The organism is Micromonospora sp. NPDC049662 (assembly GCF_040675055.1).
GTDB lineage: Bacteria > Actinomycetota > Actinomycetes > Mycobacteriales > Micromonosporaceae > Micromonospora.
This window is the reverse complement of the sequence record NZ_JBFAOC010000034.1, coordinates 1-55312: the sequence shown is the minus strand read 5'-3', so window position 1 is coordinate 55312 and position 55312 is coordinate 1. Positions and strand designations below refer to the sequence as shown.

The 55312-nt window shown below is 71.5% G+C and carries 54 protein-coding genes (1 of these 54 cut by a window edge); 22 read left to right on the top strand and 32 right to left on the bottom strand.

The window, feature by feature from the left end; translation table 11 throughout:
• Together AB0J36_RS23275 and AB0J36_RS23270 are read right to left on the bottom strand one after the other, a co-directional pair.
• On the bottom strand, window positions 1-127 hold the start of the coding sequence (locus tag AB0J36_RS23275; RefSeq protein WP_357121916.1) for a VOC family protein. The gene continues 239 nt to the left of window position 1, outside the view; the window shows 127 of its 366 coding nt (coding positions 1-127); it begins with the start codon at window positions 125-127; its stop codon lies off the left edge, out of view.
• Between the two features lie 135 nt (window positions 128-262).
• Window positions 263-799, bottom strand: a complete 537-nt coding sequence (locus AB0J36_RS23270; protein ID WP_357175579.1) for a TetR/AcrR family transcriptional regulator — start codon at window positions 797-799, stop codon at window positions 263-265.
• A 72-nt stretch (window positions 800-871) separates the two neighbouring features.
• On the opposite strand from AB0J36_RS23270, the gene AB0J36_RS23265 reads away from it, so the two are divergent.
• The gene (locus AB0J36_RS23265; protein WP_357175582.1) at window positions 872-1918 is read left to right on the top strand and encodes an aldo/keto reductase; all 1047 of its coding nucleotides are present in this window, start codon (window positions 872-874) and stop codon (window positions 1916-1918) included.
• 41 nt (window positions 1919-1959) lie between these two features.
• On the opposite strand, the gene AB0J36_RS23260 is transcribed toward AB0J36_RS23265, so the two are convergent.
• Together AB0J36_RS23260 and AB0J36_RS23255 are read right to left on the bottom strand one after the other, a co-directional pair.
• The gene (locus tag AB0J36_RS23260) at window positions 1960-2862 is read right to left on the bottom strand and encodes a hypothetical protein (RefSeq protein WP_357175585.1); all 903 of its coding nucleotides are present in this window, start codon (window positions 2860-2862) and stop codon (window positions 1960-1962) included.
• A complete protein-coding gene (locus AB0J36_RS23255) occupies window positions 2859-3260 on the bottom strand; it encodes a hypothetical protein (RefSeq protein WP_357121904.1) in 402 nt (133 codons plus the stop codon). The genes AB0J36_RS23260 and AB0J36_RS23255 overlap by 4 nt, the downstream gene beginning before the upstream one ends.
• Before the next feature lie 73 nt (window positions 3261-3333).
• On the opposite strand from AB0J36_RS23255, the gene AB0J36_RS23250 reads away from it, so the two are divergent.
• Window positions 3334-6132 (top strand): CHAT domain-containing protein, encoded by a 2799-nt coding sequence (locus AB0J36_RS23250; RefSeq protein ID WP_357395532.1) that lies wholly within the window; start codon window positions 3334-3336, stop codon window positions 6130-6132.
• A 13-nt stretch (window positions 6133-6145) separates the two neighbouring features.
• On the opposite strand, the gene AB0J36_RS23245 is transcribed toward AB0J36_RS23250, so the two are convergent.
• The 3 genes from AB0J36_RS23245 to AB0J36_RS23235 all read right to left on the bottom strand — a co-directional run bounded on the left by AB0J36_RS23245 (window position 6146) and on the right by AB0J36_RS23235 (window position 8566).
• Window positions 6146-7258, bottom strand: coding sequence for a tetratricopeptide repeat protein (locus AB0J36_RS23245; protein ID WP_357395535.1), 1113 nt, complete (start codon window positions 7256-7258; stop codon window positions 6146-6148).
• A 177-nt stretch (window positions 7259-7435) separates the two neighbouring features.
• Window positions 7436-8020, bottom strand: coding sequence for a dihydrofolate reductase family protein (locus tag AB0J36_RS23240; RefSeq protein ID WP_357395538.1), 585 nt, complete (start codon window positions 8018-8020; stop codon window positions 7436-7438).
• 27 nt (window positions 8021-8047) lie between these two features.
• The gene (locus AB0J36_RS23235) at window positions 8048-8566 is read right to left on the bottom strand and encodes a pyridoxamine 5'-phosphate oxidase family protein (protein ID WP_357395541.1); all 519 of its coding nucleotides are present in this window, start codon (window positions 8564-8566) and stop codon (window positions 8048-8050) included.
• Window positions 8567-8641: 75 nt separating this feature from the next.
• Between AB0J36_RS23235 and AB0J36_RS23230 the strand changes: the two genes are divergently transcribed.
• The 4 genes from AB0J36_RS23230 (at window position 8642) to AB0J36_RS23215 (ending at window position 12331) form a co-directional block, all read left to right on the top strand.
• Window positions 8642-9292: a winged helix-turn-helix transcriptional regulator gene (locus tag AB0J36_RS23230; RefSeq protein ID WP_357395544.1), complete on the top strand. Its 651-nt coding sequence runs from the start codon at window positions 8642-8644 to the stop codon at window positions 9290-9292.
• Window positions 9293-9469: 177 nt separating this feature from the next.
• On the top strand, window positions 9470-9691 hold the full coding sequence (locus AB0J36_RS23225; protein WP_357121886.1) for a hypothetical protein: 222 nt from the start codon (window positions 9470-9472) through the stop codon (window positions 9689-9691).
• Window positions 9692-9698: 7 nt separating this feature from the next.
• Window positions 9699-10256, top strand: coding sequence for a DUF6879 family protein (locus AB0J36_RS23220; protein ID WP_357121883.1), 558 nt, complete (start codon window positions 9699-9701; stop codon window positions 10254-10256).
• Complete coding sequence (locus AB0J36_RS23215) at window positions 10253-12331, top strand: tetratricopeptide repeat protein (protein ID WP_357395547.1); 2079 nt, start codon at window positions 10253-10255, stop codon at window positions 12329-12331. Before AB0J36_RS23220 ends, AB0J36_RS23215 begins: the two co-directional genes overlap by 4 nt.
• 43 nt (window positions 12332-12374) lie before the next feature.
• Here AB0J36_RS23215 and AB0J36_RS23210 read toward each other — a convergent pair whose 3' ends face one another.
• From AB0J36_RS23210 to AB0J36_RS23200, 3 genes are all read right to left on the bottom strand, one after another.
• On the bottom strand, window positions 12375-12842 hold the full coding sequence (locus tag AB0J36_RS23210) for a DUF3592 domain-containing protein (RefSeq protein WP_357395551.1): 468 nt from the start codon (window positions 12840-12842) through the stop codon (window positions 12375-12377).
• 227 nt (window positions 12843-13069) lie between these two features.
• Window positions 13070-14218 (bottom strand): helix-turn-helix domain-containing protein, encoded by a 1149-nt coding sequence (locus AB0J36_RS23205; RefSeq protein WP_357395553.1) that lies wholly within the window; start codon window positions 14216-14218, stop codon window positions 13070-13072.
• The gene (locus AB0J36_RS23200; RefSeq protein WP_357395555.1) at window positions 14205-14366 is read right to left on the bottom strand and encodes a hypothetical protein; all 162 of its coding nucleotides are present in this window, start codon (window positions 14364-14366) and stop codon (window positions 14205-14207) included. Before AB0J36_RS23200 ends, AB0J36_RS23205 begins: the two co-directional genes overlap by 14 nt.
• On the opposite strand from AB0J36_RS23200, the gene AB0J36_RS23195 reads away from it, so the two are divergent.
• Both AB0J36_RS23195 and AB0J36_RS23190 read left to right on the top strand, forming a co-directional pair.
• On the top strand, window positions 14365-14799 hold the full coding sequence (locus AB0J36_RS23195) for a hypothetical protein (RefSeq protein WP_357395558.1): 435 nt from the start codon (window positions 14365-14367) through the stop codon (window positions 14797-14799). The two genes, AB0J36_RS23200 and AB0J36_RS23195, sit on opposite strands and share 2 nt — an antisense overlap.
• A 154-nt stretch (window positions 14800-14953) precedes the next feature.
• A complete protein-coding gene (locus tag AB0J36_RS23190; protein ID WP_357395561.1) occupies window positions 14954-16204 on the top strand; it encodes a helix-turn-helix transcriptional regulator in 1251 nt (416 codons plus the stop codon).
• Here AB0J36_RS23190 and cutA read toward each other — a convergent pair.
• Both cutA and AB0J36_RS23180 read right to left on the bottom strand, forming a co-directional pair.
• Window positions 16125-16454 carry a divalent-cation tolerance protein CutA gene (cutA, locus tag AB0J36_RS23185; protein WP_357395564.1) on the bottom strand — a complete coding sequence of 110 codons (330 nt, stop codon included), beginning with the start codon at window positions 16452-16454 and terminating at the stop codon, window positions 16125-16127. The genes AB0J36_RS23190 and cutA overlap by 80 nt on opposite strands.
• Window positions 16451-17242 (bottom strand): helix-turn-helix transcriptional regulator, encoded by a 792-nt coding sequence (locus AB0J36_RS23180; protein WP_357395567.1) that lies wholly within the window; start codon window positions 17240-17242, stop codon window positions 16451-16453. Before AB0J36_RS23180 ends, cutA begins: the two co-directional genes overlap by 4 nt.
• A gap of 165 nt (window positions 17243-17407) precedes the next feature.
• Here AB0J36_RS23180 and AB0J36_RS23175 point away from each other — a divergent pair, with 165 nt between their 5' ends.
• Window positions 17408-17896, top strand: a complete 489-nt coding sequence (locus AB0J36_RS23175) for an NUDIX hydrolase (RefSeq protein WP_357395571.1) — start codon at window positions 17408-17410, stop codon at window positions 17894-17896.
• A gap of 75 nt (window positions 17897-17971) precedes the next feature.
• Here AB0J36_RS23175 and AB0J36_RS23170 read toward each other — a convergent pair whose 3' ends face one another.
• The gene (locus tag AB0J36_RS23170; protein ID WP_357395641.1) at window positions 17972-19162 is read right to left on the bottom strand and encodes a helix-turn-helix domain-containing protein; all 1191 of its coding nucleotides are present in this window, start codon (window positions 19160-19162) and stop codon (window positions 17972-17974) included.
• 332 nt (window positions 19163-19494) lie between these two features.
• Between AB0J36_RS23170 and AB0J36_RS23165 the strand changes: the two genes are divergently transcribed.
• On the top strand, window positions 19495-20148 hold the full coding sequence (locus AB0J36_RS23165) for a DUF5343 domain-containing protein (protein ID WP_357395574.1): 654 nt from the start codon (window positions 19495-19497) through the stop codon (window positions 20146-20148).
• Window positions 20141-20671: a hypothetical protein gene (locus AB0J36_RS23160; RefSeq protein WP_357395577.1), complete on the top strand. Its 531-nt coding sequence runs from the start codon at window positions 20141-20143 to the stop codon at window positions 20669-20671. Before AB0J36_RS23165 ends, AB0J36_RS23160 begins: the two co-directional genes overlap by 8 nt.
• Window positions 20672-20724: 53 nt before the next feature.
• Here AB0J36_RS23160 and treZ read toward each other — a convergent pair whose 3' ends face one another.
• From treZ to glgX, 3 genes are read right to left on the bottom strand one after another with little or no spacing between them, the layout of a single operon-like run.
• Window positions 20725-22449 carry a malto-oligosyltrehalose trehalohydrolase gene (gene treZ, locus AB0J36_RS23155; protein ID WP_363661101.1) on the bottom strand — a complete coding sequence of 575 codons (1725 nt, stop codon included), beginning with the start codon at window positions 22447-22449 and terminating at the stop codon, window positions 20725-20727.
• The gene (treY, locus tag AB0J36_RS23150) at window positions 22446-24752 is read right to left on the bottom strand and encodes a malto-oligosyltrehalose synthase (protein WP_357121853.1); all 2307 of its coding nucleotides are present in this window, start codon (window positions 24750-24752) and stop codon (window positions 22446-22448) included. The genes treZ and treY overlap by 4 nt, the downstream gene beginning before the upstream one ends.
• Before the next feature lies 1 nt (window position 24753).
• Window positions 24754-26871 (bottom strand): glycogen debranching protein GlgX, encoded by a 2118-nt coding sequence (gene glgX, locus AB0J36_RS23145; RefSeq protein WP_357121850.1) that lies wholly within the window; start codon window positions 26869-26871, stop codon window positions 24754-24756.
• A 312-nt stretch (window positions 26872-27183) separates the two neighbouring features.
• On the opposite strand from glgX, the gene AB0J36_RS23140 reads away from it, so the two are divergent.
• Both AB0J36_RS23140 and AB0J36_RS23135 read left to right on the top strand, forming a co-directional pair.
• Window positions 27184-28629, top strand: a complete 1446-nt coding sequence (locus tag AB0J36_RS23140; protein ID WP_357172249.1) for a glycosyltransferase family 4 protein — start codon at window positions 27184-27186, stop codon at window positions 28627-28629.
• A 151-nt stretch (window positions 28630-28780) separates the two neighbouring features.
• The gene (locus AB0J36_RS23135) at window positions 28781-29425 is read left to right on the top strand and encodes a maleylpyruvate isomerase N-terminal domain-containing protein (RefSeq protein WP_357172247.1); all 645 of its coding nucleotides are present in this window, start codon (window positions 28781-28783) and stop codon (window positions 29423-29425) included.
• A 541-nt stretch (window positions 29426-29966) separates the two neighbouring features.
• Here AB0J36_RS23135 and AB0J36_RS23130 read toward each other — a convergent pair.
• The 4 genes from AB0J36_RS23130 to AB0J36_RS23115 all read right to left on the bottom strand — a co-directional run bounded on the left by AB0J36_RS23130 (window position 29967) and on the right by AB0J36_RS23115 (window position 35075).
• Window positions 29967-31250 (bottom strand): citrate synthase, encoded by a 1284-nt coding sequence (locus tag AB0J36_RS23130; RefSeq protein ID WP_357121840.1) that lies wholly within the window; start codon window positions 31248-31250, stop codon window positions 29967-29969.
• A 213-nt stretch (window positions 31251-31463) separates the two neighbouring features.
• Complete coding sequence (locus AB0J36_RS23125; protein WP_357121836.1) at window positions 31464-33494, bottom strand: sulfatase-like hydrolase/transferase; 2031 nt, start codon at window positions 33492-33494, stop codon at window positions 31464-31466.
• Entirely contained in the window at window positions 33487-34911 is a 1425-nt protein-coding gene (locus AB0J36_RS23120) for a class I SAM-dependent methyltransferase (RefSeq protein ID WP_357121833.1), read from the bottom strand. Before AB0J36_RS23120 ends, AB0J36_RS23125 begins: the two co-directional genes overlap by 8 nt.
• Window positions 34912-34925: 14 nt before the next feature.
• Window positions 34926-35075 (bottom strand): hypothetical protein, encoded by a 150-nt coding sequence (locus tag AB0J36_RS23115; protein ID WP_167517342.1) that lies wholly within the window; start codon window positions 35073-35075, stop codon window positions 34926-34928.
• Between the two features lie 190 nt (window positions 35076-35265).
• Here AB0J36_RS23115 and AB0J36_RS23110 point away from each other — a divergent pair, with 190 nt between their 5' ends.
• A complete protein-coding gene (locus tag AB0J36_RS23110) occupies window positions 35266-36111 on the top strand; it encodes an arginase family protein (protein ID WP_357172270.1) in 846 nt (281 codons plus the stop codon).
• Here the strand turns inward: AB0J36_RS23110 and AB0J36_RS23105 are convergent.
• From AB0J36_RS23105 to AB0J36_RS23085, 5 genes are all read right to left on the bottom strand, one after another.
• Window positions 36108-37337, bottom strand: a complete 1230-nt coding sequence (locus tag AB0J36_RS23105; protein ID WP_357172245.1) for a glycosyltransferase — start codon at window positions 37335-37337, stop codon at window positions 36108-36110. The genes AB0J36_RS23110 and AB0J36_RS23105 overlap by 4 nt on opposite strands.
• On the bottom strand, window positions 37334-39496 hold the full coding sequence (locus tag AB0J36_RS23100; protein WP_357172243.1) for a glycosyltransferase family 39 protein: 2163 nt from the start codon (window positions 39494-39496) through the stop codon (window positions 37334-37336). Before AB0J36_RS23100 ends, AB0J36_RS23105 begins: the two co-directional genes overlap by 4 nt.
• A gap of 44 nt (window positions 39497-39540) precedes the next feature.
• On the bottom strand, window positions 39541-41052 hold the full coding sequence (locus tag AB0J36_RS23095) for a HAMP domain-containing sensor histidine kinase (protein ID WP_357172241.1): 1512 nt from the start codon (window positions 41050-41052) through the stop codon (window positions 39541-39543).
• Complete coding sequence (locus AB0J36_RS23090; protein WP_357172268.1) at window positions 41030-41776, bottom strand: response regulator transcription factor; 747 nt, start codon at window positions 41774-41776, stop codon at window positions 41030-41032. The genes AB0J36_RS23095 and AB0J36_RS23090 overlap by 23 nt, the downstream gene beginning before the upstream one ends.
• Window positions 41777-41877: 101 nt before the next feature.
• Complete coding sequence (locus AB0J36_RS23085) at window positions 41878-42108, bottom strand: hypothetical protein (protein ID WP_357121824.1); 231 nt, start codon at window positions 42106-42108, stop codon at window positions 41878-41880.
• A 193-nt stretch (window positions 42109-42301) separates the two neighbouring features.
• Here AB0J36_RS23085 and AB0J36_RS23080 point away from each other — a divergent pair, with 193 nt between their 5' ends.
• The 3 genes from AB0J36_RS23080 to AB0J36_RS23070 all read left to right on the top strand — a co-directional run bounded on the left by AB0J36_RS23080 (window position 42302) and on the right by AB0J36_RS23070 (window position 44981).
• Entirely contained in the window at window positions 42302-43234 is a 933-nt protein-coding gene (locus AB0J36_RS23080; protein ID WP_363661100.1) for a serine/threonine-protein kinase, read from the top strand.
• Window positions 43235-43295: 61 nt separating this feature from the next.
• The gene (locus AB0J36_RS23075; protein WP_357121818.1) at window positions 43296-43721 is read left to right on the top strand and encodes an OsmC family protein; all 426 of its coding nucleotides are present in this window, start codon (window positions 43296-43298) and stop codon (window positions 43719-43721) included.
• 408 nt (window positions 43722-44129) lie between these two features.
• Window positions 44130-44981, top strand: a complete 852-nt coding sequence (locus AB0J36_RS23070) for a hypothetical protein (RefSeq protein WP_363661099.1) — start codon at window positions 44130-44132, stop codon at window positions 44979-44981.
• Window positions 44982-44988: 7 nt separating this feature from the next.
• Here the strand turns inward: AB0J36_RS23070 and AB0J36_RS23065 are convergent, their stop codons facing one another.
• From AB0J36_RS23065 to AB0J36_RS23045, 5 genes are all read right to left on the bottom strand, one after another.
• Window positions 44989-45450, bottom strand: a complete 462-nt coding sequence (locus AB0J36_RS23065; RefSeq protein ID WP_357121812.1) for an ATPase — start codon at window positions 45448-45450, stop codon at window positions 44989-44991.
• Window positions 45451-45559: 109 nt separating this feature from the next.
• Window positions 45560-46003: a response regulator gene (locus AB0J36_RS23060; protein ID WP_357121809.1), complete on the bottom strand. Its 444-nt coding sequence runs from the start codon at window positions 46001-46003 to the stop codon at window positions 45560-45562.
• A gap of 72 nt (window positions 46004-46075) precedes the next feature.
• On the bottom strand, window positions 46076-46423 hold the full coding sequence (locus AB0J36_RS23055) for an STAS domain-containing protein (protein ID WP_357121806.1): 348 nt from the start codon (window positions 46421-46423) through the stop codon (window positions 46076-46078).
• A gap of 111 nt (window positions 46424-46534) precedes the next feature.
• The gene (locus tag AB0J36_RS23050; RefSeq protein ID WP_363661098.1) at window positions 46535-47581 is read right to left on the bottom strand and encodes a cobalamin-dependent protein; all 1047 of its coding nucleotides are present in this window, start codon (window positions 47579-47581) and stop codon (window positions 46535-46537) included.
• Window positions 47578-49341 carry a PP2C family protein-serine/threonine phosphatase gene (locus AB0J36_RS23045; RefSeq protein WP_357121800.1) on the bottom strand — a complete coding sequence of 588 codons (1764 nt, stop codon included), beginning with the start codon at window positions 49339-49341 and terminating at the stop codon, window positions 47578-47580. Before AB0J36_RS23045 ends, AB0J36_RS23050 begins: the two co-directional genes overlap by 4 nt.
• Window positions 49342-49526: 185 nt before the next feature.
• Here AB0J36_RS23045 and AB0J36_RS23040 point away from each other — a divergent pair, with 185 nt between their 5' ends.
• Window positions 49527-49925 carry an STAS domain-containing protein gene (locus tag AB0J36_RS23040; protein WP_357172236.1) on the top strand — a complete coding sequence of 133 codons (399 nt, stop codon included), beginning with the start codon at window positions 49527-49529 and terminating at the stop codon, window positions 49923-49925.
• A gap of 58 nt (window positions 49926-49983) precedes the next feature.
• Window positions 49984-50313, top strand: a complete 330-nt coding sequence (locus AB0J36_RS23035) for an STAS domain-containing protein (RefSeq protein ID WP_357121794.1) — start codon at window positions 49984-49986, stop codon at window positions 50311-50313.
• Window positions 50314-50390: 77 nt separating this feature from the next.
• Here the strand turns inward: AB0J36_RS23035 and AB0J36_RS23030 are convergent, their stop codons facing one another.
• Window positions 50391-50705 (bottom strand): hypothetical protein, encoded by a 315-nt coding sequence (locus tag AB0J36_RS23030; protein ID WP_355052350.1) that lies wholly within the window; start codon window positions 50703-50705, stop codon window positions 50391-50393.
• 200 nt (window positions 50706-50905) lie between these two features.
• Here AB0J36_RS23030 and AB0J36_RS23025 point away from each other — a divergent pair, with 200 nt between their 5' ends.
• The 3 genes from AB0J36_RS23025 to AB0J36_RS23015 all read left to right on the top strand — a co-directional run bounded on the left by AB0J36_RS23025 (window position 50906) and on the right by AB0J36_RS23015 (window position 53880).
• Window positions 50906-51880 (top strand): DUF2267 domain-containing protein, encoded by a 975-nt coding sequence (locus tag AB0J36_RS23025; RefSeq protein WP_357121791.1) that lies wholly within the window; start codon window positions 50906-50908, stop codon window positions 51878-51880.
• Between the two features lie 82 nt (window positions 51881-51962).
• Window positions 51963-52745, top strand: coding sequence for a fused MFS/spermidine synthase (locus tag AB0J36_RS23020; RefSeq protein WP_357121788.1), 783 nt, complete (start codon window positions 51963-51965; stop codon window positions 52743-52745).
• 61 nt (window positions 52746-52806) lie between these two features.
• On the top strand, window positions 52807-53880 hold the full coding sequence (locus tag AB0J36_RS23015; RefSeq protein ID WP_357121785.1) for an AI-2E family transporter: 1074 nt from the start codon (window positions 52807-52809) through the stop codon (window positions 53878-53880).
• Here the strand turns inward: AB0J36_RS23015 and AB0J36_RS23010 are convergent.
• Entirely contained in the window at window positions 53851-55152 is a 1302-nt protein-coding gene (locus AB0J36_RS23010) for an NAD(P)/FAD-dependent oxidoreductase (RefSeq protein WP_357121782.1), read from the bottom strand. The genes AB0J36_RS23015 and AB0J36_RS23010 overlap by 30 nt on opposite strands.
• Window positions 55153-55312: the final 160 nt, after the last annotated feature.

Here is a 55312-nt window from a genome sequence, read left to right as displayed (position 1 = left end):
CCTTGACCGCACAGAAGTCCGGTGTCTGGACCGCGACCTCACCGTCGAGCATGGCGGCCCAGAAGCGGGCCAGGTCGGCCGGGTCGGGGCAGTCCAGGTTGATCGCGGCGATGTGAGCTACCGGCATGGCTCCTCCAGAGGGCGGGACGCTGATCGACTCTAGCACCCAAAATGACGGTTCACTCTTTTTACTCGGCCATCTCATCGGGCCGCCGCCCGACGCCGGGACGAACGCTCGCGGGCCGGCAGCGATCGGGCCCGCCTAGTCGTTGATGATCGCCATCAACGCGGCGGCATAGGGCGCGGGGTCCACGTCGCCGCGGACCGCCAGTTGCAGGCTATAACTGACGCAGAGGGCCACGAAGGCTTCGGCGATTTGTCCCGCCCGTGGGCGCTGGCGGTCCGGCACCAGCTCGGCGATCGCGGCCCGCATGGCCGAGAGCTGTCGTTGCACAACGGCCGCCAGCAGCGGCGACACCGCCGCCTCGGCGTAGATCTGGGCAACCAGCCGGGCGTGGTGGGTGTCCCGGGCCTGGGTACGCACGTACTCGAGGAAACCCCCCACCGCCTCGGCGGTGAGCGCCCTCGGCAGCGCGTCGGTCCCCTGTTCGCAGACCGCGACGACGATCTCGTCCTTGCTCGTGAAGTACCGGTAGATGGCTCCGTTCGAGAGCCCGGACTCGGCGACAATGTCGGCCATCGACGTGTGGGCGAAGCCGTGGCTGGCGAACCGGGCGCGGGCGGCGTCCACGATCTGCTGGCGGCGAGAGTCGAGATGGGCTTGACTGACCCTGGGCATAAAGAGTGACCCCTCGTTTTTCTTGCTACTGTCGAGAGCGTACCTCCTCGCACCGCAACTCAGGAGCCCGCCATGCGCTACCAGACCTTCGGCCGTCTTACCGGACTGCGCGTGTCGCAGTACGCGCTCGGGACGGCGAACTTCAGCACCTCGGACGCCGGCGCCGGCCCGGAGGCCTCGCGACAGATCTTCGGGGCCTTCGTCGAGGCCGGCGGCACCACGTTCGACACCTCCAACCTCTACCGGGACGGGGAGGCCGAGACCGTGCTGGGCGGGCTGCTCGGGCGTCAACGGGACGACTTCGTGATCATCACCAAGTACAGCGGGAGCAGGCAGGCCCCGCCGCGCCCCGGCACGACCGGCAACAGTCGCAAGATCATGGTTCGGTCTCTCGACGCGAGTCTGCGCCGTCTGAACACCGACTACGTCGACATCTTCATGCCGCACTTCCCCGACGGTGTCACGCCGATCGAGGAGATCCTGGCCGGGTTCGACGACCTGATCCGCTCCGGCAAGATCCTGCACGGCGCGCTGTCCAACTTCCCCGCCTGGCGGGTCGCCGGTGCCGCGGTCCACACCGACCTGCGCGGCCTGGCACCCCTGGTCGGCATACAGACCGAATACAGCCTGGCCGAGCGATCCGCCGACCGGGAGCTGCTGCCGATGGCGCAGGCCCACGGCCTGGGCGCGATCCTCTACTCCCCGCTGGCCGGCGGCCTGCTGACCGGCAAGTACCGGCAGGGCGCACCGGGCCGGCTGACCGCCCGGGGCGACGCGGTCGAGGGCACGGCGCAGCGCACCGCTGTCGTCGACGCCGTACTCGCGATCGCCGAGGAACTCGGTGTGAGCGCGGCCCAGGTCTCCCTGGCCTGGCTGCGTCGCCGGGCGGCACTGGCCTCCACGGCCATGATCCCGATCGTCGGCCCGCGCACCCCGACCCAGTTGGAGGAATACCTGAAGTCTCTCGACCTCGACCTCAGCGACCAGCACTACCGGCGTCTGGACGACGTCAGCGCCATCCGGCCCGGCGCCCCGCACGAGGATGTCGCGGCCGCGCTGGATCAGGGCGTCGACGGCGACCGCACCCTGCTCGACCGTCCTGTCGTTCCCGCCATCTGATGCCGGAAGTTCGTCGCGGCGAACTGCACGTGACCCGGAATTCACCGGTCCTTGCGCAGCAGGAGGGTCACCGCCTCGCCGTCGGCCGTGCCGAAGGCGCCGTCGGTGGGGTGGCCCAGCGCGGCGCCGAGGGTGCGTACGTGCAGGTCGACCACCGCCTCCACCAGGTCGGCCAGCACGGACACCGCACCCCGGCCCCGTCGCCAGCCCACCACGCACAGACCGAGGCCGACGACCGCCGCGGGCCACCACAGCAGGCCGAGCGCCAGGTACAGCAGCCCCCAGCCCACCCGTCGGGCGGCGGCGGCGAAGTCGGCCTGCGCGAGGGCGAGCGGCCCCCGGGTCTCCTCGGGCAGCAGCAACCACAGCCGGGGCCACGCGGCGGCCAGGTCCAGGCCGTAGCCGGCCCGCACCCGTACCGCCGTGGCCTGCATCCGGTCACCGATCCAGGTCGGCCGGTCCGGCTCGGTCAACGCGATCCGGTCGCAGGCGCGGGCGAGCGCCTGGGTGTCCGGCAGCGGTCCGGCGGCGTCGGCGGGCGACCGCAACCGGCGTGCCTTGTCCCGCAGGGCGTTCTCGTACCGGTCCATGGCGGCGTTCCACCGGCGTCGCCGCCGGCGGGTCACGGCATCGCCGACCCGACCCCAGTCCTGCGTCCACAGGGCCACGACCAGGCGTTCCAGACTCTGGGCGGCCATCGCGGCGACGACACCGCCCAGCACGACACCGAGCACGATCAGCAGCGCGGATCCGGTGCTGCGCGTGGGTGACCCGAGGGCGAGCCGGTCCACCTCCCGCCGCAGCAGCGCCAGGTCCCACCAGTGGGCGTGGCCGAGCCGCAGCGCCACGGCGGCCATCGCCACGAACACCACACCGGGCAGCGCCAGTGCGGCGAGCCACCGCTCCGCCAGCTTGCCGCCGAGCGAGGCGATGAGCGCGTTCACCGGTCCATCCGGAACGCCGGCAGCGGGCAGTCCCACACGGCGCAGCGCGGTGGCGGGCCGCCGTCCGGCCGAGGTATCTCGACCCGGTCGCACAGGTCGGCGGGGCACACCTGGACCACCTCCGGGCGGCGGCCGCGGATGCCGGCCAGCGGCAGGTAGCGGTCTCCCCGGACGGTCGTGTCGCCACCGACCAGCCCGGCGAGGCGCATCAACTCGGTCACCTCGGCCAGCACCGCGTCCACGCCCTGGTCGGACAGCGAGCGGTCACGCAGCCGCGTCAGCGCGCGGGTCGGCTCCGGGCCGAGCAGGTCGCCCACCTGCGCGATGTCCGCGCAGATCCGGGCCAGCCGGGTCGCCCGGTCGTCGTCGAGTCGCCTGTCCGGAACCGATTGACTCATCGGCTGATTATCCCCTGTCGATGTGGCGTCCGGCTGGCAGGCTGGGGAGCGACCGCGAGGGGAAGGTGTGCCGGTGAGTCGCTACGCGAGGGACACCGTCGACCACTGGCGTCGGGTGGCGGCCGGGCAGCGGCGCGGCGAACGGCGTTGGACCGAGGCCCAGGTGGAGCTGGGGGCCGCGCTGCTCGACCGGTACGAGGCGGACCGCGCACGGGAGGGCCTGATCGAGGCCACCGTCGTGCTGGAGGCCGCGATCCGCACGATGGCCGACTCCTTCCTGGCCGAGGAGTTGGGTACGACGCACGGTGTCCGCGCGCTGACCACGTACACCGATGTGCTGCTGGCCAGGGCCCGGATCGAGAGTGCGCCGCAACTCCTGGACATCGCCGAGCAGTATCTGCAGTTCGCCGAGGACGCCTCGGCCGACCTCGGCAACAGCGCGGTGCTGATGCTCAAGAAGTGCCAGGTCTATCGGGTCCGGCACGACTTCGACGGCTCGGTCGACACGCTCTACCGGCTCACTTCCATCGCCAACATGGCCGAGAACTGGATCAGCGCGGAGCACCTGCCCGCGTTGCGGGGCATCCACGCGGAGGCGCTGGTGCGCGCCTACCAGCTCACCGGGGTGGAGGACTACGTCGACGAGGCGTTGGAGCTGCTGTCCTCGGTGGACGCCGTCGGGCCCCACCAGGACCAGATCGTCGTGCTGCGCGCCCGGTGCCTGCTGGCCCGGGCGTCCGGGACCACCCACACCGCCGACGTCGAACGGGCCGTCGCGGTGCTGCGGGAGCACACCCCGCAGGGCAACGATCCGCGTTTCCTGCTGGGGCAGACATTGCTCACCCTGGTCGACCGCACCGGCCGCGCCGAGTTGCTGGGCCAGGCCTGGGAGGAGTTCGCCGCCGTGGTGAACACCGTCGGAGAGCGGCATCCGCACCATCGGACGGCGCTCGCCAGCCTCTCCACCGTCGGCATGAAGACGCACCAGTTGACGGGCGACGTCTCCGCCCTGGAAGTGGCGATCGGCCTGCTGCGCCGAGCGCTCGCGCTGTCCGTACGCGGCGAGGCCAACCACGCGTCGTACCTGGACCAGTTGGGCTACAGCCTGCGGTTGCTCTACGACGCCACCGGGGAGCCCGCCTACCTGGAGGAGTCGCTCGCCCTGCTGCGCGAGGCGCTGGACGCCCTGCCCGCGCGCGATCCGCAGCGGGTCGAGACCGGCTTGTCCATCGCCCAGGCGTTGCGGGCGACGTACCTGCGTACCGGCGAACCCGCCCTGCTGACCGAGGCCGCGGAGCGGGCGCTCGCCGCCGGCCGCATCGAGTCCGGCGCCGTGCCGGTCCGGATTCAGGCCTTCGACAAGGCGGCCTACACGCTGACCGCGCTGGATCGGTGGCGGGAGGCGGCGGACGCCTTCGACGAGGCCATCACGTTGCTGCCCCGGCTGGCGTCGCGCGGGCGTACCCGGCACGACCAGTACGCCGACCTCGGTTCGACGGCCGGGCTGGCGGCGACCGCCGCCTCCTGCGCGATCGGCGCGGGGCAGCCGGAGCGGGCCTTGGAGCTGTTGGAGCGTGGGCGGGGTCTGCTGCTGCACCAACGGTTGACCGCGGACGGCGAGTGGGCGGCGCTCCAACGCGCCGACGGGCGTCTGGCGGCCGACTTCCAGCGGATGCGCCGCGACTTCGAAGCGCCGGCTCCCGAATCGTCCCGGCCCACCACCTTCGGTCGGGACCGGGAGACCGAGTGGAACGTGCTGCTGACGACGATCCGGGAGCTGCCCGGCCTGGGTGACTTCCTGCGCCCGCCCACCGCACGGCAACTGCTCGACCAGGTCGACGGGACCGTGATCGTGCCGATCGCGAGCGAGTTGCGGTGCGACGCGCTCATCCTGCGGGAGCACCGCGTAACGGTGCTGCCGCTGCCGGATCTGTCGCTGAGCGACGCGGTGACGCAGTTGCGGCTGCTCCAGCAGGCCACCACCACGGCGTCCGATCCGTCGGTGGACGCGCGGAGCCGTCTGCGCGCCCAGTCGGTGCTCGGCGGCGTACTCAATTGGTTGTGGTCTGCCCTGGTCGAGCCGGTGCTGGACGCGATCGGCGCGCCCGGGGCGGTCGGCGAGCTGCCGCGCGTCTGGTGGTGCCCGGTCGGCCCGCTGGCGTTCTTTCCCCTGCACGCCGCGCAGGCCGAAGCCGGCCGGTCCGCCCTCGACCGGGTGGTCTCTTCCTACACCCCGACGGTGACCGCGCTCGCCCGGCGACGCACCGCGCAGCGGCAGTCCCGCCGCGACGCCCGGTCCTGCGTCGTGGCGATGCGCGCCACCCCCGGCGGTCTGGGCGCGCTGCCCAGCGCCGAACGCGAGGCCGCGTCGGCGGCGCGGGCGCTACCCGGGGCGTGGCTCGGGATGGACGCGCGGGCCACCCGGGAGGAGATCCTGGACCGGCTGGCCGACTCCGCGTACGCGCACTTCGCGTGCCACGCCGTGGCCGATCCGCACGACCCGGCGCAGGGCCGGCTGCTCGTGCACGACCACCAGGACAGCCCGCTCACCGTGGCCGACGTGTCCCGGCTCGACCTGGAGGCGGAGTTCGCCTTCCTGTCGGCCTGCGCGACCGCCCAGGCCCCGCCGACCCTTGTCGACGAGGCGCTGCACATCACCGGCGCCTTCCAACTCGCCGGGTTCCGGCACGTCATCGGCACCCTGTGGGAGGTCGACGACGCGATCTCCCTCGCCCTGACCACCGCCTTCTACGCGCACGGCGACGCGACCTCATCGGCCGCATACGCGCTGCACTCGGCCGTACGCGGGCTGCGGGACCGCTATCCGCTCGCGCCGACGCTGTGGGCGGCGCACATCCACACCGGCGGCTGACCCTCCGGCGGGATCAGCGGGTACGCCGGACCAGCGCGCGGGCCCTTTCCGTGTCGGGATGGGTCGGGCCGTGTACGCGTTCGCACCCGGCCAGCGCGGCCCGCGCCGCGCTGCCGGCCCGCCGGTCACCCGCCTCGATGAGCAGTTGGGCGAAGAGCATCCGCATCTCCAGGGTTCCGGGATGATCGACGCCCCGGCCCCGCTCACTGTCCGGCAGCGTGTCGGCCAGCAACCGGATCGCCTCAGCCGGCCGCCCCGCCCCGGCGAGCGCCCTGGCGAGGGAGTGCCGGGCGTGCAGCGAGACACCGTCGGTGTTGTTGAGCGCGCGCCCCGCGTCGTCGGCGAGCGCCTGGGCCGGGTCGACCGCCTCGGCCGCCCGGCCGGAGTCGAGCAGGACGACAAGCAGGTTGCTGCGCGCCTGCAGCGTCACCGGGCTGGTGGGCCCCAACGTCCTGGTCATCCGTCGGACCACGTCCCGCAGGGCCCGCTCGGCGGGCTGGCTGTCGCCCCGCAGGTGTTGAAGGCCGGCCAGTTTCATCTGGCAGGCCAGGGTGTCCGCGTCGTCCCGGCCCAGCGTCCGCGCCATACCGTCGGCGACCCGCCGCAGCAGCGGCTCGGCCTCGTCCATCCGACGCAACTCGATCAGCAACCAGCCGAGGTTGTTGCCGCTGCGCAACGTCTCGGCGTCGTCGTCGCCCAGCACCCGGCGGCGTGCCTCGTAGACGTCCCGTTGCACCAGTTCCGCCTCGGCGTGCGAACCGCGCTGCCACAACGCGAAGGCCAGGCTGTGCTTGGTGCGCAGGGTGTCGGGATGCTCCGCCCCCTGCGCCGAGCTGCGCAACCCGACGACCTCCTGGTACACGGTCACGGCGTTGTCGACGTCCCTGGTACGCATCAACTCCTGCGCGTAGCGGTGTCCCGCGTCCAACGTCCGCGGGTCGGCCCCGCCGTACTGCTCGTGGAAGGCGTGGTACTGCAACCCGAAGGCCGTCGGACCACCGATGGTCTGCGTCGCCGGTGGACGACCGCCGCCGCTGACGGTGATCTCGATGACCGGGCCGGTCGGCTCCGGTCCACGCGGTGGCTCGTCGTCACGCTTACGGCTGCGGTTGAACCATCTGCCCACTGCGCGCACCTCCGGCGGTGTCGACAGCCTCACGGCCCGTCCATACAGGAGACCACGTGCGCGGGCACCTCGCCGACCCCAAGATTCGCGCGACTTCCCCGATGTTGCGGCATGCACGGTCGGGGATACCGCAACATCGGTGATCCCGCGACCTGCCGCCCGTCGCAACCGGGGCGATCAAGAAGTGGCGACGGCACCCGCCGGTCGGTACGTCATCAGGACGACCCCGGAGGCGAAGGGTTCGGCGGACACCAGCTCCAGTCGTACGGGCGGCTGACCGCTGTCGAACAGCGCCTTGCCCTGGCGGAGGAAGACGGGGTGCACGAGGAGATGGATCTCGTCGATCAGCCGGAGATCGGCAAGGGACCGGATCACGCTGAGGCTGCCGTAGACCACGATGTCCCCGCCGGACCCGCGCTTGAGCTCGGCGATCTCGTCGGGGTCGATACGGGCCAGTCTCCGGGTGTTGTGCCAGGTCGCGGTGTTGCCGGAGGCGGAGACGACGATCTTCTCCAGCGCGTCGACGCGCTGGGCATATCCTCGGACCTCGTCCGGTTCGTCGGGGTTCTGGGCGGCCAGCGGCCAGTAGCTGGCGAAGTCGGCGTGGGTGACCCGGCCCAGCAGCAGGCTGCCGGCGTTGTCCACCAGGCTCCGCTCGTACCGCTGAAGTTGCTCGCCGAACAGCAGCCAGTCCATCTCGTCGTCCGGACCGGCGACGAACCCGTCCAGCGTGGTCCACATCGACACGACTATCTTGCGCATACCCTCGTCCTTTGTGCTGGTTCGGGCTCAGTGACCGCCGCTGAGCGCGGCTCGGACGGGTTCGGGTGTCCGGCTCGGGAACCGCTGCTGGAAATCGACGAGTCCGACCCAGGTGGGGCGCAGGCCGATCCGGACCATCCGCAGGCCCGGCTTGTCGATCGCCTCCAGGTAGGCGGCACCCGCCTCGTCGCCCATCCCGGCGCGCTGGATGGTGGCGTACTCGGGTAGGACGCCGTCGACCTCCGTCAGGGTGACCTGCCCGCGCAGCATGAGCACCTCCGGAAGCCCGTCCGCCGTGTCGATACAGACGGCCACGTCCGGCCTGGCGCGCAGGTCACGGATCTTGTAGGTGCCGGCGAACGCGCCGACGACCAGCTCGTCACCGGTCCAGAGAAAGTTCACCGGGATCAGCCGGGGCGTCAGGTCCCGGCTGGTGTAGGCGAGGCGTGCCACGGGCGCGCCGAGCAGGCGTTGCGCCAGGGCGGTGTCCAGCAGCTTCAGATCACCTTGCGGCAGGTTTGCCGCCTCGGCGTTGGGCAGGCTCATGAGAGTCAACGTAGAGGGTCAACTCCTACAGAACAAGTGCAACTCCTAAATTAGGATCGAGGTAGGCTGACGGTCATGAGCGGCGTGCGTAGCTATGGGGATCCGTGCGGTGTCGCGCGTGGACTGGACGTCATCGGGGAGCGGTGGGCGCTGCTGGTGGTCCGCGACCTCCTGCTCGGCCCCCGGCGTTTCAACGACCTGCTCGGCGGCCTGCCCGGCGTGAGCCCCAACGTGCTGAGCCAGCGGCTGCGCCAACTGACCGAGCAGGGCGTCGTGCAACGGCGGGACCTCGGGCCGCCGACGCGGGTCCACCTCTACGAACTCACCGAGTGGGGCCGCGCCCTGGAGCCCATCCTCCTGCAGTTCGGGCGCTGGGGAAGCCAGTCACCGCAGATGCCCGAGGGCGCTCTGGGCGTCGACTCCCTGCTACTCAGCGTCAAGGCGTCCTTCGATCCGGCGCGAGCCCCGGAACTCGCCGGCACCTACGCGTTCCACATCGACGCCGACACGATCCTCGCCGAGGTCGCCGAGGACGCGGTGCAGATCCGTCGCGGCACGGCGCCCGACCCCGACGCGACGCTCACCACCGACATCGACACCCTCCGGGCCGTCTGCGGCTTTGAGATCACCCTCTCGGCGGCAGTGGAGTCGGGCGCGTTGCGCCTCACCGGCGACGAGGACGCCCAGCGGCGCCTCACCGACCTTCTGCTGACCCCGTTCACGTGATGAGGCCGACAAGCATCGCCAGTCGCGCCACGCCGGCCGGCGCCGGGCGACATCGGCGATGAGAGTACGCATCAACGGGCCAGACGCACGGTATCGGCTTGTTGGGCAACTACGCTGCGCACTACTCTCCTGACCGACAGCACTTGTCAGCCGTCCGCTTCTCTGATGGAGGTCACCATGAAGCTGACCAAGCTCTACAAGGATCCCGGCTCGGGTGGGAACGGGTGCCCTACCGTCTACCTCGGAGAGAGCGGGGAGCTTGTCGTTCAGGGGAACCTCATCGACGAGGACACCGTCGGCCAGCTGGAGAACGTTCTTCCTGGTGAAGGCGCGGTGCGGATTCCCGCCCAGGTTCTGCTCGGTGCCATTGAGCGCTACCGCCAGTCCGAGCAGCGGTGATCGAGCGTTGACCCGGTCGTTCACGTCCCTCGATGACGACGAGTTCAACCAGCTGTTCCGCGACTTCCGATACACGGCCTACCGGCTGGAGACGCTTCAGCAATACGACGTGTCGTACGAGCAGGACGAGTTCGCGCGGTTCCTGGCGGGTGAGACCCGCGGCGAGTTTCCGGGGATCGCGGCTTGGTGCGACACCGTGCGGGCGGCGGTGTCGGCGGGCAAGCGCATGCACCGGGTCCATGTCATCACCGAGCCGCTGTCGGATTACGTGCGGTTCGAGTGCGGCTGGGCCTACGAGCACACCGTCGAGGCAGGCGAGGACGTCCGCCTCATCGTGGTCTCCGACGACGACTGGCCGGCCGCGTTACCGCACTACGACTACTGGTTGTTCGACTCAACGCGGCTGGTGGCCATGTACTACGACGAGGAGGGGCGCTTCGTCTCCGGCGAGTTGGTCAGCGAGGCAGATCAGATCGTGCAGGCCAATCTGTGGCGTGATGCGGCCGTCGCGGCATCGGTCCCCTATAGGAAGGTCACAGACCAGCGACAGATCAAGGTCCCATGACTGATCGCTCGCCGACGGGGTGGCAGCGTGCGGGCCTCCAGCCGCCGCGTCAACTTCCCCGCAACGCGACCGGCTTCGTCAACCGCGAGCAGACCCTCACCCGCCTGGACGCGGCATTGCCGAGCGATGAAAACCACTCGGTTGCGGGCCTCCCGATGATCGTGGCTGCCATCGCGGGCGCCCCCGGCGTTGGCAAGACAGCGCTGGCCGTCCATTGGGCTCACCGAGCACGCAGCTGGTTCACCGACGGCGATCTCTACGTCGACATGCGCGGCTACGGCCCTGGTCCAGCCCTCGATGTCGGCCAGGCATTGGACACGTTGCTCCGCGCTCTGCACGTACCGGCGGAGCAAATCCCCACGGACACTGACGGACGTGCTGCCCTGTTCAGGTCCGTCCTGAGCGGCAAGCGCGTCCTGATCGTGGTGGACAATGTGTCCACCGTCGGTCAAGTCCGGCCGCTACTCCCGGCCACACCGACCTGCATGGCGATCGTCACCAGCCGCAGCCGACTTTCCGGCCTCGTGGCACGGGAAGGAGCGTCACGGATGACTTTGGACGTTCTGTCTTCTGACGAGGCAATCGCGCTGCTCAGCGACAGCATCGGCGGGGACCGCGTCGGCGCGGAGCCGCAGGCCGCCGCTGAACTTGCTCGCCGCTGCGCCTACCTCCCCCTCGCTCTGCGGATCATCGGGGAGCGCATCGCCAACTCTCCCCATGTCACCCTCGCGGAGTTCGTGGCAAATCTCGCCCTGGCCGAGCATCAACTTGACGCCCTCGCGGTCGACGATGACGAGCTTTCCGACGTACGGGCGGTGTTCTCGTGGTCCTACCAGACGCTGCCCACCGACACGGCACGGTTCTTTCGACTACTCGGCCTTCACGCCGGCTCCGACATCTCGGCGGCGGCAGCGGCGGCCCTCGCTGGCGTGAGTCTGCCCCGAGCCCGCAGTCTGCTCGACCAGCTCACGGCAGCGCACCTGGTGCAGAACCCCGCCCGCGACCGATACCTGTTCCACGATCTTCTCCGCGCCTACGCGCTCGAACGAGCACAGGCCGAGGAGACGCCCGAGCAGCAGCGCCAATCACGCCGCCGTGTCTACTCCTGGTATCTCTTGATGGCCGAAGAGGGCCGCAAGGTCATTCTGCCGTACTCGCATGCCGTGGACTTGGCCCCAGCCGAACCAGGCGTCGCCCTCGCCGCTCCACGCACGGTGGCCGAGGCGATGGCATGGTTCGAACGTGAGCGGCTGAACCTTCTGGACACCGTCCGGCAGGCCGACGATCTGGGAGAACTCGACATCGCCTGGCAACTGCCGGTGGTCAGCGACGGTTTCTTCGAACTGAGGTCGTACTGGGCCGACTGGCGCGATATCCACCTCATCGGCCTGCGTGCGGCACGCTCGGCCGGATCGCGTCTCGGCGAAGCCGCCAACCTCCGCTGCCTCGGCGACGCCTACTGGCGCACAGGGGAGCGCGCCACCGCGCTCGACTGCTATCACCAAGGCGTCGCCGCGAGCCGTGAGGTCGGCGACCACTGGGTGGAAGGATTTTGCCTTCGCGGCCTGGGCCTTATCCACGAGGAGCTTGGGCAGACCGACGAAGCCATGGAACTCTACCGGCAAGCGCGAGAGGTCTTCCGCCGCCACGACGTCACCCGAGGTGAGGGCATGTCGTTGCTCAGCCTCGGCAACGGGCACCGCGCACGAGGACACTTCGACACGGCCATCGCCCATTACCAGGAAGCAGTCGCCATCCTCGGCAGCATCAACGATGACTGGAGCGTCGCATGGGCCTCCTACCCCCTCGGCCTGGCGTATCAGCAGCTCGGCCGACTCGACGAGGCCCTGGAACGGCACACGCACGCCCTGGATCTGTTCCGCAGGTTCGACGACCGACGCTGCGAAGGACTCACGCTGGCAGCGCTTGGCGACACCCATCACGCCGCAGGCCAGCACGAAGACGCGCAACGCTGTTGGCAGCAGGCACTACAGATCCTCGATCCCCTGGCAGATCCCCATGCTGGTGTCGTTCGCAGCTCTCTCGCGCAGATCGGCAGCGACCAGAGCACCTAACCACGCTCGAGTGCCGTCGTAGCGCCGGCAGGCGTCGCGTCAACTACGCGGGGGCTGCCGCATGCCGTCGCCGACGCCGGTTGCGAAGCTCATGGGTGACGCCCCAGAGCCCGACGAACACGAGCGCTATCCCGCCGAGCGCGACCAGATACTCCGCCCCGTCTCGGGACACCCACAGCCGGCCCCGCTCCGGGGCATCCGGCGAGTAGAGGACCGTGACGGAGTCACCGTCGCGGTTGGGGGAACCGCTGCGGGTGACCAACTCCCAGCGGAGCACCTGCCGTCCATCGGGGACGGCGTACTGAAATTCGTAGTACGTCCCATGGCGACTCGCGCGTGGTGGCGTCTCAGATGAGCTGATCACCGTGGCGCTGGTGTAGACCTCCCCCGGCCACCCTCGATGATCCCAAACGATGGTGACGCCGAGACCGGTCACCAGGATTCCGCACATGATTGCCGTCAGTGCGGCCCGCAGCGCCGAGACACCAGTGGGATTGCGGTACTCAGCCATGGCCGAGAGGCTATCCGCGCCACGCAAGGGGTTGCGGGGTGGGCACGATCCCCAGTCCACCGGCTGGCTGATCGCCGGCGTGGCGCAGCGCCCGAGGCAACTCCCGATTGAGGCTGATGACTCTGAGGCATCAAAATACCGCTGAGTCATCAACCTCATCGGAGTACATAGAGGCCCGCCCTGGTGCGACAAACCCGCCGACCAGTCCGAACAGCTCGGTGGGGCGTTCAGCGGGTGAGGCCGACCAGCGTCGCCAGTCGCGCCACGCCGGCCGGCGCCGGCCGCGCCCGCGCACAATCGGCGATGAGGGTACGCGCCAGAGGCCGCCCCCGAACCTCGGCCGGCGCGACACTGTCCGCGTCGACCAGAGCGCGCGCCGCCCCGCGCAGGTCCCCGGCGTGCACGTACACCCGCGCCGCGTCGAGCAGGTAAGCGCCCCGATACTCGGCCGGCAACCACCGCCAGCCCTCCCGCCGCACCACGATCGAGTGCCGTCGTAGCGCCTCCACCGAGTTGTCCCGCGCGTTCGCCAGCAGCACCCGTACCAGCTCGACGGCGACCGGGCCGAAGCTGGTGCGATGCTGATCGTCGTACCCCCGAAGGTTTGCGGCGACGCCCGCGGCCCGGTCGGTCAGCGCGGCGGCGTGCCGGTGCTCGCCGCAGCCGGCGGCGGCGAGGGCGGCCTGGAGCAGCAGCGTCCCGCCCACGGCCCACTCCCCCGCCGACCGCCGCGGCCGGACGTGGTTCGCGGCGGCGAGCGTCGCGGCCAGGGCCAGGCGGTCACGGCGCGACGCGCGCAGCGCCTGCCCGACCGACACGGCCGCCGTCGCCGCGAGGACCGGGTCGTCACCGGCGACGCCCATCGCCCGGTCGGCGGCCAACCAGGCAAGATCGGCCTCGCCGAGTTTGACCAGCAGCGACGAGGTGATCCGGTACGCCGACACCAGCAGCTCCGCCGACCGCGCGCCCTGGGCGGCGTCGAGCAGACCCGGCAGCACCCGCAGCAACTCCCCGTAGTGCGCATGCTGATAGGTCAACCAGGCGTGCCCGACCTGCCCTCTTGCCTCTTCCGGCGTCTGCTGGGTGGCTTCCGGGGTGTCGTAGCGGGCGAGCGCGGCCCGGATGTCGTCCACCCCGTCCGGCGTGCCCGCCGGAGTGCTGGGCGGCTGGCCGAGCAGCGCCTCCGGTTCGACGCGCAGGACGTGGGCCACCTCCTGAATGACCGAGTACCGGTCCAGGGGGCGGACACCCCGCTCGATCTTGTCGACCCAGCTCTTCGACCTGCGCAGCCGGTCGGCCAACACCTGCTGGGTCATCTGCCGCCGTACCCGCCAGCTCGCCACCCGTCGCCCGATCGGGACGTCATCCCCTGTCACGCCGCCACCGCCGGTCCGGGACCGCGCGGGTCGTGTCCTCCACGGGTACGCGCTCCGCCTCGGCCTGCGCGAGAATGCGCTGCTTGGCCGCCTCCCGCTCGGCAGCTTCAGCCTGTTCACCCTTGCTCGTCGGTTCGTCGCCTGGCATGCCCACCTCCCTGACCAGTGGGTACGGCATCAGCTATCCAACGCCGTCACCCACCGTCATCGTCGATGCGGCATTCAGTGCCGTACCAGGCGAAACGCGTCCGTTACGGCGTAGCGGACAGGCGAAGGTGGTGACCCGTCTCGGCCACTTCACGGGCGAGTTCTCGGTAGGCTGCGGCAAGGGCGATGGCGTCTGCTGCCGCGAGGGTTTCGCGCGCCGCCGCCACGTCCCCGGCCTGCGCCTGCGCGACGGCGAGGTGCATCAGGTTGCGGCCGTGCCACTCCGCGCCGCTGGCTTCCTCACTGACGCCCGCGACGCCAGCCGTCAGCAGTTCCAGCGCGCGATCGTTCGCGCGACTGTCGGCAGCTCAGAAGCCAAGCCGCCCGCTTCGGTCGACTACGCGCTCACGTCCGATCAATACGACGCCAAGTAACGACTCAGGTATACGGGTGCTTCCGCCCGTCCGCGGACGACAATGCCGATAGTTCAGACGTGACGGCGACAGTCGGCAGCGTTAGCGTGACGGATGGCAATCCTTGACCCGCAGGGGTTGGAGAGCTGCCACCAGCCGACCTGGGGTGATCGCGATGACTGAAGTGTCGTTCTCGGAGCGCATGCGCCAGCTTCGCGGCCAGCGTGGTCTGTCACTGCGTGAGCTTGCGAAGCAGACCTACTACGGCAAGTCCTACCTGCACGAGCTGGAGACCGGCGCGAAGCCACCCACCGCTCATGTCGCCCGACACGTCGACGACGCTCTTCACGCCGGTGGTGAGCTGTCCGCACTGGCCGCAACGCGTCAGGGCATCCGCCGTCGTGTTTTCGTCGCCGCCGCCGGCGTTACTGCCGCACTCCCACAAACCCTGCTCGCCCACGGTCGACATGTCGGGAGTGGCACGCCTGGGCAGTTGGCCGAGCGAACGGCGAGATTACGCCGGCTCGACAACTATCTCGGTGGCGCTGACACCCGTCAGATGTACGCGGCCGAGGTGGAGACGACAACGCGACTGATCCAAAACGGCGTGTACGCAGAGCGCACGGGTCGGCGACTGCTGGCGGTCCTCGCCGAGCAAGCGCAGTTGGCCGGTTGGGCGGCGTTCGACGCGGGTGACCATCCCGACGCGGATGGCAATTTCCGGATCAGCCTTGCCGCCGCACGGGAGGCCGACGACAACGCGCTGATGGCAAACGCGATGGCATTCCTTGCGTACCAGCAACTCGCCACCGGGCGTCGGGGTGCGGACGTGGCCAGCGCGGCCTGCGAGACCGCCGGCACCACGGCGACACCACGGGTGCGGACGTTGCTGCACCTGCGGGCTGCCTGGGCATCCGCTGTCGCTGGCGATGCGCCGGCCGCCGACCGGCATCTCGGAACCGGTACGACCCTTCTTGCCGAGCGCGACGACCGGCCCGAGCCGGACTGGGTGTACTGGGTGGACGACACAGAAGGCGCGATCATGACCGGCCGCTGCCAGACCGTGCTCCACCGGCCGCTTCGCGCAATTCCGGTGTTGGAGCGCGCCTTGGCGACCTTCTGTGACACGCAGGCCCGCGACAAGGCGCTCTACCTGTCCTGGCTTGCTGACGCCTACCTGGACGCGAACGAGGTCGAGCAGGCGTGCCAGGCTGCGGCAAGCGCCGTCCGCCTTGCCTCCGGCGTCGGTTCCGTCCGGCCACAGCAGCGAATTGACGCATTCCTACGTCGCGTGGAGCCGCACGCAGGGCTGCCGTGCGTCGCCGATCTTCGGGCCCTCGTTGCGGCTATGCCTCCGCGCCCTCGACGGAACGACTCAACCACGCCAGGTACTCCGTCGAACCCTGCACGATCGGAACCGCACTGACCTGCGGGTTGGTCCACGGATGCTCGTCCAGGACGAATCGCTCCAACTGCGGATATCGCTCTGCTGTGGTGTAGAGCAGCACCTGCCACTCCTCGCCCGAGCCCTGTGCGCCGTGGTGCCAGAACACGCTGGTGACGGGACCGATCACCTGTCCGCTCGCGGCGAGCCGGGCGGCGACTGCCCCCGTCGCGAGCCGGACGCCGACCTCGCGTGTCTCGGTGGCCGTTGACACTTGGAGGTAGTCGCTCATCCGTTAAACCTTAGCGGCATCGCGACACGACTCAGACCATCCAGTAATGACAAACAGAAGCATTGTCTGTGTGGGCTGTTCGGAGACAGCCCGGCTGCGGACAAGCCCTGCCGGCCGATACGCTGAGAGCCACCGCCCGAGGGATCGTCTGGGACGCTCGTCGCCATTACTGTTCGCGCCGTGAATCTCGTGATCGATGAGAGCAGTCGCCAGATACGCGAGTTCGTGTGCCACTGCTGCGACACGCGGCGGACCGGACCTGGGCCAACATCTACGAGGGCGACATCGCATTCGCTGTCTACTTCGCGAGCTGCTATCACCACAACGGGGTTCACGAGGCCTGGATCGATGCCATCTTGGGTACCTGGGGCCAGCAGGCCCGGGAGCATGCGGGCCATGGCCGGGTAGTTGCACGAGTTGCGGAGCTGATCGGCTCGGGCGATCTCGGCTGCCAGGCGTTCCGTTGTGTAGGTCGGCTGGCGGCGCTCGCCGTCCTCGATCTCGATCAGGGCCGAGCAGATCGCCGGCACGCACTCGGCGGCGGCCTCGCGGGCGGGGTATCCGGGCTCGGTGCCCTGGCCGAGCAGGTCGGCCACCGTGACCTGGAGTGCGGCGGCGAGAGCAACCAGAGTGGAGCGGCGGTCGACGGTCTTCCGACCCGACTCGACCTGCGATACGTACGACTGGGTGACGCCAGCAAGCCCGGCAAGGACGGCCTGGGTCATGCCACCTCGACGCAGCCGCCAGTACCGAATCCTGGCGCCGATGGTGTCCGGCTTCTTCGCCATGTCTGCGGCACCTCCGGACAGAGGACTGGATTGCGGTGCGGAACCGCTGGCCCTGCAAAGTTGGACGGTACACCCGGAGAGCGCTGCATCGGTGACGCTGAGTGCCATCGCTTCGGTTCGCTCGGGTCGCCCGGCGCTCCGCGAACTCCGACTAGCGTCACTGACGTGACCTGGACGGACCCTGCCACCTGGTATGCCAACCTCGCCGCCTTCCACGCCGCCGCAGCCGCCTTCATCACCGACCCCGTTGGCAGAGTGCTACTCGTCAAGCCCACCTACCGCGACCACTGGGCCTTCCCGGGCGGGTACGTGGACGACGGTGAGTACCCACATGAAGCCTGCGCCCGCGAGATCCGGGAAGAGCTGGGGGTGACGATGGCAGTGGGTGACCTGCTCGTTGTCGACTGGGCACCGTCGGCAGCGCCACGACCGCGCGCACTCGTCAGCTTCACCTTCGACTGCGGGACCATGGCCACTCTCGACGGCTGCAACCTGCACGGGCAGGAGCTGGAAGATGCCGCGTTCTTTTTCGCCGAGGAGGCCGTGCAGCGACTTCCCGGCAACGTCGCCTCGCGGATTCCTATCGCGATCCGTGCCCGTGACCAGCACGCTCCGGTCTATCTCGCTGGCGGATCAGCGGTTGACCTCGGGTGAAGGCGTGCCTTGACGCGGGTGCAATACGTCAGCCCGTGGCCTGAGATGCCCGCCCTCGGGCGCAAATACCTGCACTCATGCGGCCAGCTTGACGCCGATACGGCCGGCGAGCAGGCGCAGGTCGTCGGGGACAGCGCGGCGCCGGGCGCGCTGGGCCAGAGTCACCACGGCGTCGCGGGCGAGCGGGTTGATCGCAAATGGGATGGGCGCTGCCCGCTCGGCCTGCACGAACGCCGCGAGCGCTTCGGCGTCCCGCCGACCCCCGTCCGCGAGCGCGCGTCCCAGGTCGAGCCAGTACGACTGCTGGCGGATGGATGCCGCGAGCACCTGCGGTCGGACCGTCCGGGACAACTCGATGACCCGGCCGGACTCGCCCTGCTCGGCGGCGATGGACATCTCCCAGAGCCCGACGTTGGTTGGACCGAACCCGCAGCCGTTGAAGCCAGCTCCGTCGGCCGGGTCGCCGAGCGTTGCCGCCTCACGGGCCGCCTCGACAAGATGATCGCGAGCCGCGTCCAGACGGCCGCTTACCGTCGACGTCAACGCGGCCGAGAGGTGGAGCTGTCCGAGCATCTGACGCACCCGCTCGTCGGCGGCGTCGGCTTGTAGCTCGGTCAACGAACGGTCGGCCGCGCGTGCTGCAACCGATGCGGATTCGATCGGCAGGCTCTGGGCGTAGGCGAAGCGGGAGGCCGCGATCCATGCCGGATCTTCGGTTTCCTCCGCGACTGTTCCGGCGAGGCGGGCGGCGTCGAGGGCCAGGTGCCGGTAGCCGAGGTTCCGCAGGCAGGTGGCGGCCTGGTAGGCGACCTGGACGAGCACGGTGCCGCCTACTGCGGCGGCTTCGAGCAGAAGCTTGGGAAGCAGGCGGGCCATGGCCGGGTAGTTGCACGAGTTGCGGAGCTGTTCGGCTCGGGCGATCTCGGCGGTCAGACGTTCTGCGGTGTAGGACGACGGGCGGCGCTCGCCGTCCTCGATCTCTATCAGGGCCGACCAGATCGCAGGCACACACTCGGCGGCACTCTCGCGGGCGGGGTCGCCGGACTCGGTGCCCTGACCGAGCAGGTCAGCCACCGTGACCTGGAGCGCGGCGGCAAGAGCAACCAGAGTGGAGCGACGGTCAATGGTCTTGCGACCCGACTCGACCTGCGACACGTACGACTGGGTGACGCCAGCCAGCCCGGCAAGGACGGCTTGGGCCATCCCGCCACGGCGCATCCGCCAGTACCGAATCCTAGCGCCGATGCTTTCCGCCCTATTCACCATGCCGTCGCCCACTCTCAGGTCGAGAAGCCGGGACAGACGCCATGCTTGCTATCCCCGCAAGTTGGAAGGTACACCTCCAGAGCGGCCAGAAGATGACGTCGAGTTTTCGAGATCCGCCGCCCCGCGCAGTCACACCTAACCTTGCGGTGCCGTGTCGATCACCTGAAGAGATAGATGACCGGACGGAAGGCTGAGTTGGGGTACCTGAACAGCTTCCGAAGCTGCTGATGAGTGGATAGTCGACCTCGGCCAACTCGAGCACATGAAAGTACTTGTGTCGCCCAGGCGACTGTCTTATTAAGGTCCGAGACCGTAGCGCGTATCGTGCGCACATGACTTCGATCCAATTTGTATTCAGTCATAGCCCAGGCAAGCTCGAAGAGTTTATAAAGAAGCTTCAATCGGTCGGCTCGCCGAGCAAGATCACGACGGACTACCCCAAATCAATTGGTTTCGGCTCATCGCATGCGCGCAGCTTTCCCAGCATCCTCAAGTATGCCGGCTTGCTTGACTCTTCAGGCCAACCAACCGAGGTCTACAAGAAGGGCCTCCGTGGTGGGCCTGCCGGGCGGACATTGGTCGGCAATGCAATTTCGCAAGCGTATAGACCTTTATTCGACATCTACTCAGACGCCGGCACTCACGCGGACGCAGATCTAGTGACGTTCGTCAAAAGCAACTCAAACTTGGATGACGAGAAGGCGGCGCTAGTCGTCCGGACATTCAAGGTGCTTTGCAGGTTTGCGGATTTTGATCCTGCCCGCGAGACCGAAGAAGACAGCGACGCCATCGGAGAGCCGGGGCAAGAATCGGGCAACACGAACGTCCAGCGTCGTCGGCGGAACGGCGGCAACTCAGCAGGCGCTGTTGTCATAAACGTAAACATTGCGCTATCGGTTGACGCCACAAGCGACAGCGCGGTCTACGACGCCTTCTTCGCGGCAATGGCGAAGCACCTCAAGGGCCTAATGGACGGCGGTGCCTAGAACGCCGCGCGAGGTCGCAGACTGGGCGGCCGACGCGCAGGCCGAGTTGAGCAAGCTTCTGGCAAAGCACGAATCGTCGACGCATCGTGTGATGACTCTGACCGAATCTTACGAGAAGTTGACCGAACTCAATATTAAGCAAGACAAGCTGCTTCGGGAGGCACTTCAGTGTGCCGAACACGGGCTTTACCGCTCTGCACACGTTACGTCGTTCGCTGCGTTGATGGACTTCGTTCATGAATGGATAGCGACAGACGTGACGCGGCTTACCTCCATTCAGACCAACTATCAAAGCTGGAATATCCAACAGGCCGCCGATTTGCGTGGGCAAAAAGACCATACCCTGTTCGAGGTACTGAAAAAGCAGGGGTTGATTACAAATGCAATGATGAAAGCCCTGCAAGGGCTACTAGCCAAGCGCAACGAGTGTGCACACCCCGAAGACTACGAGCCGGGCATAAATGACACCCTCGGGTATCTCGACGAGATCATGAAACGGATCGCCGCCCTCGGGCCACATTAGATAACTGGCGCTTCAGCCTCATAAATGACGCAATCTGCGACTTGCCATCAACGTCACAACGCCACGATCGCCGCTGTCTCCGCAGGTAGCTCGATCCGGTCCCGCATCACCGTGACACCCTCGCCCGTAGCCAGCAGCACCCGCCGAGCCACACCAGGCAGCGACACTCCCCGCCCCCGCCCAGCAAAGTTCGCCACGACCAACGTGTCCCCCCGCCGCATCAGCAAAAACTGGTCGCCATGCTGCACCGACACCGCGTGCATCCGAGGATCAGACAGGTCAGCCACCGACCGCCGCAACGCGATCAACCGCTGGTAGAACGCCAACATCGAAGCATGCTCGGGCTTGTCCAGCTCGGCCCAGTCCAACCGGGACCGGACGAACGTCTCCGGGTCCTGCGGATCGGGCACGTCCCCCTCCGGCCACCCGTGTGACGCGAACTCCCGCCGCCGCCCGGTCCGCACCGCAGAAGCCAACTCCGGCTCAGGATGCGACGTGAAGAACTGCCACGGCGTGGAAGCCGCCCACTCCTCCCCCATGAACAGCATGGGCGTGAACGGCGCCGTCAGCAGCAGCATCGCCCCGACCCGCACGAGCGCGGACGACAGCGAAGCCGAGATCCGATCCCCGGTGGCCCGGTTGCCGATCTGGTCGTGGTTCTGCAAGTAGGCCACCAGCCGATGGCCAGGGACGCGGGAGTCGAGAGGCCGCCCGTGGTGCCGGTTGCGGAAGCTGGACCAGGTGCCCGCGTGGAAGAAGCCGCCGGTGAGGACGTCCGACAGGGTCTCCAGAGAGCCGAAGTCGCCGTAGTAGCCCTGCCGCTCCCCCGTCAGCAGGGTGTGCAGCGCGTGGTGGGCGTCGTCGTTCCACTGGGCGTGCAGGCCGAACCCGCCCGCCTCGCGAGGGGTGATGAGCCGGGGGTCGTTCAGGTCGGATTCCGCGATCAGCGACAGCGGCCGGCCCAGGTGCGTCGACAACGACTCGACCTCGACGGCCAGCTCTTCGAGCAACGGGATCGCCCGGGTGTCCGGGAGCGCGTGCACGGCGTCGAGCCGCAGCCCGTCGACGTGGTAGTCGCGCAGCCACATGAGCACGCTGTCGATGATGTAGCGGCGTACCTCGTCCGAGTGCGGGCCGTCCAGGTTGATCGAGCGGCCCCAACTGTTGCTCTGCTCGGCCAGGTAGGGGCCGAACCGCGGCGCGTAGGCCCCGGAGGGCCCGAAATGGTTGTAGACGACGTCGAGGATCACCCCCAAACCGCGAGAGTGGGCGGCGTCGACGAACCGTTTCAGGCCGTCCGGGCCGCCGTAGGGCTCGTGCGGGGCGTACCAGCAGACGCCGTCGTACCCCCAGTTGTGTTCGCCGTTGAAGGCGTTGACCGGGAGCAGTTCGACCAGGTCGACGCCGAGGTCGACCAGGTGGTCGAGGCGGTCGATGGCCGCGTCGAAGGTGCCCTCCGGGGTGAAGGTGCCGATGTGCAGCTCGTAGAGGACGCTGCCGGGCAGTTGGCGACCCGTCCAGGAGGAATCACTCCACTGGAACGCGAGATGGTCGTAGCGGCGGCTCGGCCCGTGCACACCCGCAGGTTGCCACGGCGAGCGGGGGTCGGGCAGCGCGGTCTCGTCGTCGTTCAGCAGAAAGGAGTAGTCGAGGCCGGCGTCCGGCACCTCGACGGTCCACCAGCCGTCGGCGGCGGCGCGCATGTCGTGGTCGGTGTCGCCGGCCAGGCGTAGGCGTACCCGGCTGGCGTCCGGTGCCCAGACGGAGAATGTGGTCATGACGAGGCCTCCTCGGCAGCGGTGGGAGGAGCCAGCAGAGCAACGGGGTAGTCCGCGAGGAGATTGTCCAACGGGACCTCCCCGCCACTGTAGACCCGGCCGGTGAACAGGTCCTTCACCTCGTGAACAGGAAGCGACAGGGCTGTGTCACACCAGCCACCGGCCCGTGCCAGGCCGAGCGGCAGGCGGGTCGCCACGGCGATCACGCCACCCCGGTCGAACGCCACCACGTGCCGGCCCACCGGGCCGTGCGCCGGCACCGGCCGGTAGGTGGTGAACAGCTCCGGGTGCGCCCGCCGCAGGCGCAGCGTCCGCGACACGACGAGCAGCTTCGCCGCTCCGTCGGTGTCGACCGGGGGACGCCAGCCGCCGTCGAGCCGTGCCAGCATCTCCCGGCGTACGTCGAAGTCGACCGGCCGCCGATTGTCCGGGTCGACCAGGGAGTTGTCCCACAGCTCGGTGCCCTGGTAGGTGTCCGGGACGCCGGGCATGGTGAGCTGGATCAGCTTCTGCCCGAGGGAGTTGCACCAGCCGGCCGGGGCGATCGCGGCGGCGAGTTCGGTCAGCTCGTCGTGCAGCGCCGGGTCGTCGTACATGCGGTCGATGACCGCGTGCATGGCCTGCTCGAAGCCCGCGTCGGGGTCCGCCCAACTGGTCGAGGCCGCGGCCTCCCGGGCGGCCTTCTCGGCGTACGCGTGCAGCCGCTCCCGCTCGATCGGCCACGCGCCGACGGCCGTCTGCCAGAGCAGGTGGGCGAACGCCGGGTCGGGCAGCGGCGCGTACTCCATCCAGGTCTTGACCTGCTCCGCCCAGCGACCCGGAAGCTCGCTGAGCACGGCGAGGCGGGCGCGCACGTCCTCGCCGCGCTTCGTGTCGTGGGTGGAGAGGGTGGTCATGCTGGCGGGCCAGCGGACCTGCTGCGCGGCGGCGTAGCGGTGGAACTCGGCCGGCGGCACCCCGAAGTGGGCGGGGCTGCCGCCGACCTCGTTGAGCGCCACGAAGCGGGTCCACCGGTAGAAGGCGGTGTCCTCCACGCCCTTGGCCATCACCGCGCCGGTGAGCTGCGGGAAGCGCTTCGCCAGCTCGTCGTCGGGGTCGCGCAGCCGGCGGGTGATCGCGTCCAGGGCGCCGGTCAGGTCGGGTCGGCGGCGGCCGGCTTCGGAGCGGGCGGCGGCGAGGTGCCGGGCGCCCTGCGGCGGATAGCCCCGGTAGACCGGGAACACCGCGGCCAACTCGGCGAGCGCCGCGCGGGCCTGCTCGGTCGGCACCTCGGGCGCGAGCGCGGCGAGCCGGGTCAGCTCGGCGGCGAGCAGGTTGGTGGCGGCAGCCAGCTTCGTCGAGTGGGTCAGGTCCTCCCACGAGGTGCGCTGCCCGGTCAGCCGGGTGTCCAGCACGGTGAAGTCGCCCTCGGCGTCGGTGTCGACGAAGAGGCCGTTCACGGCGGCGAGCGCGTCGTACCCGGTGGTGCCGTCCACCGGCCAGTCCGGCAGCTCCTCGCCGTACTCCAGGATCTTCTCCACCACGAGCCAGGCGTCCGGGGCGGCCTCGCGCAGCCGCGCGAGGTAGCCGGCCGGGTCGCGCAGGCCGTCCGGGTGGTCGACGCGGATGCCGTCGACCTCGCCGTCCGCCGCCCAGCGCAGGATCAGCTCATGCACGGCCGCGAACACCGCCGGGTCCTCCACCCGCAGGCCCGCGAGGCCCGCGATGGCGAAGAACCGGCGGTACGTCAGCTCGGCGTCCCCGCGCCGCCAGGAGACCAACTCGTAGCGCTGCCGGTCGTGCACCTCCCGGGCGCTGCCGTCGCCCGTGCCGTCGGCGATCGGGAAGCGGTGCTCGTGGTAGCGCAGCTCCCCGTCGACGACCTTGAGGTCGTCCAGGGCGGCCGGGTCGTCGGCCAGGACCGGCAGCAGCAGCCGGCCCCGGTCCCAGTCGATGTCGAACCAGTCGGCGTACGACGAGTCGCGCCCCCGGCGCAGCACGTCCCACCAGGCCGGGTTGGCCGGCGGTACGGCGACCCCGGCGTGATTCGGCACGATGTCGACGACCAGGCCGAGCCGCTTGTCGCGCAGGGCGCGCACCAGCCGCTGCCGGGCGGCCTCCCCGCCCAGCTCCGGGTTGACGCTCCGGTGGTCGACGACGTCGTAGCCGTGCTGCGAGCCGGGCGTGGCGGCCAGCAGCGGGGCGGTGTAGAGGTGGCTGACGCCGAGGTCGTCCAGGTAGTCGACGATCGCGGCGGTGGCGTCCAGGTCGAACCCGGGGCGGACCTGGACGCGGTAGGTGGCCTTGGGAGGGGTGGCCGGCATGTCAGATCATCCTCTCCAACACGACGAGGGACCGGTCCGGCACCCGGATGGTGCCGCCCGCGCTGATCACCGTGGCGTCGCCCGGCTCCGGTTCGGCCGTGCTGATGACCCGTTCCCACTTCTGCCCGTACTCGCTGCCGGGCATGGTGAAGTCCAGCGGCGCGTCGTGGGCGTTGAAGCACAGCAGGAACGAGGCGTCGTGGTGCTTCTGGCCGTACTGGCCGCGCTCGCGGATGCCCTCGCCGTTGACGAACAGCGCCACCGAGCGGCCGAAGTCGTTGCCCCAGTCGTCGCCGGTCATCTCCCGCCCGTCCGGGGTGTGCCACGCCAGGTCGGGCAGCGGCTCGTCGGTGCCACGCCCGCCCACCGGCAGGCCGGTGAAGAACCGGCGGCGGCGGAACACCTGGTGGCGCTTGCGGAAGTCGGTGAGCGTGCGGACGAAGTCCAGCAACTGCTCGTCGGCGTTGTCCCAGTCGACCCAGGCCAGCTCGCTGTCCTGGCAGTACACGTTGTTGTTGCCGTGCTGGGTGCGGCCCAACTCGTCGCCGTGGCCGATCATCGGCACACCCTGCGACAGCAGGATCGTGGCCAGGAAGTTGCGCCGCTGCTTGGCCCGCAGCGCGAGCACCGCCCCGTCGTCGGTGTCGCCCTCCACGCCGCAGTTCCACGACCGGTTGTGGCTCTCGCCGTCCCGGTTCTCCTCGCCGTTGGCCTCGTTGTGCTTGTCGTTGTACGACACCAGGTCGGTGAGGGTGAACCCGTCGTGCACGGTCACGAAGTTGATGCTGTGGAAGGGCCGCCGCCCGTCGTCCTGGTAGAGGTCGGCCGAGCCGGAGATCCGGGACGCGAACTCGGCCAGGGTCGCCGGCTCGCCGCGCCAGAAGTCCCGCACGGTGTCGCGGTACTTGCCGTTCCACTCCGTCCACAGCGGCGGGAAGTTGCCCACCTGGTAGCCGCCGGGGCCGACGTCCCACGGCTCGGCGATCAACTTCACCTGGCTGACCACCGGGTCCTGCTGCACCACCTCGAAGAACGTCGACAGGCGGTCCACCTCGTAGAACTCGCGCGCCAGGGTGGCCGCCAGGTCGAAGCGGAACCCGTCGACGTGCATCTCGGTCACCCAGTACCGCAACGAATCCATGATCAGTTGCAGCGAGTGCGGGCTGCGCACGTTCAGGCTGTTACCGGTGCCCGTGTAGTCGACGAAGTACCGGCGGTCCTCCTCGCTGAGCCGGTAGTAGCTCGGCGCGTCCACGCCCTTGAAGCTCAACGTCGGCCCGAGGTGGTTGCCCTCGGCGGTGTGGTTGTAGACCACGTCGAGGATGACCTCGATGCCCGCCGCGTGCAGCGCCTTGACCATGCCCCGGAACTCCTGCACCTGCTGCCCCAGGCGGCCCAGCGCCGAGTAGCCGTGGTGCGGGGCGAAGAAACCGATCGTGTTGTAACCCCAGTAGTTGCGCAGACCCAGGTCGTGCAGCCGGTGGTCGTGCACGAACTGGTGCACCGGCATCAGCTCGATCGCCGTCACCCCGAGCCGGGTCAGATACTCGATCATCGGCGGGGAGGCGATCCCCGCGTACGTGCCGCGCAGCTCCTCGGGGATGTCCGGGTGCCGCATGGTCAGCCCGCGCACGTGCGCCTCGTAGATCACCGAGTGGTGGTACGGCGTGCGCGGGGGCTTGTCGTTGCCCCAGTCGAAGTACGGGTTCACCACCACCGACTTCGGCATGAACGGCGCCGAGTCGGTCTCGTTCATCGTCTCCGGGTCGCCCAGCTCGTAGTCGTACACCGCCGGGTCCCACGTGACGTCACCGTCGATGGCCTTGGCGTACGGGTCGAGCAGCAGCTTGTGCGGGTTGCAGCGCAGCCCGTTCGCCGGCTCGTACGGCCCGTACACCCGGTAGCCGTAGCGCTGCCCCGGCTCGATGCCCGGCAGGTACGCGTGCCAAACGTACGCGTCGACCTCCCGCAACTCCACGCGGCGCTCCGCGCCGGTGTCCCACTCGTCGAACAGGCACAGCTCGATCCGCTCGGCCACCTCGGAGAAGATGGCGAAGTTGGTGCCCATCCCGTCGTAGGTGGCGCCCAGGGGATACCGCTCGCCCGGCCAGACCTGCATGTCGCTCCCTCAAGCCATGGTGATGTGCGCGCCGGCTCAGCGGCCCGCGCGCAAGCGGGTAGTGCCCCCGCCCCGGGCGCGCCAATCCATCCTTTCAGGCGGTGACCGGAATCCACCTGTCTGATGCGCGCTACACCCTCAGGTGTCTTCCGTCACCATGGCCGATTTCGAGGTGCGAACCGGCGTCCGATGGCCTTTGCTTGTCGGGGGACACGCACCCGCGTGCGCCCGTCGGCCCTCGGCCACCCTTTTTCCACCCTCTCCGCCGCCACTGACGCCGGCGCGCCCCTCCATGCCTGGACGGAGACAGATGTGACGACCCTGCGGGTCGATGAGCAGCTCGCTGCCACCAAGGACCGGACCCACCGACCCACCGTGACCTCCCGGCCCCAGCCTTCGACCTCGCCCGGTCCGTCCGCGCAGTCCGGCTCCGCCGTGCCGGCGCAGCGCGGGCCCGGTGTACCGCCGCAGACCCGTCGCATCCTCATGCTGTCGTGGGAGTACCCGCCGGTGCTCGTCGGCGGCCTCGGCCGCCACGTCCACGCCCTGTCCGTGGCCCTGGCCGCCGCCGGGCACGAGGTCACCGTCGTCACCCGCCACACCGAGGGCGCACCCCTGGAGGAGTACGCCGACGGCGTGCGCATCCTGCGCGCCCCCGAAGACCCGGTGACGTTCCCCCTGGCCACCGGCTCCTTGCTCGCCTGGACCATGGCGTTCAACCACACCCTCACCCGCACGGCCCTGCGCGCCACCCAGGCCGGCGCGTACGACGTCATCCACGCCCACGACTGGCTCGTCGCGCACACCGCGATGACGTTGCGCGACCACCTGGACATCCCGCTGGTCAGCACCATCCACGCCACCGAGGCGGGCCGGCACCAGGGCTGGCTGCCCGAGGAGATGAACCGCACCATCCACGGCGTCGAGCAGTGGCTCAGCGGCGAGTCCAACCGGGTCATCGTCTGCTCCGGCTACATGCGCGACGAGGTCAACGCCCTGTTCGGCGTACCGGCCAGCCGGGTCGACGTGGTCGCCAACGGCGTCGAGTCGTACCGCTGGAAGGTGCCGGCACGCGACGTGGCGGCGGCGCGCGCCCGGTTCGCCGGCGACGGCCCGCTGGTCACCTTCGCCGGCCGCCTGGTGTACGAGAAGGGCGTCCAGCACCTGGTCGCCGCCCTCCCCCGGCTGCGCGAGCGGCACCCCGGGCTGCGCGCCGTGATCGCCGGCGACGGCCCGTACCGCGCCGAGCTGGAGGCCGAGGTGCACCGCCGTGGCCTCGGCGGCATGGTCAGCATGCCCGGCTTCCTCGGCGGCACCGACCTGCCGGCGCTGATGGCCGCGTCCGACTGCTTCGCCGTGCCGAGCATCTACGAGCCGTTCGGCATGGTCGCCCTCGAAGGGGCCGCCGCCGGTGCGCCCCTGGCCGTCGCCGCCACCGGTGGCCTCGCCGAGATCGTCGAGTCGGGAGCGACCGGCATGACGTTCCGCCCGCACGACCCGGACAGCCTCGCCGACGCCGTCGACGCGCTGCTGTCCGACCGCGAGCTCGCCCGCGCCATGGCCCGCCGAGCCCGTCGGATGGTCACCGAGCAGTACGGCTGGACCGCCATCGCCCAGCGCACCGCCGCCAGCTACGGCGCCGCCATCGCCAACGACGCCGCGTTCACGACCGAGCGCGCCGAACAGCGCATGTCGCAGGGCCGGGCGCTTCCGGCGCTGCCCGACGGCAACCTGCTGGCCGCCGCCGGCCTCCGCTGAGACCCCGCTCGGGTGATCGACCCGGGTTTCGTGAAGTCGGGGTGTCCGACGTCCTGGGACACCCCGACTTCCGGCAAGGCGAGTCGATCGCCGGGCGGCGGTCGGGCGTCGCCGCCCGGCGGTGGTCGGGCGGGGCTGCCAGACTGTGCGGATGTCTCATCCTGTCGACTCCCTGGATTCGGCCTTCCCGGTCGCCGTTTCGATCGCGCTGGACCTGATCCGGCACCCCGAGGTGGCCGCGCGGTGGTCGCGCCCGAGCGCCCTGCCGCACCTGTCCGTGGGTGGTCTGGCGTGCCACCTCGGACGGCAGGCGATCCGTGCGGCGGAATTGCTGCCGACACCCGCCGAGCTGCCCACGCTCGACTCGGCCGACGACCACTACGAACGGGCCTCCTGGGTCACTGAGGGCACGCCGGACCAGGACGCGGTCGCCGAGGGCCCGGACGAGGCTGACGCGGTCCGTGGACCGGACGACCTGCACGCCCGCTCCGGCGAGGCCCTCGCGCAGGTCGGTGACCTGCTGACCCGGGGAGCCGCCGTCGACGTGGTGCCTATCCCGTGGCAGGGCTGGTCGCTGCGCCGCGCCGACTTCCTGCTCACCCGCCAGTTGGAGATCGTCGTGCACTCGGACGACCTGGCGGTCAGCGTCGGCGTGCCCACGCCGGTCTTCCCGCCGGAGGTCTTCGACCCCGTACGCGACCTGCTGGTCCGGCTGGCCGTCCGCCGGCACGGTCAGTCCGCGCTGATCGGCGCGCTCAGCCGCAGCGAACGAGCCCGCGACATCGCCGCCTTCTGAGCCCGGCCGTGCACCTCGGGTCTCGACCCCAGGTCTCTGGTGCGTCCCCTGTCGAGCTGCCCCAGAAATGGGGCGGCTGCCCTGCCCCGCTGCGGGCGGCTGCCCTGCCCCGCTGCGGGCGGCTGCCTGCCCCGCTGCGGGCGGCTGCCTGCCGCGAGCCCGAAGCCCCGGGTGACTGTGACCGGCAGGTCCACGGACCTGGACGCCGCCTTGATCGACACGTGGCGCGACCGACCGTCGAGGTCGCTCAACAAGGGGCGGTGCGGCCGGGTCCGGGCAGCGGTGCGCCGTCCGCCGGGCCGACGCCCGCGAACCGGCCCGCCGGCACGACCGGGATCGGGGGGGGGTGAACCCACCACTCCGCGCCCCATATCCGGGGCAGCTCGACAGGAGGCGAACAACAGACCCGGGGTACCGCCGGGACGACCGCGGGCAACCGCGCAGAAGCGTCACGGACCACCGCATGGCAGGACCCTGGGAACGACGCAGGCCGCCGACCCCTAATCGGGTCGACGGCCTGCGGTCGTGCCAGGAGCGGAGGTCAGCGCTCGTTGAACGGGACGTAGTCCCGCTCGGCGGCGCCGACGTAGACCTGCCGCGGACGGCCGATCTTGGTCTCCGGGTCGCTGATCATCTCGCGCCACTGGGCGATCCAGCCGGGGAGCCGGCCGAGCGCGAAGAGCACCGTGAACATCTTGGTGGGGAAGCCCATGGCCTTGTAGATCAGGCCGGTGTAGAAGTCCACGTTCGGGTAGAGCCGCCGGGAGACGAAGAAGTCGTCGGCGAGGGCGATCTCCTCCAGCTCCATGGCGATGTCCAGCAGCGGGTCCGGCTTGGCCATCCGGCCCAGCACGTCCTGCGCGGCCTTCTTGACGATCGCCGCCCGCGGGTCGTAGTTCTTGTAGACCCGGTGGCCGAAGCCCATCAGCTTGACGCCGTCCTGCTTGTCCTTGACCTTGCGGACGAAGGACCGGACGTCGCCGTCACCGGCGTGGATCTGCTGGAGCATCTCCAGCACCGCCTGGTTCGCGCCGCCGTGCAGCGGGCCGAACAACGCGTTCACGCCCGCCGACACCGAGGCGAACAGGTTGGCGTTGCTGGAGCCGACCAGCCGGACGGTCGACGTGGAGCAGTTCTGCTCGTGGTCGGCGTGCAGGACGAAGAGCATGTCCAGCACCTTCGACATGACCGGGTCGACCTCGTACGGCTCCGCCGGCACGCCGAACGTCATGCGCAGCAGGTTGTCCACGTACCCGAGGGAGTTGTCCGGGTACAGCAGCGGCTGCCCGATGGACTTCTTGTACGCGTACGAGGCGATGGTGGGGACCTTCGCCATGAGCCGGACCGTGGAGATCTCCACGTGCTCGGAGTCGAACGGGTCCAGGCTGTCCTGGTAGAAGGTCGACAGCGCGCTCACGGCGGACGACAGCACCGCCATCGGGTGGGCGTCCCGGGGGAAGCCGTCGAAGAACCGACGCATCTCCTCGTGCAGCAGCGAGTGCCGCCGGATCCACTCGGTGAACTCGGTCAGCTGCTGCTCGGTGGGCAGCTCACCGTAGATGAGCAGGTACGAGACCTCCAGGAAGGAGGACTTCTCGGCCAGCTGCTCGATCGGGTACCCCCGGTAACGCAGGATCCCCGCGTCGCCGTCGATGTAGGTGATCGCGGATGAGGCAGCCGCGGTGTTGACGAAACCGGGGTCGTACGTCGTCATCCCGGTTTCCTTCAACAGCTTGCTCACCCCGATGCCAGCGGGGCCCTCGACCGCGGAATGCACCGGCATCGACAGCTGCCCGCCGGGGTGGTCGAGCTTGACTTCCGTCATGTGGTTCCTCGCTTCGCCGGCAGATCTACGTTGAATTGCCTTCGCTTCTACCGTAATTGCGGCTCGGGGGACACTGCCCGCCGTGGTTCGGCGGTGAGGTATGCGTCACCCGATTCCCGACCAGCAGGCCGGGAAACCCGCAATCCCGGCAGGCGGGAAGCCCACGAAAGCCGCAAACGACCCGTCCGCGGCAGTCCGCCGGACAGCCGGTTTTCAGGACAGCGCCAGGCGGCGCAGCGTACCCGTGGTCGTGACCTGATAGACGTCGAGCTGGTTGGTGCCGGCGTGGAACAGCCGGTCGTCGGTGAGCAGCGCGGCGAACCGACGCCCGCCCGGGTCGGTCGGCACCACCGGGACGACCGCGCCGATCCTGCCGTTGACGGCGACGGCCAGCAGCGTGCCGTCCGGGATGGCGTCCGGCACGTCACCCCAGACGAGCGCCGGGAGGGTGCCGGTGTCCGGATCGGTGGCCCGGAACGCGGCCAGGTCGGCGACGCGGGCGCTGCCGCCGCTGGGGCCGGCGCGTACCTCGGTGCCGACCAGCCGGTGCGGTGTCGGCAGCGGCGGTGGGGTGGGCACCCCGCCGGGGAAGGTGACCGCCTCCCCGGGGGTGTCGTAGAAGTGTTTCGTGGCGTCGGCGCGCGGGCTCTGGCGGGCGGAGCGGCCGTCGACCCGCCAGGGCAGGCGGATGCCGGCCTCGTCGGCGACGGTGGGCAGCAGGTCGACATGTTCCCAGTTGCGATCGTCCACCCGGCCGGTCTGCTGCCGTGGTTCCTTGACGAACATCGGCACCCAGGCGACCTCGCCGGCGGCGGCCCTGATGGCGTCCATCCCCCGGCCCTGCGCGCCCGGCCGGAAGCTCACCCCGTGGTCGGCGGTGACGACGACGAGGGCCTGGTCGTAGAGGCCGCTGGCACGCAGCGTGCGCAGCGTCTCGCCGATCAGCCGGTCGGTGTAGCCGAGTTGGGCGAGGTGGCGCTGACGGGCCAGGTCGATCCAGCCGGCGCCGTCGTTGGGCAGATCCTCGGGTGCGTCGTAGCGCGCGCCGGACGGCAGGTACGCCCACGGGGAGTGCGGCATCAGCAGGTGCAGGAAGTGCAGGGTGGGCCGGGGCCGCGGCTTCAGGCCGGCGAGGAAGCTGGTGAACCGGGCGGGCTGATTGTCGTCGAGGCTGTCCCAGCGGAACTTGGGGTCGGCCGGTACCGGCTCGGCGGCGTCCAGGCCGGCCTCGGCCCGCGTCCGCTCCCGGTACGAGTCCTCCGGGTCGACCGCGCTCTCCGTCGGCCCGGCGATCCGGCCGAGCAGCTTGCCGGTCTCCTTCACCAGCACGCCGAGGCCCTGTTCGGGGGCGACCGGCTGTTCGCAGCGGCTGGGCGGGCAGAGCCGGGTGATGCTCTCCTCGGCCTGGATGTCGTACAGGCCGCCGAAGGCGGTGAAGAGGTTGTCCGGGTACTGCGAGTAGTGCGGCGCGACCGACCGCGCCGGGTAGCGACCGGTGAGCATCGCCGGCAGCGCGTTGGGCGTCCAGCCGCTGACCCCGGTGGCGTTGCGGTACCAGGTCGACGCCCCGGCCAACTCGGCGAAGTGCGGGAACCGGGCCGCGTCGATCCGGCCGTCGCCGCCGAGCAGGCTGACCAGCGGCAGCTCGTCGAGGATCAGCATGACCACCGGCGGGTGCACGGCCCCGCCCTGCGCGGTGCCGACCGCGCCGCCGTCGCCCCGCGGCAGCACGACCGCCGAGGTGGGCGACACGAACAGGAACAGCGCCACGAACGCCAGCGGCCCGGCGGCGGCCAGTCGCAGCGCACGGCCCGGGGCCCGCCACCGCCGGTGCGCCGCCGCGCCGGCCACACCGGCCAGACCGGCAAGAGCCAGCAGGGGTACGCCCCGAAGCGTCGTCACGTGCCGGCCCACCTGCACGGCGAGGGCGGCGACCAGCAGGCCGACGAGCAGCGTATGGGTGAGCGCGCGGGCGGTCCGGCCGGCCAGTCGACTGAGCGCGCCCAGCGCCGCCACGGGCAGGGTGGGTACGAGCGCCACCAGCGCGACCAGCAGCAGGATCTGGCCGGTGTCGGCGCGGTGGAACAGGAAGAAGTCGGGACTGCGGCCGAGCACGTCCAGCAGCGGCTGGGTGACGACCAGCCCGACCAGCGCGACGATCTCCAGCACCCGACCCAGCTCCCCGCGCCACCCCCGCTCCCACCGCCCGCGTTCGGGTGGGGTCTCGACGGGCGGGTCAGCCACCCATCACCGTCCGGTAGAGCGTGCGGGTGCCCGAGGGCAGTTCCAGCCGGTCGGTGATCCGGCCCCGGGCGGCGAGGAGCCGTTCGAAGGTGTCCCGCCGGTAGTCGGGGAAGAGTCCGTCGGGCTTGTTGGCCAGCAGCCGGGCGGCCATCGGGTCGTCCGGGTGGACGAACTCCACCACCACGGCCCCGCCGGGCGCGGTCAGCCCGGCCAGCCAGTCGACGACCTCCGGCAGCGGCACGTTGCGGCCGATCGCCAGGTGGTGCGCGAGAGCCAGGGCGAGCACCACGTCCGCCGACGCCCGCTGGGCGAAGCCGGCGCGCTCGACGCCGCGCCAGCCGCCGCCCGGGGACGGGTCGGCCAGGTCGACCACCAGCGGCAGGATCCGTTGCTGCCCCTCGGAGCGCAGCGCCCGGTACAGCTCGTCGACCACCGCCGGGTCCTGCTCGACGGCGACCACGTAGTCGGCGTGCCCGGCGGCCAGTCGGGAGTACCGGCCGTCGTTGGCACCGAGGTCGAGGACCAGGCGCGGGCGGCCGGCGGCGGCCACGGCGGCGACCACGAACTGCTCCTTGGCGACCCGGTCGCGGGCCGAGTAGCCGCAGGTGCGCTGGTAGTCCGACCAGTGGCTGCCGGAGGGGCGGTGCGCCAGGCGGCGGACCAGCTTCTCGATGCCGCGTACGGTGGCCGCCTGCAACTGGCGCGTATAGCCGGCGGCCCGGAGCTGGGCCTTGACGTCGGTGGTGCTGGCGGCGGCGTTGCGTTGCTGCATCGCGCCGTGCAGGTGCAGGTGGGTCAGGACGCCGGGGCGCAGCCGACGGGTTCCGCCGAAGAGGGGACGCAACTGCTCGGCCTCGATGCCGTCGACCTGGGCGCGTAGCCAGGGTTGGAAGTCCACGCCCAGGTGCGCGGTGAGCAGCAGCGGGTAGAGCAGGGTCTGGCAGAACTGGCGGTAGCCGGCCCACGGTTCGCCGTCGCGGACCGGCGTGAAGGAGCCGATGTCGATGAAGACGGGTTTCGCGCCGCGCCACTGGAGGTTGTAGGCGGAGCCGTCCTTGGTGGTGAACCCCTCGGCGAGGGCGGTACGCAGGATCTCCAGGTGCAGCAGCGCGGCGTCGCGCAGCATGGCGAAGGACCACTCGTACGGGTGCGAGACGAACGGGATGCGTTCGTGGCGCAGCACCGCCGCCCATTCGGTGCCCGCGGGCGCCAGCGTGGCCGGGGCGTCCTCGGTGGCGCAGACCTTGCCCGCCGAGACGAGCGTGGGAAAGAACGGGCTGGCCGCGAGGGTGCGCCAGTGCGCGGCGGCCTGGGCGTCGAGCCCGCGCAGCACCTCGTCGCCGACGTGGAAGACCCGGTTGGCGGGGTCGCGGAAGGAGGCGGGCTCGGGGCGTACCCCGGTGGGTGTGCTCGTCATGGTCGCCGCGACCGTTACCGCTGGTCGGTGGGCTGCCGGCGGAACCGGTCGACCAGCCGCCGCCAGTAGAGCTTGGCGGCGACCGCGACGCCGGCCACCCCGCCGACGACGGCCTGCACGATCAGGCTGCCCGATCCCGCGTCCAGGTAGGCCAGATGGATCACCGACCGCTCCTTCCCCTCGCCCGTCTCGACACCGGCGTCCCGGGGCGGCAGCAATGAGGCTTTTGACCCAGTAAGCCGGACTTGTCCATCACCGTACGCTGCTCGTCCGCGCCACCGCGCCCACATCCGAGGACTCCCAGCCCGGCCACAGGAAGCGGCCTGCGTCGGTAGGCTGCGAAGCGTGCGCTGGATGGTCGTGGACGCGCCACTGGACTCCTCCGGCGCTCGGCGCGGCGAGGAACGGGCGCCGGCCGCCCTGCGTCGGGCCGGCCTGCTGGACGCCCTGGCCGCCGACGACGACGGGCAGATCGACGAGGCCCGGTTGCGGGACCCGAACCGGGAGCCGGCGAGCGGGGTGATCGACGCCGCCGGCCTGGTCCGGGCCGGCGCCGCGATCAGCGCGCGGATCGGTGGGCTGATCGCGGACGGTCACCGACCGCTGGTGCTCGGCGGCGACTGCGCGATCCTGCCCGGCATCTGCCGCGCGCTGCCCCGCACGACCGAGCTGTGGTTCGTCGACGCGCATCCCGACTTCCTCGACGGCGCGACGTCGCCGACCGGCGAGGCCGCCGACATGGACCTGTCGGTGGTCACCGGGCACGGCCCCGCCGCCGCGATCGGCGTCGACGACGCGCTGCTCGACCCCGCCCGGGTCCACCTGCTCGGCCACCGACCGCCCACCGACGAGGACAGCCGTGTCGAGGCGGCCCGGATCGACCCGGCGATCCACCAGGTGCCCGCCGCCGACCTGCTGCGCCTGGGTGCCGGGGCGATCGGGGCGGGCCTGGCCGGCGGCGGCGACGGGCCGGCCTGGCTGCACCTCGACCTGGACGTGGTGGATCCGCGCGACCTGCCGGCGGTGACCTACCCGGAGCCGGACGGGCCACGGTGGGCGGACCTCGTCGCACTGGTCACGCCGCTGGCGCGCGCCGACCGGCTGCTCGGGATGAGCGTGACCGACCTGAACCCCGACGAGGACCCCGACGGGCGGCACACCAGGCGCGTCGTCGAGGTCCTCGCGCAGATGCTGACCTAGCTGCGCCGGTGGTGCATGCCCAGGCGCAGCAGCACGAAGCGCAGCACGGTGGCGACCAGGTTCGCGACCACCAGCACGGCCAGTTCCACCGACCGGGCGGGCACGGCGACGAGCGCGTGCAGCGCCGCCAGCGCGCCACTGGTCAACGCCAGGCCGAGGCCGAACGCCAGCAGCCCCTGCGCGTGGTGCCGACCGGCATTCCGGCTACCGGTGATCCCGAACGTCAGCCGTCGGTTCGCGGCCGTGTTCGCCACCGCCGTCAGAAACAGCGCCAGCAGGTTCGCCGGCTGCGCGCCGAGGGCGCCCCGGGTGGTCACGAACAGCAGCAGGTACGCCAGCGTGCTGGCCACCCCGACGGCGGCGAACCGGACCAGCTGCCCGGGAAGCCCGACCGGCACCTGTGCCGGTGGCGCGGCCAGCGGTGCCCGACCGAGCTGGGCACGTAGCTCGGCCAGGGGCAGCGCGCCGGTCACCAGGGACCGCCCGAGTCGACCCATCCCCCGCAGGTCGGCCAGGGCGGTGGCGACGATGTCGACGCGACTGTCCGGGTCGTCGACCCAGTCCACCGGCACCTCGTGGATGCGCAGCCCGGCCCGCTGCGCCAGCACCAGCAGCTCGGTGTCGAAGAACCACCCGGTGTCCCGCACGAGGGGCAGCAGCTCACCGGCCACGTCCGCGCGGATCGCCTTGAACCCGCACTGCGCGTCGGAGAACCGCGCGAACAGCGCGCCGCGCAGCAGCAGGTTGTAGGCCCGGGAGATGACCTCCCGTCTGGCGCCGCGAACCACCCGGGACGTACGCGCCAGCCGGGTGCCGATCGCCAGGTCGGAGTGGCCGGAGATGAGCGGCGCGACCAGCGGCAGCAGCGCCGCGAGATCGGTGGACAGGTCCACGTCCATGTACGCCAGCACCGGCGCGGACGAGGCCGACCACGCGGCGGACAGCGCTCGCCCCCGCCCCTTGGCGTCCAGGTGCAGCACCTCGACGCCCGGCAGTTCGGCGCGGAGTCCCTCGGCGACCGTCAGGGTGCCGTCCACGCTGGCGTTGTCGGCGACGGTGATCTGGAACGGGTACGGGAAGTGCTCGGTGAGGTGGGCGTGCAGCCGGCGTACGCACGGCCCGAGGTCGATCTCCTCGTTGTGGACGGGGATCACCACGTCCAGCACCGCCCCGGTGGTGGTGGACCGGGTCCGGACGGCGGGACGCGGGCTGCCGAGCGCGGTCACGACGCGTCCGCGCCGGTGCTCAGGTCGTAGACGGTGACCCCGTCCACGGTCTGCGCCGTGAAGGTCTCCTCGACCCAGGTGGAGATCTCCTGCGAGGCCGAGCTGCCACCGTTGGCACGGAAGCCACCACCGCCCATGAAGTAGTGGATCTTGTGGTCGGCGACGTAGCGCTGGAACTGGGCGAGGGTCGGTGACGGGTCGCTGCCGTTGAACCCGCCGATCGGCATCACCGGGTCGCCGGTGGCCAACTGATAACCGGAGGCGTTGTTGGAACCGATGGTGGCCGCCACCCAGGTGTAGTCGTCGCTGTCCCGCTCGAGCAACTCGCGCATCGCGGCGCTGGGCTCGCGGGCGTCGAGCAGCCCTCCCATGCCGCCGCCGCGAGCACCGGGCATCTGCCCTACGCCCGGAAGGCCCGGGAACCGCCCGCCGTCCTGGTTGCCGTTGCGGTTCTCGCCGCCCGGCACCGACGCGCCGTTGCGGCCGTCGCCGGGGAACTGCCCGCGGCCGGGGAACGCCATGCCGCCCGGCGGTCGTCCGCCGGGGAAGCCACCGCGGCCGAATCCGCCCGCCACCGCGGGGCCGGCGCTCGGGATCGAGCCGGTGTGCGGGGTCGCGGCGGTCTGTGCCGCGTACGCCGCCGGTCCCGCGAGGGCCGCCGCCGCGCCGACGCCCAGCGCCACGGCCCCCAGCCACCGGGGCAGTCGAACGGTCAACAGGAGAAGGGCCGCGCCGAGCAGGCCGGCGACCAGCACGACGGCACGCAGCCACGGGTACCAGTCGGGGCTGCGCCCGAGCAGCACCCACGCCCACCAGACGGTGACCGCGAGGGTGGCGGCGAGGGTCGCCGTGGCGGCCAGCGGACGCCACCGCTGCCACCGGGGCACCAGCACCGGTTCCTCGTCCGCGTCGGCGGCCGGGGTGGGCCGTGGTCGGCGCTGCCGCCAGAGCAGGGTGACGCCGATGCCGACCAGCGCGCCGACGGCCGGCGCGAGCGCCACGGTGTAGTAGGCGTGGAAGATCCCGGACATGAAGCTGAAGATCAGTCCGGTAACCAGCAGCCAGCCACCCCACAGCAGCAGACCGGCCCGGGTGCGGTCGGTACGCGCGGCCCGACCGGCCACCACCAGGCCCGCGACCAGCAGGATCAACGCGGCCGGCAGCAGCCAGGAAATCTGACCGCCGACCTCGCCGTCGAACATCCGCAGCAGGCCCGTCCGCCCCGAGAACGGTCCACCCCCACCGCCCATCCGTCCGGCGCCGCCGCCGACGCTGCCCACCTCGTCGCCGGTGATCCGGCCGAGACCGTTGTAGCCGAGGGTCAGCTCCAGGATGCTGTTGCCCTGCGACCCGCCGACGTACGGACGCGCGCTGGCCGGGACGAGTTCGACGACGGCCACCCACCAGCCGGCGGACACCACCACCGCGAGGCCGGCGAGCAGGAGTTGGCGCACCCGCCGCCACAGCCCGGTCGGGGCGGCCAGCAGGTAGACGCCGGCGAAGACCGGCACCAGCAGGAAAGCCTGGAGCATCTTGGTCAGGAAGCCGAACCCGACCAGCGCGCCGGCCAGCACGATCCACCGGGTACTGGCCGTCTCCAACGCGCGCACGGTGGCGTACGCGCCGCCGAGCAGCAGGAGCACGAGCAGGGCGTCGGGGTTGTTGAAGCGGAACATGAGCGTCGCCACCGGGGTGACGGCGAGGACCGCTCCGGCGATCAGGCCGGCAACCGGCCCATACCAGCGCTTCACGCTCGCGTAGAGCACGCCGACGGAGGCGACCCCGCACAGCGCCTGCGGGACGAGCATCGCCCAGCTGTTCAACCCGAAGATCCGCACCGACAGGGCCATCAGCCAGAGCGAGGCGGGCGTCTTGTCCACCGTGATCGAGTTGGCCGCGTCGGACGAGCCGTAGAAGAACGCCTTGCCGCTCACCGAGCCGGCCTGCGCGGCGGCCGCGTAGAACGAGTTGGCCCAGCCGGAGGCGCCCAGGCCCCAGAGGTAGAGCAGACCGGTGCCCAAAAGCAGGGCCAGCAGAGCGGGCCGGGTCCAGGTCGCCGCACGGCCCGCCGGAGGCGGGTGTTCCTCGGGGCGCGTGCTCGGGTGCGGCGGCCCGACCGGGTCGCCGGGCGTCGTCGACAGGGTGTCTGTTCGGTCCATGCCGCCAGCCTTGGCGGCCGAACTGGCGGGACCCCGTGCGCCGCCTATGCGTCAGCTGTGGGATCCGGCAGGCGGACGGCGAACACCGTCCGGCCCGGACGGCTGTCGACGCCGACCGTGCCGTGGTGCGCGTCGACGACGGCCGCCACGATCGCCAGGCCGAGACCGGTGCTGCCGTGCGCCCGGGACCGGGAACTGTCACCCCGGGCGAACCGCTCGAACATCTCCGGTCGCAGCTGGGCCGGCACCCCCGGCCCGTCGTCGGCGACGGTGAGGACGGCGGCGTCCGCCTCGACGGCGAGGGTGGTGGTGACCGTCGTGCCGGGCGGGGTGTGCACGCGGGCGTTGGCCAGCAGGTTCGCCACCACCTGGTGCAGGCGGGCGGCGTCGCCGGGCACGCGGATGACGACCTCGGGCAGGTCGAGCCGCCAGTGGTGCTCGGGGCCGGCGACGTGCGCGTCGCTGACCGCGTCGACCACGAGGGCGGACAGGTCGACCGGGTCCGCCGCGAGCGGCCGGCCGGCGTCAAGCCGGGCCAGCAGCAGCAGGTCGTCGACGAGGCTGGTCATCCGGGCGCTCTCGGACTCGACGCGGCGCAGGGCGTGCGCCACGTCGGCGGGGACCTCGTCGCGGCCCCGCCGGGCCACCTCGGCGTACCCACGGATCGCCGCGAGCGGGGTGCGCAGCTCGTGGCTGGCGTCGGCGACGAACTGGCGTACCCGGGTCTCGCTGGCCTGCCGCGCGGCCAGCGCGTCGGCGACGTGGCCCAGCATCCGGTTCAACGCCGCGCCGACCTGGCCGACCTCGGTACGCGGGTCGGTGTCGGCGGCCGGCACCCGGACGGCGAGCGCCACCTCGCCCCGGTCCAGCGGCAGCTCGGTGACCCGGGCGGCGGTGGCGGCCACCCGGTTCAGCGGTCGCAGCGTGGCCCGCACGATCAGCGCGCCCGCGCCACCGGCCAGGAGCAGTCCGAGGCCGACGACCCCGGCCTGCGCGGCGACCAGCGCCCAGACGGTGTCCCGCACACCGCTGAGCGGAATGCCCACGGCGACCACGACCCCGTTGGGCAGTTGCCGGGCCACCGCCCGGACGTCCCCCTCGTCGAGGGTGATGGTGCGGGGCCGGCCGTCGGTGGGCAGCGCGACCAGCCGTGCGGCGTCGGCGGCGGGAACGTCGGCGAGGCTGCCGCTCGCGGTGCTCCGCGTCGCCGTGGTGACGCCGTCGGCGCGGCGCACGGCGAGCGAGCCCGGCGGGAAGCCGCGCGGAGGCTCCGGCGGGGACGGTGCGGCAACGCCCGGCCGCACAGCGGGCCGCCCGGGGTCGCCACCCGGGCGGAACCACGGCGGCAGGTCGCGCGGCCGGTCCCCCATCGTCAACTGGGTGTCGACCTGGGCGACCAGCACGTGCCGCAGGGCCAGCGTGGTGAGCCCGCCGATGGCGACGCTGACCAGGGCGAGCAGCGCGACCAGGGCGAGCACCAGCCGGGTCCGCAGCGACCGGCCAGCCCACCAGCGCCGCAGCCGGACGAGTGCCCTAGTCAGCGGGTTTGAGGACATAGCCCGCGCCGCGCAGCGTGTGGATCATCGGCGGTCGCCCCGCGTCGATCTTCTTGCGCAGGTACGAGATGTACAGCTCCACCACGTTGGCCTGGCCGCCGAAGTCGTAGTTCCACACCCGGTCGAGGATCTGCGCCTTGCTGAGCACCCGGCGCGGGTTGCGCATCAGGTAGCGCAGCAGCTCGAACTCGGTCGCGGTCAGCGTGACGAGCTGGCCGGCACGGCGGACCTCATGACTGTCCTCGTCGAGGCTGAGGTCGCCGACGGTCAGCAGCGCCTCCTCGTGGGCGGCGACCGCGAAGCCCGAGCGGCGCAGCAGCGCGCGGAGCCGGGCGATCACCTCCTCCAGGCTGAACGGCTTGGTCACGTAGTCGTCGCCGCCCACGGTCAGCCCGGCGATGCGCTCCTCGACGGCGTCCCGGGCGGTCAGGAAGAGCACCGGCACGGTCGGGGCGTGCTCGCGCAGCCGACGCAGCACCTGGAAGCCGTCGAGGTCGGGCAGCATGACGTCGAGGACGACGGCGTCCGGCTGGAACTGCCGGGCGGCGCTCAACGCCGCCATGCCGTTGCCGGCGCTGCGCACCTGCCAACCCTCGTAGCGCAGCGCCATCGACAGCAGATCGGTCAGCGTCGCCTCGTCGTCCACCACCAGCACGCGGACGGGTTCACCGTCCGGGCGGCGCAACTCGATCCGGCCCGGCACGGTCTGCCCCTGGATGACCATGCCCCCCATCGTGGACACCTCCGCTGTGTCGCGCCTCTGCGCCGCCTGTGTGCCAGCTGTGCGGCCGGGCCGCCGAGCCACCGCTCAGCCTCCGACCGCGGTCACTCGGACACCCCGTACGCGTCGGTCCGGACGAAGCGCATGCTCCACCCGCCGTGGCCGTCGGGCTGGTCGCGCTCGTAGAGGTGGTCGGGGCCGGGCTGTGTCGGGCCGGTGCCGCCCGGATGCCGCATGATCCACCGCTGCGGAGGGGCGCCGTCCGGCTCGGCCGGTACCGCGCGGACCAGCCCGTCCGCGGGACCGCCGACGAAGCGTACGGTGACCTCGCCCATCGCGGCGCTCCCTTGCGTGACGATGCCGGCACGCTCGGTGCGTACGGCCCTGGGTCGCAAGCTACCGCACCCGGCGGTGACCCCGGCCGAGGTACGGCGTGATCGGCGGCCGACGCGGTTTGCCCAGCTCGGCCCCCGGGTACCGCGATTCCCAGGCCCCGCCGCCGGGCGGGACGAGAATGAGGAGCTGACGATGCGGACGCTGGACGGGCGGTACCAGCTCGAACAGCGCATCGGCGTCGGCGGAATGTCCGAGGTGTGGCGGGCCCACGATCGGGTGCTGGACCGACCGGTCGCCGTGAAGCTGATCGCGCCCGGCCCGGACGGCCACCACGACACGGTGGACCGGATCCGCACGGAGGCCCGCTCGGCGGCCCGGTTGGTGCATCCGAACGTCGCGAGCGTGCACGACTTCGGCACCTCCTCGACGCTTCCCGGCCGCCGGGTCCCCTACATCGTCATGGAGCTGGCCGAGGGCGAGACCCTCGCGGCGCACCTGCGGGCGGGCCCACTGGACTGGCGCATCTCCGTGCGGGTCTGCGCGGAGGTCGCCGCCGCGCTGTCCGCCGCCCACGCGAGCGGCATCGTGCACCGCGACGTCAAGCCGGCCAACGTCATGCTCACCCCGGCAGGGGTGAAGGTCCTCGACTTCGGCATCGCCACCCCGACCGGCACGGCGGACCCGATGCCCGACGGCATGCTGCTCGGCACCCCGGCGTACCTGGCGCCGGAACAGCTCGACGGCGCCCCCGCGACGCCGGCCGCCGACATGTACGCCCTCGGCGTGCTGCTCTACTACTGCCTCAGCGGTCGTCTCCCGTACCGGGCCCAGACCCCGGCCGAGCTGCTGGCCGCGCGCCGGTCCCGGCCGCCCGAGCCGCTGCCGGAGGTGGACGGGCTCCCGCCCGAGGTGTCCGAGTTGTGCCGCTGCTGCCTGGACGACGATCCCGCCGGGCGTCCGACCAGCCTGGTCGCGGCGCTGCTGCTGGCCGAGGTCGTGGACGCCCGGGTGTACGTACCGATGGCGATCCCCACGCAGCGGTCGCTGTCGCCGTCGCCGTCGCCGTGGACCGAGCGGGCGGCGGCGCAGCCCACCGAGGCGCTGTCGGTCGTCGACGGGAGCTGAGCTGAGCGTTTCGTCCGCCCTCGGCCGGGTAGCCGGGCGGGTGAGCGACGGGAGGAACGCGATGCCGAGTCCGAGTTCCTGGCTGCATGAGGCCACCGCCACCGCCGAGGGTGGCCACGTCCGAACCGATGACGGCGGGCTCTCCACGCCGCTCGCGTCGCCGCTGGCGGCGCACTGCACCGGCCTGAGACCGGAGCAGTTGTTGGCGGCGGCCTTCGCCTCCTGCCTGCACCACGCCGCCGTGGAGGCGGCCGGGGAGATCACCGACGAGGCGCACACGGTCCAGGTGCGCGCCGAGGCGAAGCTGGGGCGCGACGACGACGGCCGGTACCGGGCCGACGTGCACGCCTCGATCTCGTCGGCCGGTCTGAGCCGGGCGCAGTTGGCCGACCTGGTCGAGTACGCCGATCGGCTCTGGCCCTTCTCCAGCAGCGACAACACGCGGCACCGGTTGACCGTCACCCCGGCCGAGAACGGTCGGCACTGAGGGCGGGCCCTTGTCGGCCGGACGGCATCAGCGGCGGGTGGCACTCTCCCTGATGAGCCTGATGACTCTGGAGCATCTTGATGCCTGAGAGTCATCACGCTCATCGGAGTGCTACCGCCGGACCGCGATGACCCATCCGCCACCGACACGCATCGTGGTCAGGCGTTCGGTGGACCCCCGCATCACCCGACAGGGGGATGACCGGAGCCCCGCAGAACATCACCTCTCGGTGGGGCGCGATGACCACCTTCACCTGGCGAATCGGAAATACCCGTCTCGTCTGATCGGCGAGGTTGTGCCGACATAACCGGCTTTCGCCCGTTGCCACGCCCACGATTCGGGCAAATTGTGGCGCATGCCACTGTTAGGGCCGATGGCAGCGGGCGACCGACTATCTAGCCTCGGCGGGTGCATCCCGACGACCCCACCGCCCAGAAGCTGACCGACGCGCCCTCGACCACCCGCACGAGGGACGCCGCATCAACCGAACGGACGATCGGCCGTCACCGGGCCCCCGAACCGCCGCCGCGCCGCGCCCTGCTCGGCTCCACCCCGGTCCGGGTCGCCCTGGCCACCGGCGTCACCTGCTGCCTCGGCCTGGGCGCGTTCGCCGCCGCCCGCGACGGGCAGGAAGCCCCGCAGCCCGTCCGGCCGATCGCCGACGCGCTGGCCGACCGTGCCGCCATCGCCGACGAGCGCGCCTCCCGGTCGCTGGACCGCGACCTCGCCCCGGCCCGGGTCCTGCCCAACCCGACGGCCGCGCCGACCCCGACGCCCACCGTCACCCGCAAGGCGCCGAAGAAGCCGGTCAAGCCCCGCCGGCCGCGCCCGGTCGCCGGGCTCGACCAGCAGCAGATGGACAACGCGAAGATCATCGTGGACGTCGGCGTGGGGCTGAAGATGCCGCGTCGCGCCCTGGTCGTGGCGCTCGCCACCGCGATGCAGGAGAGCAACCTCTACAACCTGGCCAGCGACGTGCTGCCGGAGTCGAGCGAGTACCCGCACCAGGGCAGCGGCTCCGACCACGACTCGGTCGGGCTGTTCCAGCAGCGGCCCAGCAGCGGGTGGGGCACGGTCGCCGAGCTGATGCGCCCGTCGTACGCCGCCCGGGCCTTCTACACCGCCCTCGCCGAGATCCCCGGCTGGCAGGACATGAGCCTCACCGCCGCCGCCCAGGCGGTGCAGGTCTCGGCGTACCCCGACGCGTACGCCCCGCACGAGGACCGGGCCACCACCGTGGCGGCCGCGCTGCTCGCCTGAGGCCGTCTCAGCGGGTGCCGGCCGCCGCCGTGGGCGTGTCGGCCGGCACCGGCTCGACCGTCACGCCGACGAGGATCTCGTCCGCCAGGGCCTCGCGACGGCGGCGCGCGTGCAGCGCCTCTTCGAAGTCACGCCGGGCCTGCACGGCATCCGCGTACGCCTGCTCCCGGACCCGACGGGCCTCCTCGCGGGCCTCGTCCAGCGCGCGACGGGCCTGCGCCAGGATCTCGTCCGCCTCCTGACGCACCGCGTCGCCGGCCCGGCGGGTGGCGGCGGCGTCGCCCAGGTCCAGTCGCTGGAGCAGCCCGCTGAGCCAGGTCGCCTCCTGGCGGATCTCGTCCCACTCCCGGGTCGCCCCGGCCGCGCCCTCCGCCCGCGCCGCGAGCCGGGACAACCTGATCCCCAGCTCATCCAGGCAGGAATCCACCTGTCGCTGGTCGTAGCCGGTCTTCACGACGGAGAACCTCATACTGTCGCCCCCAGGCAGCCGCTGTTACTTCCCCACCTGGATCCTCGGGCGCGACGACATCCACCGAGGCGGTTCGGGAAAATTGTTCAGCATGCGCGGGACGGGCGGATCAGGGGCGCTTGGGCAGCACGACCACGCGGCCGAAGAACTCGTCGATGCGGCGCACCACGTCGTTGAAGTCGTCCAGGTCGATCGGCTTGGTGACGTACGCGTTGGCCTGCAACGTGTAGCTGCCGACGATGTCGGTGTCCGCGTTCGAGGTGGTCAGCACCACGATCGGAATGGTCCGCAGATCCTCGTCCTGCTTGACCGCCCCGAGCACCTGACGCCCGTCCATCCGCGGCATGTTGAGGTCAAGCAGGATCACGTCCGGCCGGCGGGCCCCGGAGTGGCGACCCTCGGCCCGGAGGAACTCCATCGCCTCCTCGCCGTCGCTCACCACGTCGATGATCTTCTCGACGTCGGAGTCGGCCAACGCCTCCTCGATCATCAGCACGTCGCCGGGATCGTCGTCGACCACCAGGATGCGTACCGGCTGCGGGCTGTCGCCCATCACTACCTGCCTCGGGTGTCGGCGGAGAATGGAAACCGGACGGTCACCATGCTGGCGGGGAAATCTAGCCCATCAGAGGGCGCTGTGGGACGCCGGGTCAGCCGTGTCGGGAACGTAGCGGAGCACGTCGGCCAGACCGGTGATCCGCAACACGCGCTCGACCCGACCGGCGGCGCCGGTGATCCTCAGCCAGCCCCCGTCGGCGGCGGCCTGATTGTCGCCCCGGACGAACACCGCCATCCCGGTGGAGTCGCAGAAGGTCAGGTCGGTGAGGTCGAGCAGCACCCGGCGCTCACCGGCGGCGGTGAGCCGGTCGATGGCGGCGGCCAGCTCGTCGGCGGTGCTCAGGTCCAGCTCACCGGCGAGCCGTAGGCAGGCGACACCGCCCTCGCGCTCGGCGTCGCTGACACTGAACGTCACCGTCTCCCCCCTCGCTCGCTCCACCGGCGGGTGGGACGTTTGCAGTGCGGCAAGTATACGCAGGGGGGTACGACGCTCCGCAGCGCGTGGTGATCGTCTGGCCGACCCGGGTCAGCCGGCGGAACGGGACGCGGCGGCCAGCCCGGCACGCCCCAGGGCCAGCGCGTGCGCCGCCCGGGGGTAGTCCCGCAGCTCGGCGGCGAAGTGCTCCAGGGTGAGTTCGACGGCGCTGGCCGGCACCCGCCGGCTCGTCAGGATCTCCGCGAGCCAGTCGACGAATTCGGTGAACAGCGAGGCGTCGTCGACGTACAACGCGGCGGCCAGCGAGTCCAGGATGTGACCCAGGTCGCTCACCGTCGAGTCGAGCTGGGTGGCCGTGTACTCGCGCGTCGCCGGCGCCTTCGCCCGCAGATCGGCCAGCGCGCTGTCGATCAGATCGCCACGGCGGCGGACCAGACTCGCGTACTCGTCGTCGGCCAGGTGCGCGAGTCGCGCCGCCGGCACCCGCCGTAGCGCCCGCTCGTCGGCGATCAACTCGGCCGCCGCCGGCGCGTTCGGCGCCCAGGCCGCGCCGAGCCGGGCCGCCCACCGGCCGTCCGCGCCGAAGCCCCGCCCGCCGACCACGACCGGCACGTCCGAACGCCGGCACGCCTCGATCATCCGGTGGGCGTGCGGCAGCCGCATCGGCAGCGCGCAGGCCAGCGCGACCGCCTGCGCGTCGTGCCGGTGCAGGTACGACACGAGGTGCGCCGCCGGCACGCTGGCGCCCAGGAAGGTCACCTGCCAACCGCGGAGCCGCAGCACCTCGGCCACCAGCCGGGGCGGCAGGGCGTGCCACTCGCCGTCCATGCAGGCCACCACGACATGACCGCCGGTCGCACGCGGTTTGGCGTGCGCCGCCACGGCGGCCACCACCCGCTCGCTGATGTGGGTGGCCGCGTGCTCCTGCGCCACGCTCCACTCGTTGCGGGCCCACCGCTCACCCACCTCGGCCTGTGCCGGCGCGACCAGGTCGAGCAGCACCCGCTCCGGCGGCACGCCCGCCTCCAGCAGGCCGGTCGCCACGTCGATCGCGGCGTACTCGTCGGCGTCGGCGAGGCAGGCCAGATAGCCGGGGTAGGCGTCGGTCGGTTCCGTTGTCGCGGCGGGGGCGGTCACGCGGGGCTCATCCTCTGCTCGTCGGCGGTCGTCGGCGGGGGAACGGCGTGCAGGTGCCGCGCGCCACGACCGGGGCTGACCGCGCGCAGCGCCAGGACGGCGATGTCGTCGTGGTCGCCGTGCCCCAGCCAGTCACAGGTGACCTGCTCGACGCGCTCGGCCAGGGCCGGCGCCGGCATGCGCTGGCAATCCGTCACGGCCGTCACCAGCCGCTCCGCGCCGAACTGCTCGTCGCCGCGACGACCCCCACGGGCCTCGGTGACACCGTCGCTGTAGAGCAGGCAGGTCTCGCCCGGCGCCAGGCGTACGGTCACCTCGCCGACGCGCGGGTCGGGCACCACCCCGATCAGCATGCCGCGCAGCGGCACCACCTCAACCTCGCCCGAGCCGCGCAGCACCAGCGGCGGCAGGTGCCCGCCCCCGGCCATCGTGAGGGTGACGCCTCCGTCGCGCTGCGGACGGGCCACGCCCAGCACGATGGTGGCGAAGCGGCCCTGGCCGTTGGCCTGGGTCGTCTCGAACAGGGCGTCGTTGAGCAGCCGCAGCAGCCGGCCCGGGTGGGACTCCACCCGGTGCAGCGCCTGCAGGCACTGGCGGAGCTGACCGGTGAACACGGCCGCCTCGACGCCCTTGCCGGAGACGTCGCCGAGGAAGAAGACGGAACCGCCGTCGGCGAGCCGGTGCGAGCCGTAGAAGTCGCCGCCGATGCGCAGTCCCGCCTGCGCCGGACGGTACGCGGTGCCCCACTGCACGCCGGCGGTCTCGGTCGGCTCGACCGGCAGCAGGCTGGCCTGCAGGGTGTCGGCGACCTCCGCCTGGTCGCGGTAGAGCTGGGCGGTGGTCAACGCCGCGCCGGCGCGGGCCGCGAACGCCCGGATCAACTCGACGTCGTCCTCGTCGTACCAGCGGCTGGAGCGCCGGGCGACCAACAGCACCCCGACGGGGGTGTCGCGGCCGGGCAGCGGGACGACCCGGGCGGTGCTGTCGACGCCCGTGAGGCCGGGCAGCCAGCCGGCGTCGACCGCCTGCTCCACCAGCCAGTCGACCGTGTGCGGCTCGACACCGGTCAGCCCGTCGGCGATGGCCGCGGGGAGGGTGACGCCGGTCAGGACGCCGCCGTCGACCATCGGGGCCTCGTCGTCGACCCGGGTGGCCCGCCACCAGCGGACCCGCCCCGCGCGGGGCGCGAGCACCAGCACCGCCACCTCGGCCAGGGTCGGCACGGCGAGTCTAACGACCGCGGCGGCGGCCCGGTCGGGGTGCAGCGGGTTGCCCAGCTTGTCGCCCACCACGGCCAGGAAGGCCGACCGGGCCCGCTCGGCGAGCAACGCGTCGGCGCGGCTGACGCTCTCGGTGACGTCCTCGACGTACCAGCAGCAGCGGCCGGCGGACAGCGGCATCCGGCGGGCGGTGAGCCGACGGTCGTGGTGGGTGAAGTTCCCGGGCACGCCCTCGCCCAACCCCGGCACGCCGGACGCGGCCAGCGGTTCACCGGGTACCACCTCGGGCAACAGCCGCTCGGCCACCGGGCTCACGTGCCGGACGACACCGTCGGCGTCGCAGACCACCAGGCCCTCGCGGAAGTGTTCGACGACCTCGGACCAGTCCGGAGTGGCCTGGTCACGGTCGGGGGCCAACGGCGGCAGCGCGGGCGCGGGCCAGGACGGTGCGTCGGCGGACCACGCCGGGGCCCGTGTGGTACTCGGCGTGGAGATCCGTCCGTCGCCCGGGTCCCAGTCCCTGACGTCGGAAGCAGTCACCAGCTGAGCCTCACTCCTTGTCGTCCACCCGAACGTGCACTGTCCACCCACCCTACGCCGGTGCGCCGTGACCGGCATCCGACAGCAGGTCGGGCCCCGGTTCCGGTAGCGAGCGGCCCCGCTCGACGGTTGTTACGATCCCCTCGCGCCGGTCGGAGTGCCGGCCCGGGGGAAGGGGCCTGATCGTGCTGTCGGAAGGGCGTAGGGCCGACGCGAAGCCACTGAGCGTCGCCGTCGACCGGTCCGACCCCGACGTGCCCCTGATCCGCGTCGGCGGCGAGCTGGCGTACGCGACCTCGGCCCCTCTGCACGCCGAGATCGACCGGATCCTCGCCGACGCGCCACGCGCGATCGTGCTGGACTTCGCCGATCTGACCTTCATCGACAGCACCGGTCTCGCCGTGATCGTGCACGCCTGGCGGGAGGGCCAGGCGGTCGGCGCCGGGCTGCGGCTGCGCTCGGTCCCGCGCTTCCTGGCGACGATCCTGGACATCACCGGGGTGGCGACGCTCCTCGGTCGGCCGGTGCCCATCGCTCGTCCGGAGGGCGGCCCCGACGCCGAGGCGTCCGCCGCCACGGCGTGATCCGGCGACGCGCAGCCCCCGGGTTTGCGTTCCGCGTGCGGACTGGGAACATGGTGCAATGCCCCACCAGCTGTTGACCATCGAGGTGAGCCGGCCCGACGCCGGTCACGTCCGGCTACGGCTGACCGGCGAGCTCGACTACGACACCGCGCCGGAGCTGGTGGCCGCCGCGGCCGGCCTGCACGGCGAGCCGCAGGTGACGATCGACCTGAGCGGCGTCGGCCTCTGCGACTCGTCCGGGCTCAGCGCCCTGCTGATCGCGCGTCGGAGCGTCGGCGCGATCCGGCTCACCGGGGTCAGCCCGCAGATCCAGCAGTTGCTGGATCGCACCGGCCTCACCGAGCTGCTGGCCGTGCAGGGCGACGACGAGCTGCGCGCCACCGGCTGACGGCCGCACCGAGCGACCACCCCACGCGCGAGGGGGCCCCCGACCCTGGGACCTGGGGCCGGGGGCCGGAGAAATGCCTAGGGCGCGGTCATCGGCTGGAGTCGGGGCCCGCCGTCGCGCAGTTCGACGGTCGACGGAGGTTCGATGTCGTCGGGTTCCCCCGAGTCGGGCGTCTGGTACAGGTAGCGGACAAACTCCCCACCCGCCTCGTTGTCGTCCGCACCCGGCCACTGGCCGATGCAGTCCATTCCGACCACTTCCCGGCCGGTTCCGTCGGCCTCCTCCAGCAGCGCCCACAGGCTCACCGGGTAGCACCGGGTGGCGTCGGGCGTGAGCTGCCAGCGGGCGTACCAGCCGGGTCGAGCGGGAACGATCTCGACGATCCGTTTCATGACGACCTTCCTTCCGCGTACCTCGGAAGAACTGCCTCCTGCCCCGATCCTGCGGGCCGCACGGGTGAGCGCCCCTCACCCCGGGCGGATGAAGCCCGGCCGACGCTCAGCCCTACTCGGCCGGCAGCGTCCGTTTCGGCTCCCGGGACGACGGGAACGCGACCGTCGCAGGATCGATCCCCAGCGGAAGGGGCGTCACGATGCGCAAGCAGATGGAGGGCGACAACCAGCGCCGCCGGGCGTTGGCCCGGCAGGCCCGCGAACAGGGCGGCCAGCCCAGCGAGTACGGCGCGAGCCTGAGCGCCTCCAAACAGCTCACCAGCCTGGACCAGAGCAGACGGGCCGGCCCGCCGCCGGCCGGACGGCACAAGGCGGACACCACGCGTGGTGGACCGGCCCCGCCGTCGAGGGGTACCCCGGACAATCCGCGACCGCAGCCGCCTCCCGGTGGCGCGGCCGGTGTGACAAGTCTGGGATACCGGGATCTGGTCGAGGATGTCCGACGTCGGTCCGGGGTGGACTTCCGGACGGCGAAGGTGGGCGCCGAGGCGACCGTGCTGGTGCTGGCCTTCGCGCTCGACACGGCGGAGCGGCAACGACTGCTCGCCGCCGTGCCGAACTCGCTGCACGACGTGGTGCCCGTGGACGGCATCGAGCGGCACCGCGATCTGCCCGGCTTCCTGGCCGAGGTGGGCCGGATCAGCGGGCGTACGCCGGAGCAGGCCCGCTACCAGGCGGAGGCGACGATGGCCGCGCTCGCCGACCAGGACGGCGACCTGATCGAGTCCCTGCACGTCCCCGACGGCCTGCGGGAGCTGCTGAACCCGCCAGCGGCCGGCGGCGGCATCGTGGGGGCCTCCACCACCACGCCCACCCTGGACGAGGAGCAGGTCCAGGCGGCGCTGGACGACCTGCCGTACTGGGCCGGCGACACCACCGCCCTGTACCGGGTGGTCGCGCTGCCGCCGGACAACCTCGACCGGGTGCTCGCCCGGCTCGACCGGCTGCGCCAGGAGACCGGCCGTGGCCCGAGCATCGGGCGTCCCGGCGACACGGCGGCTGTGCTGACCGTCCGCACCAATCAGGCGGACGGGGTGAGCGCGCTGGACGTGGACCTGGCCCATGCGATCGACGACGCGATCGACGAGGTCGGCGCCGGGATGGCCGGCGGCTGACCACCGCTACGGCGTACGCGGGCCGGCGGACGCGGGTGCTCCCGCGCCGCCGGCCCGTCGGCCGCTCGGTTAGCGTGCCGTCATGAACCGCGCCGCCGACCGTCTGGAGTTGGTCGCCGATCCGGTCCGCAGGACCGGACGGACGCTGCTCTCCGCCGGCGTCGAGCAGTCGTACGTGGATGTCGAGGATCCCCGGCACCTGCACTTCGAGTACGTCCGCCGGATCGCGTCGGCCGTGGAGCTGGCGGCCCCCGCGGGCGTACCCCTGGACGTGTTGCACCTCGGCGGCGGCGCGTTGACGCTGCCCCGCTGGCTGGCCGCCACCCGGCCGGGCTCGGCGCAGCGGGTCGTGGAACGGGACCGGGCGGTGGTCGACCTGGTGGCGCGGGAGTTGCCGCCGCTGCCACCCGAGGTGCGGGTGGCGGTCGGCGACGCGCGGGAGGCGGTCACCGCCGCCGGGGCGGACGGGTACGACCTGGTGATCGCCGACATCTACCAGGCTGCCCGGATGCCCGGACACGTCCGCACCGTGGAGTTCGCCGCCGAGGTGGCCCGTGTCCTGCGGCCCGGCGGGCTCTACCTGGTCAACGTGACGGACCTGCCACCGCTGGTCGGCACCCGGGTGCAGGTGGCGACGCTGCGGGCGGTCTTCGGGGACGTCTGCGTCTTCGGCGACCGCCGGATGCTGCGGGGTCGGCGCTACGGCAACCTGGTGCTCGCCGCGACGCACCGCCCCGGCGGGCTGCCGGTCGGTCGGCTCGCCGTGGCCGCGCTGCGCGACCCGATCGTGGGTGGGCTGCTGCACGCCGCCGCCCTCGACACCTTCGTGGCCGGCGCGCACCCGCTTCTCGACACCGACGTCTGAGGTAGGGCGAACCGGCCGGGATGCCGGGTTTCCTGCGGTCTGGGCGGGGAAGGCCCGGCGGGTGAGCAACGCCGAAGATCGGGCCACCGCCCGCCGGACCCTGGTCGTGATCGGGCTGGTGCTGGCCACCGCGCTCGCGCTCGCCTTCGTGTACGCGACCCGTCGGGTGCTCGTCTGGACGGTGGTGGCCGCCTTCTTCGCGGTCGCGCTCAAACCGGCCGTGGACCGGCTGCAACGCCGGTTCGTCCGCCGCCGGGCGCTGGCCACGCTGCTCGTCTTCCTCGCCGCGTTCGTCGTGCTGGCGGTCCTGGCCACGGTGATCCTGGTGCCGCTGCTGGACGAGGTGGGCCGGTTCGCCGAGCGGGGGCCCGAGCTGCTGCGCGACGCGCGCGCCGGGCGCGGTCCGCTGGGTGAGTTCCTGGAACGCACCGGGGTACGGCGCTACGCCAGCGCGCACGCGGACGAGCTGCGGAATGCCGGTGCCCGGCTGCGGCAACCCGCCGTCGGGGTGCTGCGTGGCGTGGCGGAGGGGGTCGCGGGGCTGGTCACGGTCGTCGTGCTGGCGTACCTCATGGTGTTGGAATCGCCGCGGATCACCCGCGGCGTGCTCGCGGTGGCCGGGGACGGTCAGGGCGAGCGGTTGCGCCGCGTCGGCCGGGAGGTGTCCCGGACGGTCACCGGCTACCTCACCGGCAACCTGCTGATCAGCGTGATCTGTGGCGGGTTGACGTTCCTGGTGTTGAGCCTCACGGGGGTGCCGTTCGCCGGGGTGATCGCGCTGCTCGTCGCGGTGGCCGACCTGATACCGCTGGTGGGCGCGACGATCGGCGCGGTGCTCGCCGCCGGGGCGGGGTTCCTGCACTCCCCCACCGCCGGCGTCGTCGTGCTCGTCTTCTTCGTCGTCTACCAGCAGGTGGAGAACCACCTGCTGCAGCCGCTCATCCTCGCCCGCGCGGTCCGGCTCAACCCGCTGACCGTGCTGTTGAGCCTGCTGCTCGCGGCGGAGTTGGCCGGGTTGCTCGGCGCGCTGCTGGCCATCCCCGCCGCCGGCATCGTCCAGATCCTGCTGCGCGAGTACGGCCCGCGACGGGCAAACCCGCCCCGCTCACCGACCCCGCGTCGCGACCTCGGGTGAGGTGCTCTCCAGCGGCACCGCGTTCGCCGGGACCAGCCCCAACTGCACCGCCGAGCGGGTGAGCGCGGCGTCGAGCACCCAGTCGGCACCCACGCGGGTGCGGTTACCCGGCATCGCCATCAGGTGGTACGCCCGGGTGACCGCCTTGGCGGGCAGCCCGGCCAGGTTGACGTGCAGCGGGTTCGCGGCGGCGTCCTTGCCACCCAGGTCGACCACCCAGCCCAGGTCGTGGTGCTTGTACGGCCGGCGCGTGCCGAACCCGTACGACGCGGCGATGTTGTGCGCCACCCGCTTGCCCTGCCGCTCCGCGTGCTGCGCCGTCATGCCGCAGATCTGCCCCGGGTTGACCAGGTCGGGCACGGCGGCCGCGTCACCGCAGGCGAAGACCTCCGGATAGCCGGGAACGTTGAGGTACTCGTCGGTGACCAGTCGGCCCCGCTCGGTGCGCAGGCCCAACTCGTTGACGAACGGGTCGGGGCGTACGCCCACGCACCACACCAGCGTGCAGGTGGGGACGTACTCGCCGTCGGTGAGCTTGACCCCGTCGCAGGTCGCCTCGGCCACCGAGGTGCCCATCCGCACGTCCACGCCGCGCTTGTTGAGCACCTTGTGCGACGTGTCGGACATTCTCTTGTCCAGCTCAGGCAGCACGCGGGGGGCGACGTCGAGCAGCATCCAGCGGGGCCGGACGGTGAGCCGGGGTCGCTGGGCGTGCAGGGCGTCGGTGAACAGTTGGCCGTGCGCGGCGACCTCGGTGCCGGTGTACCCCGCGCCGACCACCACGAAGGTGGAGCGGGCCCGCTGCTCGGCCGGGTCCTCGGCCTGCTCGGCCAACTCCACCTGGCGCACGATGTGGTCGTGCAGGTAGACGGCCTCGGGCAGGCCGCGGAAGCCGTGCGCGTACTCGGTGACGCCCGGGATCGGCAGCAGCTTGTTGACGCTGCCCACGGCGAGAACCAGCCGGTCGTACGCCAGGCGGTTCTTCTCCCCCTCGGGCTGGGTGAAGCCGACCCAGCGGTTCTGCAGGTCGACGTGGTCCGCCTCGCCGATCACCACCCGTACACCCTTGAGGGTTCCGGTCAGCGGCACGGCGATGCGCGACGGCTCGACCACCCCGGCGGCCACCTCGGGCAGCAGCGGCAGGTACAGGAAGTAGTCGGTGGAGTTCAGCACCACGATCTCGGCCCGGTCCCGGGCGATCCGGCTCAACGTCTTCGCCGCGTGGTAACCGGCGAACCCGGCCCCCACGATCACCACACGAGGTTTCGTCATTGCCGGCCGTTTCCCGTCGCAGCCCAGGACAAACGTCAGTCCCGGCGGCAGGTCCACCTCCACCGGAGTTCTCCCGGTCCCCACCGGGGTCAGGCCCTGTTGATCAAGAGGTTTGCGTCATCGCCTCGGCGTGTCGTGACGCAAACCTCTTGATCACGCG

Coding starts and splice junctions, on each gene's coding strand:
- AB0J36_RS23270 (WP_357175579.1), bottom strand. CDS start 799: ATGCCCAGGGTCAGTCAAGCCCATCTCGACTCTCGCCGCCAGCAGATC.
- AB0J36_RS23265 (WP_357175582.1), top strand. CDS start 872: ATGCGCTACCAGACCTTCGGCCGTCTTACCGGACTGCGCGTGTCGCAG.
- AB0J36_RS23255 (WP_357121904.1), bottom strand. CDS start 3,260: ATGAGTCAATCGGTTCCGGACAGGCGACTCGACGACGACCGGGCGACC.
- AB0J36_RS23240 (WP_357395538.1), bottom strand. CDS start 8,020: ATGCGCAAGATAGTCGTGTCGATGTGGACCACGCTGGACGGGTTCGTC.
- AB0J36_RS23235 (WP_357395541.1), bottom strand. CDS start 8,566: ATGAGCCTGCCCAACGCCGAGGCGGCAAACCTGCCGCAAGGTGATCTG.
- AB0J36_RS23230 (WP_357395544.1), top strand. CDS start 8,642: ATGAGCGGCGTGCGTAGCTATGGGGATCCGTGCGGTGTCGCGCGTGGA.
- AB0J36_RS23225 (WP_357121886.1), top strand. CDS start 9,470: ATGAAGCTGACCAAGCTCTACAAGGATCCCGGCTCGGGTGGGAACGGG.
- AB0J36_RS23215 (WP_357395547.1), top strand. CDS start 10,253: ATGACTGATCGCTCGCCGACGGGGTGGCAGCGTGCGGGCCTCCAGCCG.
- AB0J36_RS23210 (WP_357395551.1), bottom strand. CDS start 12,842: ATGGCTGAGTACCGCAATCCCACTGGTGTCTCGGCGCTGCGGGCCGCA.
- AB0J36_RS23195 (WP_357395558.1), top strand. CDS start 14,365: ATGCCCACCTCCCTGACCAGTGGGTACGGCATCAGCTATCCAACGCCG.
- AB0J36_RS23200 (WP_357395555.1), bottom strand. CDS start 14,366: ATGCCAGGCGACGAACCGACGAGCAAGGGTGAACAGGCTGAAGCTGCC.
- AB0J36_RS23190 (WP_357395561.1), top strand. CDS start 14,954: ATGACTGAAGTGTCGTTCTCGGAGCGCATGCGCCAGCTTCGCGGCCAG.
- cutA (WP_357395564.1), bottom strand. CDS start 16,454: ATGAGCGACTACCTCCAAGTGTCAACGGCCACCGAGACACGCGAGGTC.
- AB0J36_RS23180 (WP_357395567.1), bottom strand. CDS start 17,242: ATGGCGAAGAAGCCGGACACCATCGGCGCCAGGATTCGGTACTGGCGG.
- AB0J36_RS23170 (WP_357395641.1), bottom strand. CDS start 19,162: ATGGTGAATAGGGCGGAAAGCATCGGCGCTAGGATTCGGTACTGGCGG.
- AB0J36_RS23165 (WP_357395574.1), top strand. CDS start 19,495: ATGACTTCGATCCAATTTGTATTCAGTCATAGCCCAGGCAAGCTCGAA.
- treZ (WP_363661101.1), bottom strand. CDS start 22,449: ATGACCACATTCTCCGTCTGGGCACCGGACGCCAGCCGGGTACGCCTA.
- treY (WP_357121853.1), bottom strand. CDS start 24,752: ATGCCGGCCACCCCTCCCAAGGCCACCTACCGCGTCCAGGTCCGCCCC.
- glgX (WP_357121850.1), bottom strand. CDS start 26,871: ATGCAGGTCTGGCCGGGCGAGCGGTATCCCCTGGGCGCCACCTACGAC.
- AB0J36_RS23135 (WP_357172247.1), top strand. CDS start 28,781: ATGTCTCATCCTGTCGACTCCCTGGATTCGGCCTTCCCGGTCGCCGTT.
- AB0J36_RS23130 (WP_357121840.1), bottom strand. CDS start 31,250: ATGACGGAAGTCAAGCTCGACCACCCCGGCGGGCAGCTGTCGATGCCG.
- AB0J36_RS23120 (WP_357121833.1), bottom strand. CDS start 34,911: ATGACGAGCACACCCACCGGGGTACGCCCCGAGCCCGCCTCCTTCCGC.
- AB0J36_RS23110 (WP_357172270.1), top strand. CDS start 35,266: ATGGTCGTGGACGCGCCACTGGACTCCTCCGGCGCTCGGCGCGGCGAG.
- AB0J36_RS23100 (WP_357172243.1), bottom strand. CDS start 39,496: ATGGACCGAACAGACACCCTGTCGACGACGCCCGGCGACCCGGTCGGG.
- AB0J36_RS23095 (WP_357172241.1), bottom strand. CDS start 41,052: ATGTCCTCAAACCCGCTGACTAGGGCACTCGTCCGGCTGCGGCGCTGG.
- AB0J36_RS23090 (WP_357172268.1), bottom strand. CDS start 41,776: ATGGTCATCCAGGGGCAGACCGTGCCGGGCCGGATCGAGTTGCGCCGC.
- AB0J36_RS23085 (WP_357121824.1), bottom strand. CDS start 42,108: ATGGGCGAGGTCACCGTACGCTTCGTCGGCGGTCCCGCGGACGGGCTG.
- AB0J36_RS23080 (WP_363661100.1), top strand. CDS start 42,302: ATGCGGACGCTGGACGGGCGGTACCAGCTCGAACAGCGCATCGGCGTC.
- AB0J36_RS23075 (WP_357121818.1), top strand. CDS start 43,296: ATGCCGAGTCCGAGTTCCTGGCTGCATGAGGCCACCGCCACCGCCGAG.
- AB0J36_RS23065 (WP_357121812.1), bottom strand. CDS start 45,450: ATGAGGTTCTCCGTCGTGAAGACCGGCTACGACCAGCGACAGGTGGAT.
- AB0J36_RS23060 (WP_357121809.1), bottom strand. CDS start 46,003: ATGGGCGACAGCCCGCAGCCGGTACGCATCCTGGTGGTCGACGACGAT.
- AB0J36_RS23035 (WP_357121794.1), top strand. CDS start 49,984: ATGCCCCACCAGCTGTTGACCATCGAGGTGAGCCGGCCCGACGCCGGT.
- AB0J36_RS23030 (WP_355052350.1), bottom strand. CDS start 50,705: ATGAAACGGATCGTCGAGATCGTTCCCGCTCGACCCGGCTGGTACGCC.
- AB0J36_RS23025 (WP_357121791.1), top strand. CDS start 50,906: ATGCGCAAGCAGATGGAGGGCGACAACCAGCGCCGCCGGGCGTTGGCC.
- AB0J36_RS23020 (WP_357121788.1), top strand. CDS start 51,963: ATGAACCGCGCCGCCGACCGTCTGGAGTTGGTCGCCGATCCGGTCCGC.
- AB0J36_RS23010 (WP_357121782.1), bottom strand. CDS start 55,152: ATGACGAAACCTCGTGTGGTGATCGTGGGGGCCGGGTTCGCCGGTTAC.